Origin of the sequence: Salipiger sp. CCB-MM3, from assembly GCF_001687105.1 — a bacterium.
Classification (GTDB): domain Bacteria; phylum Pseudomonadota; class Alphaproteobacteria; order Rhodobacterales; family Rhodobacteraceae; genus Salipiger.
The window spans coordinates 172374-222528 of sequence record NZ_CP014600.1; the positions used below are offsets into that span (position 1 = coordinate 172374).

At 63.5% G+C, this 50155-nt stretch carries 49 protein-coding genes (1 of these 49 running past the window's edge); 19 read left to right on the forward strand and 30 right to left on the reverse strand.

The annotated features are described in order from the left end of the window. Both AYJ57_RS26100 and AYJ57_RS25015 read right to left on the reverse strand, forming a co-directional pair. Positions 1-212, reverse strand: partial view of a hypothetical protein gene (locus AYJ57_RS26100; RefSeq protein WP_157374403.1) — the 5' portion only. 64 nt of this gene lie to the left of the window's left edge; the window shows 212 of its 276 coding nt (coding positions 1-212); the start codon lies at positions 210-212; its stop codon lies off the left edge, out of view. After that, entirely contained in the window at positions 202-396 is a 195-nt protein-coding gene (locus AYJ57_RS25015) for a hypothetical protein (protein WP_066112330.1), read from the reverse strand. Before AYJ57_RS25015 ends, AYJ57_RS26100 begins: the two co-directional genes overlap by 11 nt. 731 nt (positions 397-1127) lie before the next feature. Here AYJ57_RS25015 and AYJ57_RS25020 point away from each other — a divergent pair. From AYJ57_RS25020 to AYJ57_RS25040, 5 genes are all read left to right on the forward strand, one after another. Beyond that, the gene (locus AYJ57_RS25020; protein WP_066112333.1) at positions 1128-1469 is read left to right on the forward strand and encodes a DHCW motif cupin fold protein; all 342 of its coding nucleotides are present in this window, start codon (positions 1128-1130) and stop codon (positions 1467-1469) included. Between the two features lie 286 nt (positions 1470-1755). Next, positions 1756-3051, forward strand: a complete 1296-nt coding sequence (locus AYJ57_RS25025; protein ID WP_066112337.1) for a TRAP transporter large permease — start codon at positions 1756-1758, stop codon at positions 3049-3051. Positions 3052-3091: 40 nt separating this feature from the next. Further along, positions 3092-4072, forward strand: coding sequence for a TRAP transporter substrate-binding protein (locus AYJ57_RS25030; protein WP_066112340.1), 981 nt, complete (start codon positions 3092-3094; stop codon positions 4070-4072). 12 nt (positions 4073-4084) lie between these two features. Beyond that, positions 4085-4615: a TRAP transporter small permease gene (locus AYJ57_RS25035; protein ID WP_066112343.1), complete on the forward strand. Its 531-nt coding sequence runs from the start codon at positions 4085-4087 to the stop codon at positions 4613-4615. Positions 4616-4658: 43 nt separating this feature from the next. After that, positions 4659-6080 (forward strand): amidohydrolase family protein, encoded by a 1422-nt coding sequence (locus AYJ57_RS25040; protein WP_083191552.1) that lies wholly within the window; start codon positions 4659-4661, stop codon positions 6078-6080. A 76-nt stretch (positions 6081-6156) separates the two neighbouring features. Here AYJ57_RS25040 and AYJ57_RS25045 read toward each other — a convergent pair whose 3' ends face one another. From AYJ57_RS25045 to AYJ57_RS25075, 7 genes are all read right to left on the reverse strand, one after another. Then, a complete protein-coding gene (locus AYJ57_RS25045) occupies positions 6157-7614 on the reverse strand; it encodes a hypothetical protein (RefSeq protein ID WP_066112346.1) in 1458 nt (485 codons plus the stop codon). Further along, positions 7611-9227, reverse strand: coding sequence for a GMC oxidoreductase (locus tag AYJ57_RS25050; RefSeq protein WP_066112482.1), 1617 nt, complete (start codon positions 9225-9227; stop codon positions 7611-7613). Before AYJ57_RS25050 ends, AYJ57_RS25045 begins: the two co-directional genes overlap by 4 nt. Continuing rightward, the gene (locus AYJ57_RS25055; protein ID WP_157374404.1) at positions 9224-9709 is read right to left on the reverse strand and encodes a sugar dehydrogenase complex small subunit; all 486 of its coding nucleotides are present in this window, start codon (positions 9707-9709) and stop codon (positions 9224-9226) included. The genes AYJ57_RS25050 and AYJ57_RS25055 overlap by 4 nt, the downstream gene beginning before the upstream one ends. Beyond that, on the reverse strand, positions 9706-10398 hold the full coding sequence (locus tag AYJ57_RS25060) for a phytochelatin synthase family protein (RefSeq protein ID WP_066112352.1): 693 nt from the start codon (positions 10396-10398) through the stop codon (positions 9706-9708). Before AYJ57_RS25060 ends, AYJ57_RS25055 begins: the two co-directional genes overlap by 4 nt. Next, on the reverse strand, positions 10380-10688 hold the full coding sequence (locus AYJ57_RS25065; RefSeq protein ID WP_066112355.1) for a c-type cytochrome: 309 nt from the start codon (positions 10686-10688) through the stop codon (positions 10380-10382). Before AYJ57_RS25065 ends, AYJ57_RS25060 begins: the two co-directional genes overlap by 19 nt. Then, the gene (locus AYJ57_RS25070; protein ID WP_066112358.1) at positions 10669-12132 is read right to left on the reverse strand and encodes a multicopper oxidase family protein; all 1464 of its coding nucleotides are present in this window, start codon (positions 12130-12132) and stop codon (positions 10669-10671) included. The genes AYJ57_RS25065 and AYJ57_RS25070 overlap by 20 nt, the downstream gene beginning before the upstream one ends. A gap of 586 nt (positions 12133-12718) precedes the next feature. Further along, the gene (locus AYJ57_RS25075; protein ID WP_237220293.1) at positions 12719-13333 is read right to left on the reverse strand and encodes a L,D-transpeptidase; all 615 of its coding nucleotides are present in this window, start codon (positions 13331-13333) and stop codon (positions 12719-12721) included. A 431-nt stretch (positions 13334-13764) separates the two neighbouring features. On the opposite strand from AYJ57_RS25075, the gene AYJ57_RS25080 reads away from it, so the two are divergent. From AYJ57_RS25080 to AYJ57_RS25095, 4 genes are all read left to right on the forward strand, one after another. Beyond that, complete coding sequence (locus AYJ57_RS25080) at positions 13765-14637, forward strand: LysR family transcriptional regulator (RefSeq protein WP_066112361.1); 873 nt, start codon at positions 13765-13767, stop codon at positions 14635-14637. A 205-nt stretch (positions 14638-14842) separates the two neighbouring features. After that, positions 14843-15820, forward strand: a complete 978-nt coding sequence (locus tag AYJ57_RS25085; RefSeq protein WP_066112364.1) for a DUF1852 domain-containing protein — start codon at positions 14843-14845, stop codon at positions 15818-15820. Positions 15821-15851: 31 nt separating this feature from the next. After that, positions 15852-16880, forward strand: coding sequence for a methionine synthase (locus tag AYJ57_RS25090; protein WP_066112368.1), 1029 nt, complete (start codon positions 15852-15854; stop codon positions 16878-16880). Positions 16881-17113: 233 nt separating this feature from the next. Then, complete coding sequence (locus AYJ57_RS25095) at positions 17114-17509, forward strand: hypothetical protein (RefSeq protein ID WP_193789578.1); 396 nt, start codon at positions 17114-17116, stop codon at positions 17507-17509. A gap of 118 nt (positions 17510-17627) precedes the next feature. Here the strand turns inward: AYJ57_RS25095 and AYJ57_RS25100 are convergent, their stop codons facing one another. Beyond that, on the reverse strand, positions 17628-18962 hold the full coding sequence (locus AYJ57_RS25100; protein ID WP_237220294.1) for a Y-family DNA polymerase: 1335 nt from the start codon (positions 18960-18962) through the stop codon (positions 17628-17630). A 201-nt stretch (positions 18963-19163) separates the two neighbouring features. Then, a complete protein-coding gene (locus AYJ57_RS25105) occupies positions 19164-19850 on the reverse strand; it encodes a winged helix-turn-helix transcriptional regulator (protein ID WP_066112373.1) in 687 nt (228 codons plus the stop codon). Between the two features lie 66 nt (positions 19851-19916). Between AYJ57_RS25105 and AYJ57_RS25110 the strand changes: the two genes are divergently transcribed. From AYJ57_RS25110 to AYJ57_RS25125, 4 genes are all read left to right on the forward strand, one after another. Continuing rightward, positions 19917-20351, forward strand: a complete 435-nt coding sequence (locus tag AYJ57_RS25110) for a VOC family protein (RefSeq protein WP_066112378.1) — start codon at positions 19917-19919, stop codon at positions 20349-20351. A 78-nt stretch (positions 20352-20429) separates the two neighbouring features. Continuing rightward, positions 20430-21215: a VOC family protein gene (locus tag AYJ57_RS25115; protein ID WP_066112381.1), complete on the forward strand. Its 786-nt coding sequence runs from the start codon at positions 20430-20432 to the stop codon at positions 21213-21215. 250 nt (positions 21216-21465) lie between these two features. Next, positions 21466-22563 carry a cache domain-containing protein gene (locus tag AYJ57_RS25120; RefSeq protein WP_066112384.1) on the forward strand — a complete coding sequence of 366 codons (1098 nt, stop codon included), beginning with the start codon at positions 21466-21468 and terminating at the stop codon, positions 22561-22563. A gap of 266 nt (positions 22564-22829) precedes the next feature. Further along, positions 22830-24260: a hypothetical protein gene (locus AYJ57_RS25125; protein WP_083191553.1), complete on the forward strand. Its 1431-nt coding sequence runs from the start codon at positions 22830-22832 to the stop codon at positions 24258-24260. Between the two features lie 147 nt (positions 24261-24407). Here AYJ57_RS25125 and AYJ57_RS25130 read toward each other — a convergent pair whose 3' ends face one another. From AYJ57_RS25130 to AYJ57_RS25195, 15 genes are all read right to left on the reverse strand, one after another. Continuing rightward, a complete protein-coding gene (locus AYJ57_RS25130; RefSeq protein WP_066112387.1) occupies positions 24408-25328 on the reverse strand; it encodes a type II secretion system F family protein in 921 nt (306 codons plus the stop codon). A gap of 25 nt (positions 25329-25353) precedes the next feature. Further along, positions 25354-26316 (reverse strand): type II secretion system F family protein, encoded by a 963-nt coding sequence (locus AYJ57_RS25135; RefSeq protein WP_066112389.1) that lies wholly within the window; start codon positions 26314-26316, stop codon positions 25354-25356. A gap of 1 nt (position 26317) precedes the next feature. Then, on the reverse strand, positions 26318-27712 hold the full coding sequence (locus AYJ57_RS25140; RefSeq protein ID WP_066112392.1) for a CpaF family protein: 1395 nt from the start codon (positions 27710-27712) through the stop codon (positions 26318-26320). Positions 27713-27726: 14 nt separating this feature from the next. Continuing rightward, on the reverse strand, positions 27727-28287 hold the full coding sequence (locus tag AYJ57_RS25145; RefSeq protein WP_066112395.1) for a L,D-transpeptidase: 561 nt from the start codon (positions 28285-28287) through the stop codon (positions 27727-27729). Next, positions 28284-29459: an AAA family ATPase gene (locus AYJ57_RS25150; RefSeq protein ID WP_066112398.1), complete on the reverse strand. Its 1176-nt coding sequence runs from the start codon at positions 29457-29459 to the stop codon at positions 28284-28286. Before AYJ57_RS25150 ends, AYJ57_RS25145 begins: the two co-directional genes overlap by 4 nt. Further along, on the reverse strand, positions 29456-30097 hold the full coding sequence (locus tag AYJ57_RS25155; RefSeq protein WP_066112400.1) for a TadE/TadG family type IV pilus assembly protein: 642 nt from the start codon (positions 30095-30097) through the stop codon (positions 29456-29458). Before AYJ57_RS25155 ends, AYJ57_RS25150 begins: the two co-directional genes overlap by 4 nt. Further along, complete coding sequence (locus tag AYJ57_RS25160) at positions 30091-30585, reverse strand: TadE/TadG family type IV pilus assembly protein (RefSeq protein ID WP_066112402.1); 495 nt, start codon at positions 30583-30585, stop codon at positions 30091-30093. The genes AYJ57_RS25155 and AYJ57_RS25160 overlap by 7 nt, the downstream gene beginning before the upstream one ends. A 101-nt stretch (positions 30586-30686) precedes the next feature. Further along, entirely contained in the window at positions 30687-30884 is a 198-nt protein-coding gene (locus AYJ57_RS26105; RefSeq protein ID WP_157374405.1) for a hypothetical protein, read from the reverse strand. Beyond that, positions 30871-32316, reverse strand: a complete 1446-nt coding sequence (locus AYJ57_RS25165; protein ID WP_442974965.1) for a type II and III secretion system protein family protein — start codon at positions 32314-32316, stop codon at positions 30871-30873. The genes AYJ57_RS26105 and AYJ57_RS25165 overlap by 14 nt, the downstream gene beginning before the upstream one ends. 56 nt (positions 32317-32372) lie before the next feature. After that, complete coding sequence (cpaB, locus tag AYJ57_RS25170; protein WP_083191554.1) at positions 32373-33455, reverse strand: Flp pilus assembly protein CpaB; 1083 nt, start codon at positions 33453-33455, stop codon at positions 32373-32375. A gap of 239 nt (positions 33456-33694) precedes the next feature. After that, positions 33695-33970 carry a hypothetical protein gene (locus AYJ57_RS25175; protein WP_066112407.1) on the reverse strand — a complete coding sequence of 92 codons (276 nt, stop codon included), beginning with the start codon at positions 33968-33970 and terminating at the stop codon, positions 33695-33697. Between the two features lie 371 nt (positions 33971-34341). After that, on the reverse strand, positions 34342-36114 hold the full coding sequence (locus AYJ57_RS25180; RefSeq protein ID WP_066112410.1) for a pilus assembly protein TadG-related protein: 1773 nt from the start codon (positions 36112-36114) through the stop codon (positions 34342-34344). A 107-nt stretch (positions 36115-36221) separates the two neighbouring features. After that, entirely contained in the window at positions 36222-36707 is a 486-nt protein-coding gene (locus AYJ57_RS25185) for a prepilin peptidase (protein WP_066112412.1), read from the reverse strand. Positions 36708-36722: 15 nt separating this feature from the next. Continuing rightward, entirely contained in the window at positions 36723-37226 is a 504-nt protein-coding gene (locus AYJ57_RS25190; protein ID WP_066112414.1) for a tetratricopeptide repeat protein, read from the reverse strand. Positions 37227-37394: 168 nt separating this feature from the next. Beyond that, positions 37395-38267: a LysR substrate-binding domain-containing protein gene (locus tag AYJ57_RS25195; RefSeq protein ID WP_237220296.1), complete on the reverse strand. Its 873-nt coding sequence runs from the start codon at positions 38265-38267 to the stop codon at positions 37395-37397. Positions 38268-38499: 232 nt separating this feature from the next. On the opposite strand from AYJ57_RS25195, the gene AYJ57_RS25200 reads away from it, so the two are divergent. The 6 genes from AYJ57_RS25200 (at position 38500) to AYJ57_RS25225 (ending at position 45280) form a co-directional block, all read left to right on the forward strand. Next, positions 38500-39540, forward strand: a complete 1041-nt coding sequence (locus AYJ57_RS25200) for an ABC transporter substrate-binding protein (RefSeq protein WP_066112419.1) — start codon at positions 38500-38502, stop codon at positions 39538-39540. A gap of 110 nt (positions 39541-39650) precedes the next feature. After that, positions 39651-40982, forward strand: coding sequence for a serine hydroxymethyltransferase (glyA, locus tag AYJ57_RS25205; protein WP_066112422.1), 1332 nt, complete (start codon positions 39651-39653; stop codon positions 40980-40982). Then, positions 40979-42058, forward strand: a complete 1080-nt coding sequence (locus AYJ57_RS25210; protein ID WP_066112424.1) for an ABC transporter ATP-binding protein — start codon at positions 40979-40981, stop codon at positions 42056-42058. The genes glyA and AYJ57_RS25210 overlap by 4 nt, the downstream gene beginning before the upstream one ends. Next, positions 42055-43017 carry an ABC transporter permease gene (locus AYJ57_RS25215; protein ID WP_083191555.1) on the forward strand — a complete coding sequence of 321 codons (963 nt, stop codon included), beginning with the start codon at positions 42055-42057 and terminating at the stop codon, positions 43015-43017. Before AYJ57_RS25210 ends, AYJ57_RS25215 begins: the two co-directional genes overlap by 4 nt. Then, complete coding sequence (locus AYJ57_RS25220) at positions 43014-43826, forward strand: ABC transporter permease (RefSeq protein WP_066112427.1); 813 nt, start codon at positions 43014-43016, stop codon at positions 43824-43826. Before AYJ57_RS25215 ends, AYJ57_RS25220 begins: the two co-directional genes overlap by 4 nt. Before the next feature lie 74 nt (positions 43827-43900). Next, positions 43901-45280 (forward strand): LLM class flavin-dependent oxidoreductase, encoded by a 1380-nt coding sequence (locus AYJ57_RS25225; RefSeq protein WP_083191556.1) that lies wholly within the window; start codon positions 43901-43903, stop codon positions 45278-45280. A gap of 400 nt (positions 45281-45680) precedes the next feature. Here the strand turns inward: AYJ57_RS25225 and AYJ57_RS25230 are convergent, their stop codons facing one another. Genes AYJ57_RS25230 through AYJ57_RS25245 form a run of 4 tightly spaced genes read right to left on the reverse strand, consistent with a single transcriptional unit; the run spans position 45681 to position 50115 of the window. After that, on the reverse strand, positions 45681-46718 hold the full coding sequence (locus tag AYJ57_RS25230; RefSeq protein WP_066112433.1) for a glycosyltransferase family 4 protein: 1038 nt from the start codon (positions 46716-46718) through the stop codon (positions 45681-45683). Beyond that, complete coding sequence (locus AYJ57_RS25235; RefSeq protein ID WP_066112436.1) at positions 46715-48301, reverse strand: ABC transporter permease; 1587 nt, start codon at positions 48299-48301, stop codon at positions 46715-46717. The genes AYJ57_RS25230 and AYJ57_RS25235 overlap by 4 nt, the downstream gene beginning before the upstream one ends. Beyond that, the gene (locus tag AYJ57_RS25240) at positions 48298-49089 is read right to left on the reverse strand and encodes an ABC transporter ATP-binding protein (protein WP_066112439.1); all 792 of its coding nucleotides are present in this window, start codon (positions 49087-49089) and stop codon (positions 48298-48300) included. Before AYJ57_RS25240 ends, AYJ57_RS25235 begins: the two co-directional genes overlap by 4 nt. A 36-nt stretch (positions 49090-49125) precedes the next feature. Beyond that, positions 49126-50115 carry an ABC transporter substrate-binding protein gene (locus AYJ57_RS25245; protein ID WP_066112442.1) on the reverse strand — a complete coding sequence of 330 codons (990 nt, stop codon included), beginning with the start codon at positions 50113-50115 and terminating at the stop codon, positions 49126-49128. Positions 50116-50155 lie beyond the last annotated feature (40 nt).

Genomic DNA, 50155 nt, shown 5'->3' on the forward strand with positions numbered 1-50155 from the left:
CTGTGACACGTGCAGGCTGCCGCGCCTTCGGCACCGGCAGACATCGACTGCAATTCTTCCGGTGACGCCGCGAATTGGGAAAAATAGTCTTTCCACTCGTCGCTCCCTGCCCCAGCGTGAATAGCTCTAATTGCTTGATCCCGCAAATTTCCGGCAAAATCAGAGTCCGATATCGCCTTTTGGACGATTTCTTGAGTTTTGTTATTCACCACGATAGTACTCCTCCACTTCAGCAATTCCTCCCGAAATTGCCGATCCAAAATTGACACGATCCTCCGAGACGGCTATTTCCATTTCGAAAAATCTGATAATCATGCTGCGTGTCAGCCGGACCCAGTTGTGGTCGTTCCCGTGCAGATCGGGCTGGTCGTGGTGGTGACTGTCGTACTGTTGCATGTACAGGCTGCGGCAGCGCTTGAACTCGCGCCAAGAGACCGAAGTTTCTGTGGATCCGTTGCCAATCCAGCGAAGTGATCCCCGCCGAAAAAAGCCTTCCAAGCATCGCTGTGCTGCCCACCGACGACCGCATCCACCGCTTGTTTTCGCAGATTTTCGGCATAATCTGGGTCGTTGAGCATTTTTTGGACAAATTCAGGATGATTTGCCATATTTATTCCCTCCCAAAAACTAAAATGAGAAAAAGGTAACTCAGATAACTTGAAGTTCTAATTTGGTATCACAACCCTCTAGATATTAAAAGCGATTCTATAACAACCTAAACATGCGCTTCATTCCTAAGGGGAAGCCGCGCAAATTCTTAAAATTACAAACCCTATTTCAGGGACAGAGTGTTTCTCTACCATTGACTGGATTTATTGAGTCACGCAGCGAGATGTTTGGGGAGAGCACCAGATTTTCCATGCGGTTTTACCCATGTGCCCCTCCCCGTAACGCAGATCGCAGCGGGGGTCCGGAGTAATCCACCGGGGAGTTTGGAAGGTCCTCCGCAGTCACTCTTGGGCGCTGCGTCGAGCAGGCCCTCTCCCCGAAGTGCCGTTCTGCGGCAGGTGCAGCCCCGTTGACCTTTCGATGCTACTGCTGATTTATCTCGCGCGGCGGAACGCTGCGGATGCGCGTGTGGCCGTCCATGTCGCGACCTCCAACCTCGCCGCCAGTAGGGAACACACATGAAATTGGACAACTTCCCGGTCGCCCTCACCGACTGGTCGCAGATCGAGCCCGAGCGCCACGAGGGGGACGAAGGTTTCTCGCTCTGGCGCGTGCAGTATTTCGGAGAGGGTGCGAACCGGGTCCGCGTGCGTCTGGTCGAGCATTCCCCGGGCTACGTCTCGGACCACTGGTGTCACAAGGGCCATGTCATCTTCTGCATCAAAGGAGGCATGGACACGCATCTCAAGGACGGCCGCGTGCTCAAGGTCCGCGAGGGCATGAGCTATCAGGTTGCTGATGGCGCCGAAGCCCACTCCTCGCGCACGGAAACCGGCGCGACGCTTTTTATCGTCGACTGAACGCCCTGTGGTGGCGCGGGCCTCAGGTTCCGCCGCCACGGATGGCAACTTTGTGAACAAGAAACGCACATAAATCTAAAATATGCGTATTTTTTGGTCACGACGTGGGATTCACTTCGGTTCCCAGAACGTGGATTTTTTCAGAAAGTCTCAAGCAAGCCTCTGGCGGCGTTTCGTTTTTCTACGCCGCCGGTCAAAAGTATAATCAAACATTATATTAAGCAAAGTTATAGAGGATTTTCTTTTACCTCGCCGCGCTGCAGCGTCCCGGGACCTCGCCTCCCACATGGACGTCCTCTTGCCCGTTTCCTTCATCCTCCTCTTCACAGCTGTCGCGCTCGCGGCTGGTTCCGCCATCGCCTATCTGATCGGCGCCTCGGCGATCCTGACCTTCTGGGCCGTCGACAAGGCCCAGTTCATGGCCGTGCTGCCGCAGCGCCTGTTCAGCCAGCTCGACAGCTTCGCCTTCCTTGCCATGCCGCTGTTCATCCTCGCCGGAGACCTGATGAACCGGGGCGGCGTCGCCTCTGCGCTGATCGATCTCAGCATGTCGGTCTTTGGTCGGCTGAAGGGCGGTCTGGGCCATGTGAACGTCGTGACATCGGTGTTCTTCGCTGGCGTGTCCGGCTCCGCCACCGCAGATGCCGCCGCGCTTGGCAACTCGCTGGTGCCCGAGATGGAGCGCCGCGGCTACACGCGCGACTACGCTTCGGCGATCACCGGTGCCTCGTCGATCATCGGGCCGATCATTCCGCCGTCGTCCATCATGATCTTCTACGGCGCGCTGATGGAAACCAATGTGACCGCGCTCTTTGCCGCCGGTATTCTGCCGGGCCTGCTGCTGGCTGCCATGCTGATGGCCATGAATGCCTATTTCGCCCATCGCGACGACCATCCGGGCGGCGCTGACATGGACCTGCCGCCGTTTCTGCCGTCGCTGATCCGGGCGATCCCTGCCCTGCTCCTGCCGGTGATCATTCTCGGCGGCACGCTCTTCGGCTTCATGACCCCGGCCGAGGCCGCGGCGGTGGCCGTGCTTGCGGCGCTGCTGATCGGCATCGGCTACGGCAAGCTCAACCTCAAAGGCATCCTCGACAGCCTGATGCGCACGGGTGTGATGCTCGGCGGTCTGTTCATCCTGCTCTGCGCGATTTCCACTTTCTCTTACATCGCGGCGCTGCTGCAGTGGCCGCAGGCGATCCAGAGCGTTGTCGAAGGCTGGGGCCTCGGGCCGCTCGGCTATCTGATGCTGATCAACGTGATTTTCCTTGGCGCTGGTATGGCGATGGACGTGAAAGCCGCCGTGGCGCTCTTCGCCCCGATCTTCGTGCCGGCGGCGCTGGCCATGGGGATCGACCCGATCCATCTGGCGATCGTCATCTGCTTCAACATCACCGCGGGCCTGCTGTCGCCGCCGCTCGGCGCGGTGCTGCTGATCCTGTCGACGGTGGTGAAGCTCGATTACTGGCGGCTGATCCGCGTCACCATGCCCTTCCTCATCGCCGAGCTGCTTTTGCTGCTGGTCCTCACCTACGTGCCCGCCATCACCCTCGCCCTTCCCACGGCGCTTGGGCTGCGCTGATCCCTCCCAATCAATAGCCCTACCAACAAGGAGCCACCCTATGAAAACCCTTGCAACCCTGCTCACCGCCAGCGCGCTGACCCTCGGCGTCACTTGCGCACAGGCCGCTGAAATCAAGATCGCGATGAACTCGGTCGACGACCCCGCCAACAGCGGCGAGGCCACCTTCGCGCATGGCTTCGCCGACGCGCTGGAAGGGACCGATTTCACCGTCGAGATTTACCCGTCGGAAACCCTCGGCAAAGAAAAAGAGCGCCTCGATCAGGTGTCCTCGGGCCTGCTCGAGATCAACCTCGCAGCCGCCTCGACCGCCTATTCGGTCTCGCCCGTGCTCAAGGGCCTGACCTTGCCGTTCTTCTTCGACAGCAACGAACAGCTCGACAAGATCATGTCCGAAGACGCGATGATGGAGAAGGCCAGCGCCCCGCTGCTCGACCTCGGCGTGCGCTTTGCCGGCATCAACTTCATCGGCACCCCGATGGGCATCCACAACGCCAAGAAGCCGATCTCGACCGTCGCCGACATGGCCGACCTGCGCTTCCGCGCCCTGAACCCCGAGCAGCTGAACCTGATGGAAGCCCTCGGCTCGAATGGCACCGTGATCGCATGGGCCGAAGTGGCCAACGCCATCCAGACCGGCGTGGCGGATGGCTATTTCAACCCGCCGAGCTCGGCCATCCGTGGCGGCCACACTGGCTTTCTGACCAACTACACCCCGGCGGACCTCTTCCCGTCGACCCGCGCCATCATGGTGTCCGATGATTGGTACAGCAGCCTGAGCGAGGAAGAGCAGGGCCAGATCGACGCCGCGCTCGAAGCCGGTCTTGAGGCCAACCGCGCATGGCTCGCCGAGTGGACCACCGAGATCGCAGAGCGTCAGGAAGAACTGGGCGTGACCATCACCCCGCTGGCCGAAGGCGAGCGCGACAAGATGATCGAGATGGCCGCACCGCTGTGGGAGACACAGGTCTCGGCCGAGGACTTCCAGCTCTGGACCGACGCCAAGGCTGCAGCCGAGTAAGCAGGAGCGTTCATGACCTCCCTGAAAAACGCAATCCTCCGGATCAGCCGGATTCTGGATTGGGCAGCCAGCGCGGTGACTCTTACCGCGCTGGTCGTGCTCGTCGGCGTGGTGCTGCTGCAGGTGGCGGCGCGCTACATCTTCCAGCAGCCCCCCTCTTGGACCGAAGAACTCGCACGCTACGCGATGATCTGGGCCGGGCTCATCGGTGCCACCATGGCCTTCAAGCGCCGCTTCGATCCGGCGCTGATGAACAGCGTCAAGAACGGGCCGCCGTGGCTGCAGACCGCTGCCGAGCTGGTTCGGTCGCTGGTGGTGTTCGTCTACCTCGCCCCGGTGCTGCTCTACTGTTTCGTCGGCCCCGGCATGAACCCGGCCCGCGGCTTCCTGCTGCGCCATACCAAGACCATGGCCGAGGCGCTGCCCTTCCACACCGTCTGGATCGCCATCGCCGTGCCGATGATGATCGTGGTGATCTTCGTCCATATCCTCGCACGGCACAGCGGCGACGACGGAGCGCCGCACCGCGCCGCTCCCGACTGAACTTCCGCTCTGTCCCCGCGGGGACAGGCGTAAAAGGAAAGACATGATGACTTATGACCTGATCCTCCGCGGCGGCCATGTTTGCGATCCGCGCTCGGGCGTGAATGGTGTTGCCGATATCGCCTTTGAGGGCGGCAAGGTGGCCGAGGTCGCGCCGCAGATCGGCACCTCCGCGGCGCGCGAAGAGGATGTCACCGGCCTGCATGTGCTGCCCGGGCTGATTGACTCGCATGTGCATGTGTCGGGCTGGATGGGCGGTGCCGCGGGTCACCGGATGCTGGCGCTGGCAGGCGTGACCACCGCGCTCGATATGGCCGGGCCGATCGACAGTGTCATGCAGATCGCCGCGCGCACCGGCACCGGCCTCACTCTGGCCTGTATCGACTACGTGCGCCCCGGCCATACCGTCGACACCACCAACCCCGAAATGCCCGAGCTTGAAGCGGCGCTGGCCCGCGCCCGCGCGTCCGGGGCGGTCGGGCTCAAGGTGCTGGGCGGGCATTTCCCTCTGACCCCCGAGGCCTCCGGCCGGGTCATCGAGCTTTGCGGGCGCGAGGGCGCACATGTGGCCTTTCACGCCGGTACTCTGGATACGCCGCAGAACCTCGACGGGCTGCGGCAGGCCTGCGAGCTTGCGGGCGGCCAGCCGCTGCATATGCCGCACGTCAACGCCTACGCGCGCGGCTTTCAGGGTCCGGCGCTGCTCGAGGCCTATGAGGCGGCGCAAATTCTGGCCCGCTATCCCAACATCTGGTCCGAGAGCTACCTCGCCCCGATCAATGGCAACTCGGCGAAATGCGCCAACGGCATTCCCGAGAGCGTCGCCACGCAGCGCAATCTGATCGCCGGTGGGTACAGCGCCGACATCAAGGGCATGGAGCAGGCGATCCTCGACGGCTGGGCGCATATCCACGTCTACGAAGGCGGTGTCACCCGCCTCGAGACCGGCGAGACCGCGGTGGCCGCGTGGCGCGAGGCCGAGACCGACATCGGCATGAGCTATTTCGTCAATCCGGCGGACACGTCGATCACCTTGGCGCTGCTGCGCCGCGAGACCGGTCGCTTCGCGATCGACGCGCTGGCGACCGACGGCGGTGGCCTGCCGCGCAATGACCTGTGCGAGCGCGGCCTCGCGCTGGTGCATCTCAACGCGCTGAGCCTTTCGGAATTCGTGCAAAAGACCTCGGCAGAACCGGCCCGCATGATGGGACTTTCGGCGCGCAAGGGGCATCTCGCTCCGGGCGCCGATGCGGATGTGACCGTCATCGACCTCGATCGGCGCCGCCCGGTGATGAGCTTTGGCGGCGGTCAGGCAATCCTGCGCGGGGGCGAGATTGTTGGCACGGGCACAACCATGGTGGTGCCGCCAGAAGGTGTTGCCGCCGCCCATGCGCTGGGGCTTGAAACGATCGTCGCGGAGCATGGAAGCTTCCGTCCGGTCCATCATGGTCAGCCGCCAAGCTGACTATATCTTGCCAAGGCCCCCGCTAGAAATCGCTTCCGCCGCCCGCGCGAATTTGTTCGGGCGGCGGAGGGGTCTTTCAGCGACCAGCGCTCTCTTCTCGGCGGATGGCGAGCGCCGGTTTTGACGGTGCCGACGCGGCAGAGCACAGGATCAGCGGAAGGATCGCGAGCAGGGCGAACACCGCTTGCAGCAGGAAGATCAGGGCGTAGGGCGGCAGCGTTCCACCGCTCGATAGGGTGAAAACTTGGCTGAGCAGTTCGAACCCTTCAAGCCCGATCTCCGTGCCGATGATGATCGTGAAGGCGAGGAAAAGCTGAGCCCCGCTCTTCGCTCCGGCAAGGCGGCTCACGGCAAAGATCGTGGCGGTGGTCGCCATGCCGCTGCCGAAACCGGTGACAACGCGCGAGACCAGAAAGATCGCATTGTCGGGGATCGGGTAGAAATTGAGAAGCAGCACGCCGGGGTAGGCAAGGTAGCTCAGCAGTCCCACCGCAGCCAATGCGATACCGGCGTAGATGAACGGCATGTGCAGGCTCCAGCGCGCGAGCGCCATGGCTGTGCCGGTGGCGGCGATGACCTGTGCAAATGCGGCCAGCGTGGCGCGGTCGTCGATCAGCGTGCTCGAACAGGAATGCCGCACCAGATAGGCGGTATCGAAAAACCCGGTCGTCGCGACGTTGAGCAGAAAGAGCGCGGCAAAAAGGCCGATCACCCGGCTTCGGCTGTCGCTGTCTTCCGGCGACGTGCTGCGAGGCTCGGCGCGCCACGTCCGTGCGAGGTACCAAAGGCTGCCAGCAAATAGGGCTGCAAGCGGTGGAACGAGCGGCGAACGTACAGTCTCGAGCGAGGTGAGGAAGGTCAGACCCTCAAACATGAGCAGCGCCAAGAACGCGGCGCGCATCAGCGGCCCAGAGATGAGGCTCGGCGCGTCCTCGGGTTCCGCCGTCTCCGGCTCCGCATAACGCCCGATCAGCAAAATCGCCCCGATGAGCAGCAGCACGACCAGCGCGAAGCCGGCAAAGAAAATGTCGAGCCCGTTGCGCGGTGCGACCACACGCACAAGCTGCGGCGTGACGAGAAACGCCAGCGGCATGGCGACGGACCAAGCGCCGGTCAGCAGTTTGTCCCAGCGTGGTCCGCCCAGCCCCGCCCAAGTCTGCGAAATCGGCGCCAGCGTCGCCAGCGCAAAACCCGCCATCGGGAACAGCACCACCACCAGCGCCACGCGCATGTCCACCGGCGGCGCAAAGCGAAACAGCGCCGCCAGACCGAGCGCCGCCGCCCCTGCCAACACGCACATCCACACCGCCAGATGTTTTGTCGGGATCCGGCGCATCAGCCATGGCGCGACCAGAAGCGACACCAGAACCGCCCCCATGAGCAGTTCCATGATCGCCGCCGTTGCCTCGACAGTGATCGACAGGAAGCTGGCGAAGCTGCCCTCGGAGACGAAGACGGTCGAGGCGATGACCGAGCGCAGCCCATTGCCGAGCAACACCAGCGGCAGCAACAGCAAAAGCCCGAACCCGTTCATGCGCCGAGATGCTCGGCCAGACGGATCGCCATGGCGGCGATGGTGAGCGAGGGCGCATTGACCGGGCAACTCACATGCGTGCTGGCTCCAAGAATGTAGAGGTTCTCATGCTGGTGGCTCTGCAGATCAGGGCGCACCACCGAGGTGCTTGGGTCAGTGCCCATGCGGGTGGTGCCGCCGATGATCGCGTTCGACAGGTACGGATCATTGGTCTGCACCTCGGGCGCACCCATGCGGGTCAGCACCTCTTTCGACACACCGGTGGCGACGTCGATCCCGGCCTGCGTGTACGCGTCGACGGTGAAAGCGATGCGCGGCTTGGGAATGCCCGCGCTGTCCATCTGATCCGACAGGGTGATGCGGTTGTCGGGGCTGCCCAGCGTCTCGGCCGAGGAGTTGAGCCGCACGTGACGCCCGATCTGGCTATCGAGCGCCTTGACCAGCGCGGCACCGCGCATTCCTTTGGCGATCAGCGCCTTCGACAGCTTGGTGGCGTCGTCGTTTCCGCTCCAGCCATTGTTCATGAAGGAGGTGCCGAAGGGGGCGTAGTCCTTGCGGAAAGCACCGTCGCGGTACTGCGTGATGCCCGAGGTCTGCTGCGGCCCGCGGTAGGGATAGACCGGGTCGCGCACCTCGCCCCAGACGTCGACATTCCATTGCGAGAGCAAATAGCGGCCCACATGGTCATTGCCGTTGGCGACGCCGTTGGGCGCGGTCTCCTGCTTCGAGTTGAGCAAAAGGCGCGGCGTCTCGATGGCGTGACAGGCGAGCACATAGGTGCTCGCGGTGACGCTCTGGGTGCTGCCGTCGGGGCGGCGAATGGTGAGGCCGCTGACCTTGCCATCCGCGCCCACCGCCACATGGGTGACCAGCGCCTGCAGTTCGATCCGCGCGCCCGCCGCCACCGCTTTGTCCATGTCGACAGAGGCGTCGTATTTGGCGGCGATGGGGCAGATCGGCACGCAGGTGTTGTTGCCGCAGCACGGCGGGCGGCCGTCGTGCACCACCGAGTTGCGGGCGTGGCTGAAGATTGCAGCCGTCAGGTCCATGGCGTCGAGCGCCTGACTCTGGATTTGCGTGTCCATGTAAGATGCCGGAATCGGCGGCATCGGATAGGGATCATCCGCCGCGCGCGGCGCGCCCCATGTGTGCGCCGGATCACCCGCAACGCCCCAGCGCTCTTCCGCCTGTCGGTAGTAGGGCAGCAGATCGTCATAGCTGATCGGCCAGTCGGCACCGCGCCCATAGAGCGTGGCGGTCTGAAAATCCTCGGGGCGGAGCCGGTCGGCGAAGCCGGTCCAGTGCCAACTGGTGCCCCCGTAGATGCGCAGGTAAGCCCCGACGAAACGCGCGGGCCCGGCCTGATCGTAGAAGGCATCGTAATCGGTATCGGTGGGGTGCGGCGCGAAGTCCTGACTCGGATATGGCGCCTGCGGGCCCTTCACCGGGTTCTCGTAGAAATCCGCGAGATATTCGCCGCGCGTCTTGCGCCCCCCGGCTTCAAGCACCAGCACGTCGCGCCCGGCTTCGGCCAGACTGCGCGACAGATGTGCGCCGCCCATGCCCGAGCCGACGATGACGATGTCGGCGGAGAGATCGGAAGGCCCGCTCATGCCGGGCTCCATGCATCGGACCAATAGCCGAAGTCCGGCCCGGCGCAGAGCCCCGGTGCCTTGCCGAAACTGAGGGACTTCCAGCCGAGCGCGTAGGGGTAGTTGATCATCTTCGCACCATCGTCCTCGGGGTCTGCGGTGCCGGTGAACAGCGCCTCAGTCAGCCATTGCAGCTGCGCCTCGCGGTCTGCATCCTCCTGCGGCTCGAGCAATGGCGCGATGCCCGCCTGCGCGGCATGGGCCGACAGCACGTCCACAGCCGCCGCGCCGAATTTCGCCTCGAAAAGCGCGGTGACACTGTCCAAAAGCTGCGGCGCGACGCTGACCGGCCCGGCGAGCGCGTAGAGGATCGAGCGGAACACGGCCCGGTCACGCCCGCTATTGAGCGACGCCGCCAGCGCGCCGCCGGGCAGCGCGGCCATGGCCGCAAGGCTGACGCCGCCGCTCAGCACGGCGCGGCGGGTCTTCGGAGCGGGGCTCATGGCGCAGAGACCACGACGAAGCCGCGCGAGCGGTTAGAGCCGCTGTCGGTCATCATCATGCCCGCGTGCAGCGTCTCGACCGTCACCCAGACCGGCGGGTATTTGTACTTGGCCACATCGAGGATCAGCACGCTGTCGGTGTCCTCGTCATAGGCTGCGACCGGCGAGATATGCCCGTCGCCTTCCTGCGGCAGCGCCTTGCGCGAGTAGTTCGCGATAAAGCGCGCGCCTTGATCCAAAAGCGTTGTTTTGATCGCCTCGCGCAACGCCTCCACCGAGGTCTCGTCGGCGAAATGGTGTTCGGCGGTCATCCCGAGGTTCTCGATGAACGTGTCGAGCTCGGCCAGCGTCAGCCCCTCATGTTCGACCATGGCGTAGGGCTTCAGCTTCTGATTGGCCTCGTTGAACAGCGTGTCCTGCGTGAACAAGGCCCACGGATAGAGCCTGTCCGGCGAAGGCCGAGAAATATCGAGAGAATTGGCCACCGCCGCCACGGTGGCGGGGCCGCAAAATGTGAGGATTTGTTCATACTCGAGATAGGAGGCGAGCGGGAAGTAATCGCGGTTTATCGAGGTCGCCAGCAGCCGGTCCTCGCCTTCGGTGCTGGTCAGATAGACGAGGTCCTCGGCCATCACCGGCCCGGCGAGGGCAAGGCCCAGCAAGGCGGCGGTCAGTTTGCGCTGAACCATTTTGCGATCTCCTCGATGTCGCTGTCGGAAAGCTCTTTGGCATAGATGCCCATGACATCTGCCATGCCGCCCTTGCGGTAGCCTGAGCGGTAGGATTTCAGCGCGCTCTGCAGGTAGTCCTCGCGCTGTCCGGCAAGGATCGGCACCCCGGCCACCAGCGGATTGCCGTCAGCGGCATGGCAGGACACGCAGGGAGAAACGCTGGCGGGCACCGCTGGGGCATCGTCGGCGAGCGCGGCGCAGGGCGCGAGCAGCGCGAGGGCCGCAAGATCAAGCCTGAATGGCAACATTGAGCATCATCCCCAAATCTTCATGTGGCAGGATGTGGCAGTGCATGACGAACCGCCCGTCGAAATCGGTGAACCGCATGCGCAGGGTGACGGTGCCTGCGGCGGGCACGGCGATCGTGTCCTGCCATTGCGGATGCGCCAGCGGCTCGCCATTGATCTTGATCACCTGCATCGGATTTACATGCACGTGGATGGGGTGCGGGAATGGCGTTGTGTTGACCAACTCCCATTCCTCGGCCTGCCCCAGCTTGGCGACGACGTCGTCGCGGTTGGGATCGAAGGGATCGCCGTTGAGGGTGAACACCGTGTCCTTGAACATGCCTTTCTCGTCGCTGACGCCGAGCACGATCTGCCGGGTCCGCACGATCTCTTCGTCGGGGATGTCGGTGAGGACCTTGTTCTTCGGCAGCGGCCCCTTCGGCAGTTCGGTGCCCATCTTCACGTCGGGCGCGATGCGATCAGTGCCGGGGGGCAGCACGATCACCTCGGCCATCAGCGCCTCGTCAATCTGTGTCTTGCCCTGCGTGAAGGCCGGACGCATCAGCATGTAGCTGCCGGGCTCGATCGCCTTCACCATCAGGTTCATTCGGTTCCCCGGCGCGATGAAGATCTCATCGGTCTGCCGCGCCTCGGGATAGGGATTGCCGTCGAAACCAATCTCGTAGAGCTCCAGCCCGTCCAGCTTCATCGGCAGGAACTGCTGGTCGCCCGCGTTCAACAGCCGCCAATGTTGCACCTCGCCAGTCCGCATGTAGATGCGCGGGTGGTATTCGCCGTTCACCAACCAATAGCGCTCGGCATCCAGCGACCAGATCGTGTCATAGCTTTCGAGGTCCTCTGCCTTGGGATCGACAACCGGGCATTGAAACACCAGCACGCGCTCGATCGCGGCGGCCACCTCGGGCACCTCGTCGAGCGTGCCCGTGACGACCATCATGCCACCGCATCCAGAGGCGACCTGCAGCGCCACCGAGCCATGGCGGTGCGGGTGGTACCAGTAGTTGCCCGCAGGGTGATCTTCCGGCAATCGCACGACGTAGTTGAAGCTCTCGCCGGGGTGAATCTGCAGATAGACGTTGTCGGAATTGCCCTTGGGGCTGACGTGGAACCCGTGGAAATGCAGGTTGGTTGTGCTGAACTCGTTCGGCGTGTTCAGGATCGCCGGCGAGGGATCGTCGTTCGGCGGCATGTCATTGTGCAGGGTGATTTCCATGTCGTCGCCCGGAGCGACGCGGAAGGTCGGGCCGGGAATCTCACCCTCGTAGAGCCGCAAGTTGGGCCGGGCGTAGGGCAATTCGATCCGGGACTGCTTCATCGTCAGATCGAGCCGGAAGCGTCCGTTTGCCGAATGGACCTCGCGTGGGTTCCTCAGGTCGCTGGCCAGCCCGAGGGGCGAGCGTGCCGGGACTTCGGTGGCCTGCCCGTCGGCGAAGGCGCGGGTCATCCCCCCCGCGCCAAGGGAAGCGACGCCTCCGACCGAAGCCACCGAAATAAGGAGCTTCCTACGCGTTAAGCCTTTTCCGTGAGTGGTGGTTGGAGCGGGTTTGGCCTGCGGCATAGGTATTCGTTCCGGTGGTATTTTGGCGAAAAGGCTCGCCTCTATTAAATACCATCTATGGGAGATTATAGGAAAAAATTGCGCGCATAGACTGTTTCTAAATGACGCCCAATCTCCGAAGCGCCCTGTCGTGCAGACTGATTTCGGACCTGCCGGCCCCGTTTTCCGCTGACGTCAGGTAGCGCTCAATGCGGGCTTAGGAGCGCTTTACAGCGATCAAGCGTGCACCAATGCGAGCAAAGCAGCCGGTGGGCACGCAGCAGTTCCGGCAGCGCAATTGCCAAAAGGCAAGCGCCCGCCAGCGAAAGACGCCAAAGTCCCATGACGTCGAAGAGCAAAGCGCCTCCGATACCTCCCAGCGTGAAGGCTGACAGCCTCAGTCGGGGGCTTTGCACTCGCCCGACCCCCCCGGCGTCCGCCAGCCCGACGCCGGAAAGCAGAGCGAAATCAATGCTGTTCAAGGAAGCATAAGCTAGCCTTCTTGGGCGGTGCTTACACCAAGGCGTTTGGGATGCAGCACGACACGCGCGTTCATCGGAACCTGATCGTAGAGCAGGGTGATCTGGTCGTTTATGAGGCCCGCACAACCGTTCGAGACAGCCCGCCCGATGGTTCCCGGATCATCCGTCCCGTGAATTCGCAAGAAGGTGTCGCCGCGCTCAGGGGTGAAGAGATAGAGCGCGCGGGCGCCAAGGGGATTGCCGGGACCCCCAGGCATACCGCCATCGGCGTATTTCTGATATTTTTCGGGTTCGCGCTCGATCATGCCGGGCGTCGGCGTCCAAGAAGGCCACTCTTTCTTGGCACCAACGAAGTATTCTCCCGGCTCATAGAGCCCGTCGCGACCGACGCGGATGGCATAGATCCACGCTTGCCCATCGGGAAGCGACCAGAAGAGCCGGTACGCGTCCGGATACACATGAACTTCGTTGGCTGGCAGCGGGGTCGTCAACCGAACGAGTTGCGGTTGTATCACGCTGGGGGCCGGAGCGGTGGTCTGTGCGCGCAGCAGTGCGGGCATCGCGAGGCCTGCTGCTGAGGCGAGGCCGAGCGTCAGGGTTCTACGCCGCGTCATAAAAGCATTCATGGATATTCCTTTCTGTCACCGGCCCAACGTCGATTAGCCAGAGTTGACTATTGGGGTTAACTTAACTGGCGCTTAGGCATGGCGAGGCGTCGGAGTTTAGCCACGCGCACAGTTACCTCCGTTCAAACATTGCCGGAGCCGCAGTTACTTGCGTGCTCCCATCAGGAAACGGAATGTGTGCGATGATGGCAGAGTTCCATCATTTGGGCGTGATACCGAAATAGCGTGGTGTTCCGGCACCAAAGTCTGAATGGCGTGTGTCCGCTGTACGTCCCGCAGATGAGCCCTGTCTCGGGTCCGCTCGGGCTTCGGTGTCATAGCTTCTTTTCGCCGAACTGGTCGCGCCATGGAAATCTTTCGCGCAGCGGCGATCCCATTCATGACTCCTAGAAGCATTCAGGGCATATAAGAGTGAAAATGGGTCAAGAGACATGATCGACATACAGCCCCTCGCTATCCTGCGCGAAATCGACCGGACCGGCAGCCTTACTGAAGCCGCGGACCGTCTGCATTTAACCCAGTCAGCGGTCAGTCATGCCATTCGCCGGTTCGAAGAGCGGCACGGCGTGAAGCTCTGGGAGCGAGAGGGTCGCAAACTGCGTCTCACCCCGACGGGGGAGTATCTGCTTGGGCTGGCGGCGCGGGTTTTGCCTCAGCTCGAACACGGGGCCACCGTTCTGGAGGACTATGCGCGCGGTCGGCGGGGCGCGATCCGGGTCGGGATGGAGTGCCACCCCTGTCAGGATTGGCTGATGCGGATCGTTGACCCATTTCTGGCGAAATGGCCGGATGTCGATCTCGACGTGACCTCCGCTTTCCAATTCGGCGGGCTGGCGGCGTTGCTGGGGCATGAGATCGACCTGCTGGTCACGCCGGACCCTGTAGAGCGCCCGGGTCTCGAATACAGGCCTGTTTTCAATTACGAACTGGTTCTCGCGGTGGCCGAGGACCACCCGCTTGCCCGCAAACGGCAGGTCGTGCCGGGCGATCTGGCACGCGAGACGCTAATCACCTATCCGGTCGCCCGCGAACGGCTCGACATCTACACCCGGTTCTTGGTTCCAGCCCATGCACTGCCGCGTCGGCACCGCACGGTTGAGACCACCGATCTGATGCTTCGACTGGTCGCCTCGGGACGGGCCGTCAGCGCGACGCCGGATTGGCTGCTGCGTGATGCCACGGGCGTGACCGGTGTGCGCCTCGGAGAGGGCATCCCCAAGTCGATCCATTTGGGCTATCGGACCGGTGAATCCCAGAGCCACCTTCAGGGCTTCATTCAACTGGCAGAGACCGCTCAGGTCTGATCCCAAGGTTGTGGAACTACCTGCCTTAAGCAGAACCGCAGCGTTTTTCGCGAATTTTCCGGCATGACCTCGTGTCATGAAAGTCGGAGAAGAAGTCATTTTTGTTCATGTGTCTGTCGCTCCATACAAGCGGCACCTCTGGCATCGCAGGGCAGCGCGCCTGCCGCGGTGCGCATCATGAACAATGACCGGACAGCGACCCATCATGCCCGAACCCTCTGCCTTCAAGATCACGAGCCTTCGGTTCGACGAAGACTACATCCCCGCCGACAGCACGCGGCTGACGACCAATTTTGCCAACCTCGCACGCGGCGCGAACCGCCGGCAGAACCTGAAAAACGCGCTGCGCATGATCGACAATCGGTTCAACGACCTCGCGCATTGGGACAATCCCGCGGGTGATCGCTACGCCGTCGAGCTCGACATCATCTCGGTCGATCTGGATGTGGACGGCACAGGCCAAGCCTTCCCGGTGATCGAGGTACTGAAGACCACGATACATGACAGGCAGACCGACACGCGCATCGACGGCCTCGTGGGCAACAACTTCTCGTCCTACCTGCGGGACTATGATTTCAGCGTCGTCTTGCCCGCGCATCGCAAGGCGCAGGACGGCATCAGCGTGCCGGATGATTTCGGCAAGTTGCATGGAAATATCTTCCGGGCCTTCGTCGCCTCGGAGGCGTTCAGGGGGCAGTTCCGCAAGCCGCCGGTGATCTGCATCAGTGTGTCCGAGAGCAAGACCTATCGCCGGAGCGCCAACACCCATCCCGTTCTTGGCGTCGAGTATGAGCCGAGCGGTGCATCGCTGACAGAGCAGTACTTCCGCAAGATGGGCATGCAGGTGCGGTATTTCATGCCGCCCCGAAGCGTCGCGCCGCTGGCCTTCTATTTCATCGGCGATCTGCTGAACGACTACACCAACCTCGAACTCATCGGCACGATCAGCACGATGGAGGCCTTTCAGAAGATCTACCGCCCCGAGATCTACAACGCGAATTCAGAGGCCGGTCACTGCTACAGTCCCAGCCTGAAGCACCGGGATTTCTCGCCCACCCGCGTCATCTACGACCGCGAGGAACGCGCCCGACTGGCGACCGAGCAAGGCAGGTTCGCCGAAGAGCATTTCATCAAGCCCCACCTCGCCCGTTTGGGCGAGTGGTCTGCTCAATCCGCCGTTTGACCAATTCAGTTACTGCACGAGACACACCCCAATGACCAAACTACTCCCCACCTCCACCGCTGGCAGCCTGCCGAAACCCTCTTGGCTGGCCGAGCCGGAAAAGCTCTGGTCGCCTTGGAAGCTTGCGGGGGAGGATCTTGCGCAGGCCAAACGCGATGCCCTGCGTGTGACCCTTGGCGAACAGCTTGGCGCTGGCATCGATATCGTCAGTGACGGCGAACAGACCCGTCAGCATTTCGTCACCACCTTCATTGAAGGTCTCGATGGCGTCGATTTCGAAAAGCGCGAGACCGTGCGGATCCGGAACCGCTATGATGCCAGCGTCCCTACGGTGGTCAGCGCCGTGTCACGGTCCCGGTCTGTCTTTGTCGAGGACGCCAAATTCCTGCGGGCACAGACCGATGCGCCGATCAAATGGGCGCTGCCCGGCCCTATGACGATGATCGACACGCTCTATGACGCCCATTACCGCAGCCGCGAGAAACTGGCCTGGGAATTCGCCACGCTGCTGAACGAAGAGGCGAAGGAACTCGAGGCTGCTGGGGTCGACATCATTCAGTTCGACGAGCCGGCCTTCAATGTCTTCTTTGAAGAGGTCAATGATTGGGGGATGGCGACGCTGGAGCGGGCCATGCAGGGCTTGAAGTGTCAGAAAGCGGTCCATGTCTGCTATGGCTACGGAATTAAGGCGAACACAGATTGGAAGGCGACCCTCGGCTCTGAATGGCGGCAATACGAGATGATCTTCCCGGCCATTCAGGCCTCAGGCGTCGATCTGGTTTCGCTGGAATGCCACAACTCCCACGTTCCGCTCGAGCTTCTGGAACTGCTGCGCGGCAAGAAGATCATGGTCGGCGCGATTGATGTGGCCACCCCCAAGATCGAGGCGCCCGAGGAGGTCGCGAACACTCTGCGCAACGCGCTGCAATTCGTGGATGCGGACAAGCTTTATCCCTGCACCAACTGCGGGATGACGCCGCTGTCGCGGCACGTCGCGCGTGGCAAGCTCGAGGCATTGAGCGCGGGCGCAGAAATTGTCCGTCAGGAACTGGCTGGCTGAGTTTCATGATGACCACTGCAAACACCCCGCGCCTGGCAGCGCGCCCTGCCCTCAAGGGGTCCCCTTGTTCAAAACCCGCCCGGATCGGGCACAGCGACCTCTCAAACGAGCAGTTTCTGCACCGCTATTTTCACCGTGGTGGTTGAAATGCTGCACTGCAGCATTCATGTAAGTGGGGATCAAACGAAACCCAAGAGGAGGACCTCATGACTGCTCAGAACGAATTCGCCAAGATGTTCGGCGCGATCCCCAACCTGTGTAACCCGGATCTGGCAAAGGGCGGGATGGCGTCGGTTGCCGAGTACAACTCGAAGATCGGTGATGTCGCGCTCGAAGCCGCCGAGAAGTCGAACGAGGTGATGGCGGACACGACCAAGAAAGCGCTTGGCAATATGCGCGATCTCGCCGCCGCGCGCGACCCTTCGGCATATGGCCAGGCTTTCGCGGGCTTTATGCAGGCGCAAATGGAACTCGCCCAGAGCACGACCGCGGCGCTCTTCGAAGTCGCGCAAGGTGCGGGAGAGCAGATGGGGTCTGTGTCCGCTGGCGCAGCTGAAAAGGCAGAGGCGACGGTGAATAAGACCACGAACGCAGCCTCAAAGCGCAAGACGGCTTCTGCAACTGCCTGAAGCCGTTTGACGATACGAATTGAAAGGGCACGTTCGCTTGGAACGTGCCCTTTGCTTTTGTGAGGCGTCTCGGCATTTGTTGCTAGAAATCCGACCTCAGGCGCGGACCCCAAATCTGTCAATGAGACAGGAACTGGGTATCCTCGTCGACAGTGGGGGCGTCGCTGAAGTCGGCCTCGTCAGGGATGCGGCCAAAGGCGATTTTTGCACCGACATAGCCGCCGAGGATCTCCTCCTGAGCGCCAAAGGACAGGGCCTTCGCCCCATGCGTTTGGCGCAGACTGTCCATCAGATCGCTGACCTTTTCCCATTTCTCCCGAGAAATGTCGTCCGCGCCCTCATCCAGCGCACCGCCGAAAAGGTCTCCGGTGATGTCGGCATCGGTGACAAGGCCGTGCAGCATGACGCTGACCGCGTGCGGGGAAAACCTCAGGGATCGACGCGCCTCGCCCAATCCTTTGGAAAGGGCGCGCGTGAAGGTTCGGTCGTCCCGCGCAGCCGGGAATGTGTCGCGCCAGCTCCACTGCGCGTCCTCAGGACCACGCCCGCTCCGAAATCCCAAGGTCAACTCCGTGGCGCGCAGGTTGTCGCGCCGCAAGCGCCGGGCGGCACTAAGAAGGAGCTGCCGGGCGCAGGCCTCCACTTTTTCGGGCGTTCGCGCGTCCCGCGGCAGCACACGACCGTGGCCATACATGCTCTTCTTCGTCTCGGGGCGCTCGGCGTGAACGCCGTGGAATTCGTTCCAGAACCGCTCGCCCTCGACGTTGCCCCAGATCTGCCGCGCCCGTTTTGGCGCAAGCCGCCACAGCCCGCCGATGTCGCGGACGCCAGCGGCGGCAAGGCGCGCGCCAATGCCTTTCGAGATGCCGGGTAGGTCATATAAATCGAGGTGAGACAGGCAATCTGGCAGTCTCTGCGCCTCGATCAGGGCGAAGCCGTCGGGCTTGTTCATCTCTGCGCCGACCTTGGCGAGCAACTCTGTCGGTGCCATGCCGATGGAGCAGGTGAGCGCAGGGCTGAAAGCCTGTGCGAGCGCAGCCTTGATGCGCTCTGCAAGCGCCCTGCCCTGCGCGGCTTCGCTGGGCGAAAGGTGGCAGACCACCTCGTCGATCGACCTCACGTGCGCCACCGGGAGGATGCTGCCGATGACCTCGAGGATGCGCTTGTGCAGCCGAACGTAGGCGTCATGCCGCGCGATCACAAAGACCATATCAGGGATCACCGCGCGCGCGGCGCGGACCGATGCGCCAGATCTCACGCCCCGCGCCTTGGCCTCGCGGCTGACGGCGATGCAACTGGTATGCGGCGAGTCCAGTGGAACAACACCCAAGGGGCGGCCCCGCAGGTCGGCGTTGAAATGTTGTTCAGCCGAGGCGAAGAAGCTGTCGAAGTCGAGATAGAGGCGTTCGACCTTCGGCTGCCCCCTCATCCCGATCGCCTCTCCATCCGTCATCTCTGCTGCCTTTCACCGCGCGGTCATGACCCTATGTCGGATGTTCACCGCATCGGTTCAATGGCTGGCGCGCGCGTCTTAGGGGAATTGGAACTTCTTCGCAGAGAGGGCCGTGTCGCGTAAACGCTCTCCGTTCCCTCAGGGGGCATGGGATCTCGTTCGGGGCTTCGGCTTTCGCCCGGACGGGGACGGTCGAGGCACCTAGTCCGAAAATGGCTCCGGCAGTGTGAACAGATCGATGAAGCGGTCTGCCAGCCCGCGGTTTCCGCAGATCGCGACGCCCGCGTCTTCGGGCGAGACGCCGCCATAGAACATGGCGGCAAGCGCGGGGCCGCTATCCGCCTCGAAATGCAGATCCCATTTGTCCGTCTCACCGCGCGTAACCGGCAGAGCCCCGTTTTCGAGGCGCGCGGTAAATCGGGCTGATCCGATCGCGAATACCGCAGTCACCACGAGGCCCTCTGCGGCCCCGGCGTCGAACATGGTGCGCAGCGAAAGCATGAAGGACACCGGCGACAGCGGCAGGGTCGGGTCATGCAGCGGCGAGGCCGCGGCCCAACGGCCGAGTTCCTGGATGATCGGCTCGGCGGCGTAGCCCCAGCGCGTCAGGCCGTAAAGCTGCGCAGGCGCGGGCTCGGGCGCCGTCTGGCGCCGCAGCACACCGCTGGCCTCCAGCCCCGCCAGCCGCTCGGTCAGCACCTTGGCGCTGATCCCCGGCAGAGCTACGCGCAGGTCAGAGAAGCGGTGCGGCCCGAACATGAGCTCGCGCACGATCAGCAGGGCCCAGCGTTCGCCAAGGATCTCCAGCCCAAAGGCGGTGCCGCAGGCGTCCGCATACCATCTGCCGTGCGGGCTTTTCCGCTCATTGGTTTCTTTTAGTAACTTCATGGTTGCTATTTGTAACCTCACAGCCCTAGCCTGTCCACATCAGACTCAGCTTAGGGAGGAAGCCCGATGTCACAGATGATCTTCATCAACCTGCCAGTTGCCGACCTTGATCGCGCCAAGCAGTTCTACGAGGCGATCGGGTTCCGCAACGATCCGCGGTTCACCAACGACAAGGCCGCGGCGATGACCCTGTCGGAGACGATCCACGTGATGCTGCTCACCCATGAGTTCTGGGCGACCTTCACCGACAAACGGCGCGTCGATGCCCAAACTGAAGCGCAGGTTCTGCTCTGCATCAGCCGCGAGAGCGCAGAGGCTGTGGATGCGATCACCGAGGCTGCGGGGCGGGCTGGTGGCACGCTCGATCCCTGCCCGAAGCAGGATCACGGCTTCATGTACGGACGCAGTTTCGCCGATCCCGATGGGCACATCTGGGAGCCGATGTGGATGAGTGCCGAAGCCATTGCCGAGGGCCCGGCCGCCATGTCCGAAGCGGACTGACCACCAAAGCGCAGGGAGGGCCATGCGGCCCAACCCGCGCCAACGCATAACGATAGAGATGCAAATTGGAGCCCAGAGATGCCCAACCATCATGGCGATTTCATCTGGTATGAGCTGATGAGCCGCGAGCCGGACGCCTCCGAGGCGTTCTATGCCGGTCTCCTCGGCTGGTCCTTCGAACCGGCGGGCCCCGGCGGAGACATGGACTACCGCCTGTTTTCCAAGGACGGGCCACCGGCGGGTGGACTGCTCAAACTGCCCGCAGAAGCCTGTGACGCCGGGGCGCAGACCATGTGGGCCGGCTATATCGGCGTCGACAACGTGGATGCCTCGGTGCAGCAGATGGCAGACCGCGGCAGCCGGGTGATCATGGAGCCGACCACCCTGCAAGGCGTCGGACGGATGGCCCTGCTGCACGACCCGCAGGGCGCGCCGATTTACCTCATGCGCGGAACTTCGGATGAGCCAAGCCAAGCCTTCGCGCAAGACGCCCCGCGAGAGGGCCATTGCGCTTGGAATGAGCTGCGTACGTCCGATCCCTCGGCGGCGCTCGAGATCTATGCGGCCTGCTTCGGCTGGGAGAAAACCGACAGCATGGACATGGGTCCAGCCGGATCCTACGACATGCTCCGGAACCCGCCGCATGCGTCGCTCCTCGGTGCAGTGATGTCCTCTGGCGACATGCCGCCCCAGTGGCTCTTCTATTTCCGCGTCGCCGACATCGACAAAGCCGCCGCCTACATTGATCACAATGGCGGCGAGATGCTGATGGGCCCGCAGGAGATTCCGGGTGGGGAATATATCTTGAACGCCCGAGATCCGCAGGGCGCGGTGCTGGCCCTCATCGGCAAACGGGTGGCGTGACGCGCCGGTGTGGCGCTCTGCGTCATTGAGCAAACGCCAAGCCCCATGCGTGCACGTGAGCGCGACGCGCTGCGCTGCGCTCGACCGCGATGGCCCAGTTTTCGAACCCTGCCATCAACAGACACGGCAACATCCGGCCACTGGCAATTGCGGCCATTGCTTTTGGCCAGAGAGCTGGGTCAAGAAGGGTGCGAGAGAGCCGTGTGAAACGCTCCCTTTTCCGTGAGTACCCTTGGTCAGAGATGTCTCGATGAGTGCCCAGCAGTTCGCCCTACCGCGCATCACCCTACGAGGCTCGCTCTATGCGTTCGTCCTCATCACCATGCTGATCGTCGGCGTCGGCGCGGCGCTGTTTTTCAGATCCCGCTCCGAAGCGATCCTGAATCAGAACCTCGATCAAGCTGTGAGGGTGCGAACCACATCGGCGGCACAGAACATGGCCCGCTCGCTCTTTGCGGACTGGCAGGCCCTCGGGTTTCTCGCGCAGGCGGCGTCGGGACGGGACAGGGAGGCCATTCGCGACCTGATGAACGGGGTGCGTGGCGATGGCAGCCGGATTTCCTGGATCGGTTACGCGAATACGGACGGCGAGGTGATAGAGGCCGCGGACGGCATGCTCGTGGGGCAAGATGTCAGCGCTCGGCCCTGGTTCATCGCCGGACTTGAGGGCGGCTACGCAGGGAGTGTCCATGAAGCAGTTCTTCTCGCTAACCTGCTGCGCAATGAAAGTGGCGTGCCGCCTCAGTTCATCGACCTTGCCCAACCGGTGAAGAATGAAGACGGCGATACCATCGGCGTTGTTGCGATGCACATCGACGCGGGGTGGATGGCGCGGCTGCTAAAGGAAACTGCCGATGACCTCAGGATGGGCCTGCTGCTCTTCGATGCATCTGGAAAGCTCATCCTGTCCTCCACCCAGATCGAGGGGAGCGTGGGGGAGCATCTGCAAAGCGCAGTCCAAATGGGAACCGCGGATGCGTCACAGGAGGTCTGGGGCGACGGGACACGTTACTTCTCCAGCCTCGTACCGCGCATCTCTTACGAAAATCTTCCCAATTTCGGCTGGCGTCTGGCTGGCCGGATCGATGCGGGCAGCGTGGGATCGACAACGGATTATCTGCGCTCTGCTGTCCTGACCGCACTTGCGGCTGCCGTTGGCCTGCTGCTTTTGGCAACCTTCGTCTACGCCCGCCTCTTCCTTGCGCCATTGACCGCGCTGGGGGCCAGCGCCGCACGCATTGCGGAAGGGTCGGGGGAGTATCCCATCGAAGTCGCCTCCACCCGCGAAGGCGCACAAATCGCCGCGGCGGTAGCGCGGCTGCAGAACGGGCCCGGGCAGAGGTCCTGACGGTCGGCTCACCCCCCTGACGCTTGCGCCCGAAATGGGCGTCGGCTCACGCTTTGTCGACTATCGCCACGCTATCCGCGTCGCAATCCTCGCATAATTGTTGGGGACACAATCCCAATTGTCCCACCGCATTGATCTGCCCTGAAAGTCATCCCGGCAGATATGCAGTTTTCGCTACGTAAATGCGGAAATGCGGGGTAGACTGCGGCGAGTGCATTTTCACCGACCATTACTTAGCGAGTGACATTTTTGGAGAGGAATCCATCGTGAAACTGTTTTCGAAGTCTCCGGAGGAGACCGTTTCAGAGCAACCCGTTCAGACACCCCCACCTATAGAGACAAGCCCGCCGACTGAGACGGGCCAGCCCGAGATCGACGCAGCGAGCGCGCCGCTGGATGCCGAGGGCACCGCGGCCCCGCAAGGCCAGTTCTTTCTTCCCGGCCCCGCGCCCAAGACCGTTGAAGAGACCGGGCTTTCCGAGAGCTTTCTGATCAACCACCTGTGCAAGGTCCTGCACGCGGGCGGCACGCTCACCCCGGCGCAGATCGCCGAAGTGGTGAAACTGCCCAAGCTGGTCTGCCGCCAGCTCATCAAGCAGATGAGCACGCTGATGCTGGTCGAGGCGCAGGGGCTCGACAGCGCCGACATCAAGTCCGACATCCGCTACACGCTGACCGATCTTGGCAAGGCATGGGCGCTGGATGCGCTCAACGTGTCGCAATATATCGGGCCCGCGCCGGTGACGCTCGAGGCGTTCGAGGCGCAAATCCGGCGGCAGTCGATCAGCCACGAAGAGATCCACCGCACCGAGCTTGACAGCGCGCTGTCGCATCTGGTGATCCCGAATATTCTCAAGGCGCAGCTTGGGCCTGCGGCCAACTCCGGGCGCTCGATGCTGCTTTACGGCGAGCCGGGCAACGGCAAGACCTCGCTCGCCGAGGCGCTGGGGATGTCGTTTCGCGACGTGGTGAGCTTTCCCTATGCCATCCTCGTCGGCCATCAGATCATTCGCTTTTACGACGAGACGCTGCACCAGACCGCGGATCTGCCCGAAGATCAGCCGCGCTCGGATCTGCGCTGGGTGCCCTGCCATCGCCCGGTGGTGATCGCGGGCGGCGAGCTGATGCTGCATATGCTGGATCTCTCCTTCGAGCATACGGCGCGCTTCTATGAGGCGCCAATGCATCTCAAGGCGCTTGGCGGGGTCTTCGTTCTCGACGACTTCGGCAGGCAGGCAGAGCCGCCGCAGGCCTATCTCAACCGCTGGATCGTGCCGCTGGAGAAAGGCTTCGACATCCTGTCGCTGCACACCGGCAAGAAGTTCGGCGTGCCCTTCGATCAGCTGGTGGTCTTCTCGTCGAACATGCTGCCAGAGGAGATGGGGGACGACGCCGCGCTGCGCCGGATCTACTTCAAGATCCACGTCCCCTCGCCGACCAAGGAAGACTACCTTCAGATCTTCCGCGACACCTGCGACAGCCTGCAGATCGCATGGCAGCCAGAGGTGATGGAGGTCTTCTTTAACCGCAAATACGAGGAGGCGGGCTTTGTCACCTCGGGCGCGCATCCCGGCTTTCTGATGCGGCACATCCTTGCCGCCTGCCGCTATCTCGACCGCGAACCGGAACTGTCGCTCGAGCTTTTGGAACTGGCTTGGCGCAACGTCGCGGCGAGCAAGCGGCGCGATCGGCGCTGAGGGCAAATGTCTCAAATGGAAACGCCGGGCCTTCCGCCCGGCGTTTTTCGTTTGCGATGACCTATTGTGCAAGTCTATCCGATCAGGGCCGCTGACCTATCATGCCATTGCCGTGTCGATCTCATGTCGATCTCGGCAGGCGCCCTTTTACGATGGTGTGAGCCCGGTGAGGATCTCGATCACGGTCATGGTGATCGGCACCAGAACGATGATCAGGCTGACCGGGAACATGAAGAGCGCCATCGGGAACAGCATCTTCACCGGCAGCGCATTGGCCTTTTCCTCGGCCTTCACGATGCGCATCTGACGCATTTCCCGCGCAAAGCTGCGCAGCGTGCGGCTGACGCTCGAGCCCAGTTCCTCGGATTGGCGGAACAGCACCGCAAGAGTGCGTGCCTCTTCGATCTGAACCCGGTCCGAAAAGTTGTAGAGCGCTTCATGCATGGGCCGCCCGGCGCGGATCTCGAGGTTCACGATCGACAGTTGCACACCGAAATCGGGAACGGTCTGCAGAAACTCGCGCGTCACCCGGTCCACCGCCGCGTCGATGCTGAGCCCGGCGTCGACGCAGACCAGCAGCAGGTCCATGAAATCGGGGAAGATCTTGCGGAACTCGCGCATCCGCTTCTTGGCTATCCGTTCGAGGACCACCGAGGCGAGGATGAACACCAGCGCCGCGGCCAGCGCCGCGAAGATCAGCAAGGTCACCCGGCTGGCGCTTGGCACGAATTTCTGCAGCGTCACCTGCAGCGCGACAAAGGCGACCAATGCGGCGAGCATGCGGATCAGGTTGAACTTCGCGACCGCGCTTTTCGAGAAGAAGCCCGCCTGAACGAGACGCATCTCGAGGCTGTCCTTCTTCTTGGTCTTCACCACGTCGAGATAGTAGCGCAGCCGCTCGTTGCCGGTGCCGAGAAGCTCGTCGATCTCGGTGTCGCTGCGACGCCGCCGCCGCGAGCTTTCGATATTGCGCTCGACGTCGCGTCTTTGTGTCAGGGCGTTCAGGATCGCGAATGTGGCGATCAGCACCGCGGTGAAAATGGCCGCCAGAACCAGATACTCATTCATCGTCTTACCTCCGCGGCGTGACGCCTCAGAAATCGAAATTGACCAGCTTGCGCAGGATCACCATGCCAATCCCCATCAGCACCAGACAGACCGTCACCACGATGGGGCCATGGCCGCTCTCCCAGACAGGGTCGAAATAGTCGGGCACCAGCGTGCGGATCATGCTGAACAGGAAGAAGGGGAACAGCAGCATGATCCACGAGGTGATGCGTCCCTCCGCCGAGATCGCCTTGATCTTGGCCCGGATCATCAGGCGGTCGCGGATCATCTGCGCGAGGTTCTCGAGGATCTCCGACAGATTGCCGCCGGTGCCGCGCTGAACGCTCACCGTCACCGCCAGCAGGTTGAGCTCATCCGCACCGACCCGGTCGATCATGTTGAGCATCGCCTGATCGAGGTCCGAGCCAAAGGTCATCTGATCGCTGAGGATGCCGAACTCCGAGCCGATGGGATCGGGCATCTCTCGGGCCACCAGCGCCAGCGCCGCGTTGAGCGGATGCCCGGCGTTGAGGCTGCGCACGATGATGTCGATGGCAGGCGCAAGCTGGCTGGTGAATTTCTTGATCCGCGCCGCGCGCTTGCGATAGAGCAGCAGCCCGCTGACCACCACGGTAAGCACGAAGGCGAGGCCCAGATCGACCGCCAGCCCGATGCTGAGGAACAGGTGAACCGCCATATAGCAAAGGGCATAGATGCCGAGCAGCCAAAGGATGCGCCGCGGGGTGGTCATCTCGAGCCCGGACTGCGCGTAGAAACTGCGCAGCGCCTGCAGCAGCGAGGCGTTCGCCCCCTGCTTGGCCGATCCGCGGCGCAGCAGCAGTTCGGTATGGGCCGCCTCCGCGCCCGACTTCAGCTTCAGCGCTTCCAGCCGGTTGCGCACTTCAAGGGCGTTGCGGCGAATGCCGAAGACGACGCGCAGCACCGTGTCGGCAAGGATCAGCACCGCAACGAAGACCAACCCGTAGATGACGATAGGAGCGTTCAGCATCTCACAGCTCCTTTGACGGATCGAAATGATCGGAGTTCAGCTTGAGCCCCATCGACTGCAGATCCTCAAGGAAGCGCGGACGGATGCCGGTGGCCCGGAAACTGCCAAGCACCTTGCCGTGCTCGTCGACGCCGGTGCGCTTGAAGGCCATGATCTCTTGCAGCTGTACCACGTCGCCCTCCATGCCGGTGATCTCGGCAATCGAGGTAACGCGGCGGGTGCCGTCGCGCAGACGCTCAAGCTGCACGATGAGATCAATCGCCGAGGTGATCTGCGAGCGGATGCTGGTCTGGCTCATCGGCATGCCCGCCATGCCCACCATCTGCTCCATACGGGCTATGGCGTCGCGCGGGTTGTTGGCGTGGATCGTGGACATCGAGCCTTCGTGGCCGGTGTTCATCGCCTGCAGCATGTCGAAAGCCTCGCCGCCGCGCACCTCGCCGATGATGATCCGGTCCGGGCGCATCCGCAGCGCGTTCTTCACAAGGTCGCGCTGCAGGATCTCGTTGCGCCCATCCACCGTCGGCGGGCGCGTCTCGAGACGCACGACGTGGGGCTGCTGCAGCTGCAGTTCTGCCGCGTCCTCGATGGTCACCAGACGTTCGTCATGGGGGATAAAGGACGACAGCGCGTTGAGCATCGTGGTCTTGCCCGAGCCCGTGCCGCCCGAGACGACGATGGACACTTTGCCCTCGACCGCCGCGGCGAGCAGCGCCGCCATGCCCGGCGCAAGCGCGTTGTTGTCCACCAGCCGGTCGAGCGAATAGGGCCGCTTGGCAAACTTGCGGATCGAGACCTGCGGCCCGTCCACCGCCACCGGGCGGATCGCCACGTTGACGCGCGAGCCATCGGCTAGGCGCGCATCCACCAGCGGCGAGGATTCATCCACCCGCCGCCCCACCGAGGCGACGATCTTGTTGATAATGCGCAGCAGGTGGTCTTCGTCCTTGAAGCGGATTTTGACCTGTTCGAGCTTGCCGAAACGTTCGACGAACACCGTGCCCGCCCCGACGATGAGGATATCGCTGATCGTGTCGTCATCCAGCAGCGGCTCGATCGGACCAAGCCCGAGCATCTCGTCGCCGATGCTGACGATGAGCGCGTCAAGCTCCGAGGCACTGAGCGGGAAGTTGTGCTCTTTGGCGTAGCTGCGCACCAGCGGGCGCAGTTCCTCGTGGATCTCGTCCTCTTCCATCGTGTCGAGGATCGACAGGTTGATCTTGTCGATCAGGAACCGGTGCAGCGTGACCCGCTCGTTGACGAAATCCGGCGCCTCATATTGCGCAACCGCGGGTTTGGCTGGCGCCAACGCCTCGGGCGCCTTGAGTTCCACCACCTCGGCCGATGTCGCCACCGGCGCTTCGGGCTGAGCCTTTCTGAAAAACCGTCCTGCCATGACCAACTCCCTCGTTAACGCACGATCACCTTCGTTCCGGTCGCAACCTTTCCAAACAGATCGAGCACATCCGCATTGCTGAGGCGGAAGCAGCCCGACGTCTCGTATCCGCCGACGGTGCCGGCGGAGTTCGTTCCGTGAATGCGGTAGAGCGTGTCCTGCCCCCCGCGGTAGAGATAGATCGCCCGCGCCCCCAAGGGGTTATACGGTCCGGGCGGCACATAGCCCGGCAGCGACGGGTCGCGCTGGCGCATCTCGGAGGGCGGGCGCCAGCCCGGCCATTCCTCCTTGCGCCCGACATAGGTGGTGCCGGTCCAGCTAAAGCCCTCGCGCCCGATCGACACGGTGTAACGCTCTGCCTTGCCGCCGGGCAGCACCCGAATCAGCACCCGCTCGGTGTTCGAGATGACGATGGTCCCCGGCGCCTCGCCGCCGCCGTAGCGCACGATCTGCATGCTGCGCGGGCCGTGGCTGCGCGGCACTTTCGCGGACTCCGCGCGCAGCAGCGGCGCGGGCAAAAGCGTTACCACAGAGAGCGCCAAAACCCGGCGCCGCGAGAAGGCGCGCTGCGTCACGAGGAGACCTCCACCGACATCTGCACCGCCTTCATGTATTTGGTCAGCGCCTTGAGAAACCCGGAGCGCCGCGAGACATCGCTGGGCAAGACGCCGCGATCCATCGCCTGGCTGATCTGCCCCTGCGCCTGCGGCACAAAGTGGAAGGGCGTGTCTTCAAAGAGCTCCTTCAGGCGCTTCTTGCTGATGTGCTGACCAAAAAGATGCGTCTCATGCTTGTTGAACACCACATGCACCGGCACCTCGGCGCCGCGCAGGGCGCGGATACGCTCGATCAGATCCAGCGTGTGCTTGATCGCCGGAAGGTGCAGCTCGCTCACCAGCGTGAAGCTGTTGACCGCCGAGAACACATCCTCGCGCCACTCGGTCTCGTAATAGGGAATGTCGAGGAACGTGTGGTCATGCTCGACGCTCACCGCATCCAGCATCCGCAGCACCAACTCGTATCCGTTCAATTCCGTGTTCAGCTCGGGCCGTTTGAAGGAATAGAGGAAGAAGCCATTGGGGTGCTTCTTCTGGATCACCCGAATGAACTCCGCATCCACGCGGCGCGGCGCAGAGGCGACGCTGCCGAGGTTGAAGTCATTCATCAGGTTGATCGTATAGCCGCAGTTGCCCAGCGAAAAATCCAGATCGAAGAGCGCGACCGACCCCTGCTTCTTCACGAAATGGCTCGCCGCAAGATCGGCCATGCTCACCGCCAGCGTCGTCGCCCCCGCGCCGCCCACCGCCGAGATCACCGCATGGACGCGGTTGGTGGTGACCGACCGGCTGCGCATCGCCTTCTGGATGCTGTCGATCAGATCCCCCGCCTCCAGCGGCTTCGGCAGCCAGTCCTGCAGGTCGAGCGAAAACAGCCGCCGGGTCTCTTCGGGCGACAGCTGCGGCGAAATCACGATCAGCGGCAAGCCACCGGCCAGAGCCCGGATATCGTTCAGCACCGTAAGCTCCGCCTCCGCCAGCCGCGCCAGATTGACCACGATGAGATCGGCACCGCCGCCCGCAAGCTGCTCTTTGAGCCGCGAGGGATCGAGGGGCGAGATGACGATGCGCGGCGAGAATTCCACCAGCGCCTCGACCTCGCTCGGCTGCGCCCCCTCCCCGCTCAGCAGAAGCATTCGGGTCATCGGGATGTTGGCCATCGCCTTGGGGCTTTCCACGTTCATGTTCATGCCTCACAATCCTCCGGGTCAGCGCAACTGGACATGTCTTCGCTGGTGATCGTCACCGGGTGCGCGGGAATGGCGATTTGGCCGAGCCCCGGAATCAAGTCATCCAACAGAAAGAAGTCGAAGTTGAGGTTCCGTACCTCCAGCGTGATACTCAGGACCGGCCCGAACGGGCGGCCGACATAGCCGAGCCCCGACCGGTAATACGTGACGCGCAGGTTCTCCGCGCCGATGAAGGGCGCCACATCACACACACCCACAAGACCTGTGGTGAATGCTCCGCAGGCGTCGCCGCCGTTGAGCAGACGCCCAAGTTCGGTTGCGTCGCAGGCGGTGGTGCCTGCTCCACAGCTTATGGCCAACGCCTCATTGGGGGTCGGGTCGCCCTGCGAGACCGCGGTTTCGAAACTGTTGAGCGAAGAGATATCGGTCAGCGGCGTGGACACCGCCGCAAGACGGGCTCCGAGCTGCATGCCCTTCACGGTCTGGTTCCACTGGAACATCAGCGCGCCAAACTCGATCATCGCGCCGACGATCACCATAAAGACCGGAAAGATGATCAGCATCTCGGTCATCGCGAGGCCGGAGGTATCGGACAGAAATCCCGACAAGACCCGGCGCTTTTGCCGTTGTGTCACCATCCGATGTACCTCATCTCAACCGTGTGGCTGATGGTTATCGAGTCATCCAGCAGCGCCGAGAACATCGGCGAGCCAAAATAAGTGACCGTCCCACTCACCGTCACCCGCGGCATCAAGCTTGGGTCGCCCGGCAATGATGCATTCGTCGGAAGGGAGGCTTTGGCCGGATCGAAGCTGATCTCCTCTGCAGCGTCCCAGTTCGGCACGCGCAAACGCCCGCTGCCCGCCGGGTTGCCATAAAACGCGATGTTGCGGGCAACCGTCTCTGAGCAGAACATCTCGGCGCCGTTGATGTCCGAGCGGCAGCGCGACCAGTAGCGCGCGGCATCGCGCAGGCCCATCTGCATCTGCTGGCGCTCCCACAACACGTTGGAGAATTCCAGAAGACCGAACGACAGAAACATCAGCACGGGGAACACCATCAAGGCTTCGACGAGGACCGTGCCTCGCTCGTCCTTTATGAAAACCGCAGTTCCACGCGCAGACATTGCAAAAACTCACCTTCAAACAAACAGGTGCAAACAAACGAAAAAATCGAAGCGGACCCGGCTGCAAAATCTTGCCGGAGCCGCTGGTCTTATGGGGCGGCTCAGCCGCCGGAGCCCACCGTGGTCTTATAGGCGGCGGGCGGCCATGCTTCGAGTTCCTGGATCGCGGTGTTCGCCATCATCGCATCGCCCGATCGCGCCGCCGAGGTGTCCCAGTTGTTCAGGTAATCCGCCGAGCCGCAGGCCGAGAGCGTCAGACCCGCAAGGATCACGGCGAAGAGAGGCTTACTTCTTTGCAATGACGGCATCGTCGAACTCCAGATCAATCATGTGGCCATAGGGGCCGACAACGCCGGTGCCCTCGCGGAAGCGGCGCAGCAGGTCACGGTCGACCTCCAGCATGCCGAGCAGGAAAAGCTCGATGTCGTTGGACGAGCGGGTGTTGTCGAGCGGCGAGCGCAGCGGCGTGTCCGGACCCACCGGCGCCACCAGACGCGGCGTCACCAGGATCACCAGATCGGACTCGCGCTTTTCGAAGCTGCGCGAGCTGAACAGCGTGCCGAGGATCGGGATCTGCCCCAGCCACGGCACCTGATCGACGCTGCGCGCATTGTTCGCCTGCAGCAGACCGGCGATGGCAAAGCTCTGGCCGTTGCGCAGCGAGACGGTGGTCTCGGCCTTGCGCGAGATGAAAGCGGGCTGGCCGTTCACCGTGACCGAAGGGTCGATGTCGCTGACCTCGGGCATGATGCGCAGCGAGATCAGCTGATCGTCCAGCACCACCGGCACGAAGTTCAGCCGCACGCCGTATTCGCGATAATCGGTGCTCTGCACCGCGGTGCCGTTCTCGTTCACCTGCGCGACGCTGATCGGGACCTCGCCGCCGACCACGAAGTTCGCCTCGATGCCGCTGGTGGTCACCAGCTTGGGGTTGGCGAGGCGGCGGGCGAGGCCTTTTTGCTCCAGCGCGTTGATCACCACGTCGATCTGGAAGCCGGAGATCTCGAGCAGCTCGCCAACCGCCGAGCCGAAGGGTGTGCCGGACGTCGCGGCGATGCTGGCGCCATTGGTCTGAAAGGCGGTCTCGCCATTGTCGCGCGTCCCGGTCAGATCGACACCAAGGCTACGACCGGAATTGCGCTCGACCTCGAGGATACGCACGTCAAGCTCGACCTGCTGCGCGCTGGCCACCTTGATCGCGTCCACCACCGGGTCGGCGGAATATTGAGACGCGATCTGCAGGATGCGCTGGCGATCGACGTTGTCCTTGACGCTGCCGGAGACACGAATGCGGTTATTCACGTTCAGAACGTCGACGCGGGCACTGGGCACGGCGCGACGGATGACGTTCTCGAGGTCGCTGAAGTCCGCTTGCACGCGCACGTCAATCACCTCGAGAAGCTGCTTCTCGCTCGAATAAAGCGTGATATTCGTCAGGCCGGAGGTTTTGGCCTGAATGTAAAGAGAGTTGTCAGTCAGCGGAAAGACGTCGGCAATCTCTGTGTCGCCAATGACGATATCCGCGAAGGGTCCATCGGTATTGACCGTCAGCGTTGTGCTGGGTGCCAGAACCACCTTCGACACGGTGCCATCGTCGATATAGATGTCGCGGCTTTGTGCTGCGAGATCGTCAGGCGCGGCGATAAGCGCGAGGCTTCCCACTGCGGCGATGGCGGCGGCCTGCCGGGCGCGCCTGCTCGCCCTCTTCAAGATTGATATGCGCCGAGGCATTCGATCCCTCCCGTCTCTTTATCCTGCTCTGCCCTCCGACCTGCAGACTCTCGTTATTAGTTTTCTAGCTGGACTGACACCAACTCTGGCGCGAGCTGCGGGTCCACGCCATATGAGCCTGCAGAGCTCGGTTCGACCTTATACACGTCACGTCTTCCATTGCGGATCACGGCCACCGTCGCCTTTTTCGCGGGAACCGGGGGCGCAATCACGACACGCTCTACTATTTTCTCAACTTCGGTGGGTTCTGGCTTCTGAATTTTATCCTCGACGCTGGTCAGACGGTCGGAAATTCCGTCGAGTGTGCTTTTCAGCAACACCTCCATGGCATCCAGTTTCCGCGTCTCAACGCTCGGCTCGGCTTTCACGACCACCGGCGCCAGATCCTCGGCCACGTCGAACTCGGTAAGATCGGCCATGGTGATGCGGTCATTATTTTCGATATCGTTCGAGCCGACATTGCGCAGCGCCAGCGACAGGGTTCCGACATTTCCAGCCAAAACAAGCTTTTGCGCTTCGGTGGTGTTCACCTCAAAGGTCACCGTCCGCACCACGCTGGGCTTATCCTTGAGCTCGTCGGCGATCTGGTCGATGGCGAGAACTTTGACGCCCTGAAGCAGAATATCGACGAAAGACTGTTCCCCCCGTCCACCGCGGGTCAACATGACGTCGACGCGGTCGCCCGGCAGAACGAAGCCCGCGACACCGAGCACGTCGTTGACGCGGATCGAAACGGCCTTCATGCCGGGAGTGAGCGCGGTGGAAAGCTTTGCCCGCTGGCCGGGCAGCGTGATTTTCGTGGCGAGGATGGGCTCACCCGGAGCCATGGTGGTCAGCGCAAATCGCGCGGAGTTATCGTCATCTTGGCCGATCACATCCTCGATCGAGGTGAAGGAGCCTTCGGGCGTGATGTCACTGCTCCAGGCGATCGTGCGCAGCTTTGTCGCGCTCAAACGCTCCCCGAACGTAATTGGTTCGACAGCAACTACGACAGTCATCTCGGGTACAGACGGACTTTCGTGTCGCGTCTGGGAATTGAGGCGGCGCTGCTCTTGAGCGAGCCAGTCCCGTGCGCCATACACGGCAGCTCCCGCCAAGAGAACCGCTACGACAAGACTAAGAACCATTGAAAATTTCATCTAAACCACCCGCAAGAGACACAGACTAGAGGACGAAAATTTGCCTCCGACAGTCATAAGTATATGGAGACGCTTTCGAAAATATAATCAGCGCACTGTAGACCCTGCGACGTCCATCTAGGATGGCTCCCTAAACGCCGCAGGGCTAAAGTAGTTTTCCACTCACCACGAACGATATGCTCAAAACTGGCACGGAAGTGAGAGCGGGCCGAAGTTTGTATCACATTCTAGCGAACAGATTACCCACCAGCACCATCATCAGCAGCACCATACGCCGCGGCTGCGGCACCAGCGTTATCGCCATTCCACGGGTTTGAAATTTCTACTGTCGCCCAATCAGCCCATTGCGTCCAACCGTCGGAGAGAGCGGAGCCAAAGAATCCGACAGCCAAGATAACGCCGCCCACGAGCAGGCCAAGCAGAAGCAGATATTCGGTGAGAGCCAAGCCGTCTTCCTCATCACGCAGGCGACGGAAGGTGTTGGCGCAGTATGCAGAAACGATAGCGAAGTTCATAACTTTCTCCTGAAAATAACAGCACCCGAAATGAGCGCACTCATGAAACTCGACAGACTTCTAACTATTATTCTAAGGATGCGAATTCTTTGCCCCTTGCTCATGAAACTGCCACATTCAGCGGGATTCACAAAGAAATTATTTCGATATAGCGCGGATTCTCTCAAGAAAAGGGTTCTCCGGTGAAATTATCCTAGGCTAGAAAACAATCCTCAACTTCCACGGGTATCACAAAAGTCAATTCACCCGAATTTAAGCCCCAAAATAACCGCAATTCACCCCTGGGGTGTAATGAAACAGCGCATGACTCTCGTCAAAGCCCAAAAGGCCGCAATACGAATCGGATGAATATAAATAGGTGACTCAGCTTTTCAGCGCACGAGGACCGATTCTTCGCGAATGAAGGTCTCTAGCGTGCCATTGCCGCCGTATCCGGTGATATCAATCACCTCGACGTCGATGGTCATATCCATTCCCGACGCGTAGCTGATCATCGGCCGCGCCATGAAGATGCTGGCGTAGCTGTTGACCGGCAGGTCCGAGCGCCCGGTCTCGTCCGCGTTCTCGCCGCAGTCGATGATCGCCGCCACCAGAACGCGCGGGTCCGGATCGGTGACGATCTCGGAGCCGCCGCTGTTCCCATTCCCGTTGCCCTGCGCGAGGCAGAGCGCCTCGCCGGACTCGCCGGTCGGGGTCGGGTTGTCCTCATCGGCATCCCCGGGCGCGCGCACCTGATAGAGCGGCGTGGTCACGCCATCGACGGTGACATCGGTCGCCAGCTCGTACTGATAGACGTCGTAGCGCGAGGCATGGACCGAGCCCGGCCCGCTGTAGCCCTCGACGACGCCGGGAAACGAGCTTGGGATGCTGTCGTAATCGATGAAACCCGCGCCATAGTTGCGATCGAGATAGGTCTGGCCGGCCCATTCGCCGACACCGATATAGGCCCCGGCGACATCATCGCTGGTCACCAGCCCGCCGGTGTTCGGCGCGTTCATGGTCAGGTTGTCCGGCAGCCCATAGGCGGGATCGGTCACGCCGTTGGCGTTGAACCCGTCCGGCGTCCAGACATGGTCATCCCCGATCACCGCGCCATTGGCGAGCGAATTGCCCTGAATGACGCAGTCATCAATGTTGTTGCCCTGCGAGCCGGGCATGATGCCCTTGCGCACGTTCAGAGCCGTGCGCACGGTGAACCCGTCCTGCCCGTTGACGCTGCCGTTCTGATAAAGCCCGCCATACATGTCGAAACGGGCGTTGATCCCGGTGCGAACGCCGTTGCTGGCACCGGGCTTGGTCTCCACAAGTTCGGCGCTGTAGCAGGTGCGGTTGCGACGTCCGGCAAAGAAGTCATTGATCGACCGCGCGCCGCTACCCTGTGGCTCGGCATCGGTCGAAACATCGGCATCGCTCACATCCAGAAAGCCGAAGTTGCCGGGCATCGGTGTCTCATTGCCCGACGGATGCAGGCGGATCATCCGGCCATGCAGATCGCCGCGCTGAAACGCGATCTGAAGGCCGTCGCCCACGTAATTTCCGGAGGCGTCATACTCGAATGGGTTGCAGATGAAGAGCGGGGGGATGTCGCAGGCGGCGGATTCCGATTTCGCCACGGCGGTCGCGCCGACCGGCAGGCTGCCCACCGCCGCATCCTCGCCGCCCGAAAGCGTGGGAATGAGCGAGCCAAAGATCGTCTGAAGGTTCCGCGACTGCGCATGCACATAGACATATTGCGCGTCGGACGGATCGGTGGTGGCATGGTCGGTCAGCCAAGTGGCGGTGATCGGCGTCGTGTCGTCATCGGGAATGGCGTCGAGAAAGCGGACGAGAAACGGCGCGTCGGTCCCGTCATAGGCGATGTCGATGTGCAGCTCGTTCTCATCGTCCCGAACCGCAAGCATGCTGACCGAATTGTCGACCTGCGCCATCGCGCTGCGCGCACGGTCGAGCGCATCCGCGCCGCCATCCAGCTCGCGCGCGCCCGCCAGCGCGATCGCATCCGCCGCAGCCTGCAGATCGCCATGGGCGCTGTTGCCCCGTCCCGCATCGATGAGGATAAGTCCGAAGCCGAGAAAAACCGGCAGGAGAAGAAGAGAGAGGACAAGAATCGCCCCGTCTTCCGACTCGTGAAACTCTTTAAGCATCACACCTCCACAAACTCATTCAAGCGCTTAGCGAGCGAGGCAGAGCGACGCTGGCCGTGCAAATCACATATAAAACACGGAATACCTTACACGAGTTTTTGCATTTTTCAACCGATCCAGAGCGCCTGCACGATCAGAACCGGAACCGAGGCCAGCGCGAGCGGCACCCCATAGGGCACGCGCCCTTCGGTTTTCATGCGGGAGAACCAGCCGCCGAGTCCGCGCTCTGACTTCAGCAACCGGCTTATGAGGATCGCGATGTAGAGCAGGATCGACACCAGCATGAGCAGGATGGCGAAGGGCATCAGGCCGCTGGCGCCAAGCGAAAGGCCAAGTGGAAACATCAACTTGGCGTCCCCGGCGCCGAGCGCACGAAGCAGCCACATGACCAGCCCAAGCGCAAAGAGCAGGACACCGGCAAAGAGATCGCCCGTCCAGTCGGGAAACAGCAGTGCGCCCTGCGCCACGAGATAAAGCGCCAACATCGCCAGGACGGCGGCATTCGGGATGCGAAACTGCTTCGCATCCCGCAGCGCGATCCCCGCCATCAGCGCGGCCGCTGCAAGCTGCGCGATCAGCGAAAGCGTTGCCATAGCGCGCCCTGCCCGTCAGATGCCCCGCAGGTCTCCGGGCGCGCGCTTCGGCGAATTCACCGAGTTGCGCAGAAGTTCAAGATTGTTCGCCGTGACCGGGTTGGACGGATCCTTCTCGTAGGCGGCAAGGAAGTACTTCCGTGCAGCCACCAGCTCACCGCGCAGCAGCATCGAGTAGCCGTAGTTGTTCAGAAACTCGACGCGATGGCCGATCACCGGCTGAAGGCGGCGATAGGCGTAATCCGAGCGCTCGAACTGCCGCAGCATGTCCGAGCTTGCGGCAAAGCCCAGCCAAGCCGCCGTGTCGTCGGGCACCACGTCCAGCGCCTCTTTGAACATCTTGTAAGATTTACCGTAATTGCCGTCCCGGAACTGCATCTTGGCCGAAACCAAAAGCTGATCATCCGGATAAAAGCTCAGGCTCGAGGTGTCCTTCGTCGACAATGTCCGGTCGCTGAACGATGCATTCTCACACGCGCCAAGCGCCAGGATCATCGAAAGTGCCACGATCCTCTTCATACTACACTCCCTGTCTCACCTGTTCCCCATCCATCAAGGCTAAGGCGCGTCCCGGAGTTCACGAAAAGATATTCGGGTTGCGCAATCTTTATGAAAGCGGATGTTGCAAGTTATCCACAGGGAAGCGGCGACCACGCTCCCCCCCGGAGGAATGTCTGCCAAGAACGCTCACCCTGACCGCAACATCCACGACCGCCGTTCCATGCGGGACGGAAGCTCGGAGGTATAGCTGCGAAAGGCGTTCTGAAACTCCGAAACGAACTCCTTCAAAAGCACATTGTCCTCGGCTTTCTGAAGGTAGACCACGGAAAACTCGACGCGGATCACGTCGCGCAGCAGGCGAAACTCTATGCCCTCGTTCCAGTAGATCGCGGCAGTGATCGGATCGACGATCGAAAGCCCGTGACCGGCCCCGACCATCGAGCAGGCCGCCATCGACAAATGCGCCTCTCTGCCGAACCGACGCTCGACGCCCGCCGATTGAAAGAAGCGGTCGATCTCATAGCGGAACTGTGTCGCGCGCGGCAAGGAGATGAAGTCTTCGTCGGCGAAATCCGCCGCCCCGAGCACGTCCTTTTGCAGCAGGTGGTGGCCCTCGGGCAGCACCGCCAAGGCGTCGATCCCCGCGAGCGGAACCCGTTTCAGGTTCGGATGCGAGAACGGCCAGTCGACCAGCCCCACATCAACCTGCCCACGCTCGACCCATTCGATGATCGCATCCGATGAGGTCGCCATAAGCGGCACGTCGGTCTCGGGACGCGCGCCGGTGAAGGCGCCGATGAAATCGGGCAGGATCGAGAGATACAGCGACGGCATCGAGGCGACACGAAGACGTCCGCCGCGCCGGTTGCTCATGTTACGCACCGCCTGCGCGATCTGGTCGAGCCCGTGATAGTGCCGCTCGACCTCCTTAAAGAGCTTGGCCGCATCGGCGGTGGGCCGCAGCGTCCCGCCGCGCTTGCGCAGGAACAAAGTCAGCCCCGTCGAGTCCTCAAGATCGCGGATCTGACGGCTCACCGCAGGCTGGGTCAGACGCAGCATCTGGGCCGCCGAGTTGACCCCTCCGGTGAGCATAACGGCGCGGAATGCAGCAATTTGCTTCGATGTAGGCAAGACCGGTCCTTTGGATCAAAATGCAGGCAAAAGTGATAACATATATTCATAACTTAGGTAACCGAACTCATTTGATCTCGTAAATCCGAAAGATGCAGGCTGTGAGAAAATTATAACCGAACCAGGATCATAGACCGATCCGCTCACAGGGAGCTCATCAATGAGACATTTCGGCAAAACCCTCTCCGCCAGCCTCGCGCTGGTCACAATGGCCGGTGCGGCGCTGGCGCAGGACGACGTGCTTTACGTCGCCGGCCCCGGCGGTTCGATCGAACAGGCGCTGCGCGACACGGTCTTCCCGGCCTTCACCGAAGAAACCGGACTGCGGGTCGAATATGTCGCCGGCAACTCGACCGACACGCTGGCCAAGCTGCAGGCGCAGGCGGGCAATCAGCAGATCGACGTGGCGATGATCGACGATGGCCCGATGGCGCAGGCCGTCGCGCTGGGGTTCTGCCGCGATCTCGACCTTGGTGACATCAAGGACGACATCTACGACATCGCGCTGTTTCCCGACGGCAAGTCGGTGGCCTACGGGCTGCTTGGCTCGGGCATCGTCTACAACGAAGAGTATTTCGCCGATCAAGGCTGGGACGCGCCGACCTCGCTCGAGGATCTGACCGACGAGAAATACGCTGGCAAGCTGGTCATCCCGCCGCTCAACAACACCTATGGTGTGCTGACGCTGGTGCAGGTCGCCAAGATGCGTGGCGGCTCCGAGACCGACATCGAGCCGGGGTTTGCAACCTTCACCGATGAGATCGCGCCGAACGTGCTGGCCTTCGAGCCGTCGCCGGGCAAGATGACCGAGCTTCTGCAAAGCGGTCAGGCCGTGGTGGCGATCTGGGGATCGAGCCGTGCCAAAGCACTGGCCGACACTGGCTTCCCGGCAGCCTTCGTCTATCCCAAAGAAGGTGGCGCGGTGATCGGCACCGGCATTTGCCCGGTCGCAGGCGGCGCCGAAAAGCCCGAAGCCCTGACCTTCATCGACCGGATCCTCGAGCCGGAAATGCAGGTCGCCATCGCCAAGACATCGGGCCTCGCGCCGGTGAACCGCAAAGCGGAACTGGCGCCGGAATTCCAGGTCGGCATGCCCTACGGCGAAGAGCAGATCAATCAGCTGGTCACCGTCGATTGGCCGACGATCAACGAGAAACGCGCCGAGTGGAACGCCCGCTGGACGCGCGAAGTCGAGCGCTGAGCCCCGCGCCAATACCCAAGGCTGGCACCCTCTAGTGCCAGCCCTCCAGACCTGACAGCGACCGGAGGCGTTCGCGCCTCCGGACTCCACGTTCCTTTCCAGGCAATTTCATGACTACCTCTCCCTCCCTCGCCGCCTCCGATCTCTCGGGCTACTTCGAAGATCCCTGCGCACGCACAGACCCCGAGCTTCACGCGCTCATTGCCGGTGAATGCGATCGTCAGAGCCACAGCGTCGAGCTTGTCGCCTCCGAGAATTTCGTCTCCCGCGCGGTTCTTGACGCGCAGGGGTCGATCTTTTGCAACAAGACCGTCACCGGCGCCCCCGGGGCACGCTTTCACGCTGGCGCCGATTTCGCCGACGCTCTGGAACGGCTGGCCATGGCGCGCGCCTGCGAGGCGTTTGGCTGCTCCTTTGCCAACGTACAGCCGCATTCGGGCATTCAGGCCAATCTGGCGGTGTTCCGCGCCCTGCTGCAGCCGGGGGACAAGACCTTGGCTCTGGCCGGAGATGCCGGTGGTCACTTCAGCCACGGTGCGGACTCCAATCTCAGCGGCATGATGATCTCGGCGCATTTCTACGGGACCGACCGGGAGGGGCTGATCGACTATGAAGCGCTTGCGGCGCAGGCGCTGGAACTGCGGCCAAAGCTGATCGTCACCGGCGGCGCCGCCTACCCCCGCGCCATCGATTTCGCCCGGCTTCGCGGCATCGCCGACTCTGTTGGCGCGCTGCTGATGGCCGATATCGCGCATATCGCCGGTCTGGTCGCCGCAGGCATGCACCCCGACCCGTTCCCGCATTGCGATGTGGTGACCACCACGACCTATAAGTCGCTGCGCGGCGCGCGCGGCGGGATCATTCTGACCAATACCCCCGAGATCGCCCGCGCCTTGGAGAAAGCCACCTCGCCCGGCGTGCAGGGCAGCCCGCTGCTGCATGCGGTCGCAGGCAAGGCCGCCTGCCTCGGCGAAGTCCTCACACCCGAGTTTCGCGATTATGGCCGCCGCGTTCTGGAGAACGCCCGCGCGTTGGCTACGGCGCTGAGCGCCGGGGGCACCGATGTGCTGTGCGGCGGCACCGATACGCCGCTGGTGATCGCCGACCTGCGGCGCCGTGGCCTGCACGGGCAGCCGCTGGTGGAAAGCCTCGATCGCGCGAACATCACCTGCAACCGCAGCGAGATTCCGCATGACGCCACGGACCCGGCGCTGACCTCCGGGCTGCGCCTTGGCGTCTCCGCGATGACGACGCGCGGCCTCGGCACCGCCGAGATGGAGAAGATCGCCGGGTGGATCGGCCAGTTGCTCGATCTGCATCAGACAGGCGCGGACACCGGCGCGGCAGAGGCCGCCATCAACGCGGATTCGCGCGCGCTGATGGCCAAGTTTCCGCTCTACGCAGCGATGACCAGCACCACCAAAACCAAGGGGGCCGCATGAGCTATCTCGCACTCGACGACCTTGCGAAATCCTTCGGTGATTTCAACGCCGTTCGTGGCACCAACCTCGAGATCCGCGAAGGCGAGTTTCTCTCGCTGCTCGGCCCGTCCGGCTGCGGCAAGACCACCACGCTGCAGATGATCGCAGGGTTTCTTGCCCCGAGCCGCGGACGGGTGATGCTGCAGGGGCGCGACCTGACCCGCATGGAGCCGCATCGCCGCGGGCTGGGCATGGTGTTCCAGTCCTACGCGCTGTTCCCGCATATGACGGTGGCGGAAAACGTCGCCTTCGGCCTAGAGATGCGCCGCGTGCCCGCCGCCGAGCGCAGCCGCCGCGTCGCCGAAGTGCTTGAAATGGTTGGGCTGGGCGCTTTCGGCAACCGCTACCCGCGCCAGATGTCGGGGGGCCAGCAGCAGCGCGTGGCGCTGGCCCGCGCCATTGTCATCCGCCCGCCCGTCCTTTTGCTCGACGAGCCGCTGTCGAACCTCGATGCCAAGCTGCGCGAGCAGATGCAGGGCGAGCTTCTGACCATTCAGCGCGAGTTGGGAACGACGACCGTGTTGGTCACCCATGACCAGCAAGAGGCCATGGCCCTTTCGGACCGCATGGTGGTGATGAACCATGGGGTCGTTGAACAGGTTGGCGCGCCCGAGGATCTGTACGGAAACCCTGCCAGCGATTTCGTGGCACAGTTCCTTGGCCGCATCAATCTGCTGCCTGGACAACTGAGCACTGGCGCCGAGGGTCCTGTGCTGACCATCGGCGATGCCCGCTGGACGCTGCCGCCGCAGCAGGTCGCGGTGCAGAGCGCCGGGCCGGTCGCGGCGCGCATCCGCCCCGAGAACCTGCGGCTTGGCGCCGAGGGCATTCCCGGCGTCATCGCCCGGCGCACCTTTCAGGGCGCCTATTGGGTCTGCGAGATCACGCTGCCCCAGACCGGCAAGACCGGCAGCGGACACAGCCAGACGATCAGCGTGATCCATCCCAATGGCGGCGGCCCCTGCCCGAAACAGGGCGAAAGCGTTCGGCTCGTCGCAAATGCCTCGGACCTCTACGTCGTGGAGGCGACCGCATGAGTTCGGACCCGCATGCTGCCCCGATCTCGGAAAGCTGGACGGGACGCCTGCGCAGCCGCCTGACCGGACGTGGGCGCGCCGCCGGGCGCGCCTCCGGGCGCGCTTCCGAGGGTGCGGTGCCATGGGGCTGGGTCGGCCCATCGCTGGCGCTCTTCGCCGCGGCGCTGGTGATCCCGTTGATCATGACGCTGCTGCTCACCTTCTACAATTGGGCACCGATGGAGGGCATCACGCCGGGCTTCCACCTCGCCAACTGGCGCGAGGTGCTGTCTGACGAATACTTCATCGAGGTGTTTCTGCGCACCCTGCGCTTTGCCGCCCTGTCGAGCCTGATCTGTCTGGTCTTCGGCCTGCCGGAAGCGATCATCATCAGCCGCATGAGCCGGCGCTGGCGGCGCCTGTGCCTGCTGGTCATCCTCGGGCCGTTGCTGGTTTCGGTGGTGGTCCGCACGCTGGGCTGGACGCTGCTGTTTGGCGGCACCAACGGCATCATCAACCAACTGCTGATCTGGCTCGGGCTGATCAAATACCCGCTGCCGTTCATGTTCACCGAGACCGGCACGGTGATCGCGCTGGCGCATGTGATGATGCCCTTCATGGTGCTGGCGATCTCGGCGTCGCTGCAGCGCATTCAGCCGCAGGTCGAGGATGCCGCCGCCTCGCTCGGAGCGCCGCCACGGGTGGTGATGCGCAGGATCGTGCTGCCGCAGATCATGCCCGGGCTGCTGTCGGGAACAACCATCGTCTTCGCGATGGCGGCAAGCTCTTTCGCAACCCCGTCGATCATTGGCGGGCGCCGGCTCAAGGTCGCCTCGACCCTCATCCATGACGAGTTCACCAACACGCTCAACTGGCCGCTTGGCGCGGTGGTGGCGGTGCTGCTGCTGATCTCGCTCGTCACGATCATCGTCGCCTCCAACCGTCTGGTCGAGCGGCGCTATGCGGAGACTTTCAAATGAGACGCCACAACGGAGTTCTCGCGATCCTGTTCCACATCCTGTTCGTGGCCTTCATGCTGGGTCCGATCCTCGTGGTCTGCGCCGTCGCCTTCACCCCCAACGGCTATTTGTCCTTCCCGACCAGCGGCCTGTCGCTGCGCTGGTTCAAGCAGATCGCCGAATACCCCGAGTTCTTTCGGGCGGCGAAGACCTCATTGCTGCTCGGGACGCTCTCCTCGACGCTGGCCCTGGCGCTGGCGACCCCGGCGGCGCTTGGCATCGCGCGCCACCGCTTCCCCGGCAGAGGCACGTTCAGCGCGCTGTTCATGTCGCCGCTGATGATCCCTCAGGTGGTGCTTGGCGTCGCGCTGCTGCGTTTCTTCAATCAGGTTGGGCTGGCGGGCACGTTCGGCGGGCTGGTGCTGGCGCATATCATCATCATCTTTCCCTTCACCCTGCGCCTGACGCTGGCCTCTGCCATTGGCATGGACCCGCGGCTGGAACAGGCGGCAACCTCGCTGGGCGCGCCGCGGCACGTGGTGTTCCGCCGCGTGGTGCTGCCGATGGTGCTGCCGGGAATGGTGTCGGGATGGATCCTCGCCTTCATCCAATCCTTCGATGAGGTGACGATGACCGTGTTCATCGCGACGCCGGGAACCGAGACGCTGCCGGTGCGCATGTTCGCCTATATCACCGACAACATCGATCCGCTGGTCACTTCCGTCTCGGCCTGCGTGATCGCGGTGACCGCCGTGCTGATGGTGATCGCGGACCGGTTGTTCGGGCTCGATGCGATCTTGCTCGGCGATCCTGACGCCCGCCGCAAATGACCCCCCAAAAGGCCACAGCGCGCGCTTCGGCGCGGGCTGGGACAGAACGAAGCCCCAAAATTCACGAGGAAAAGATGACCTCTCCACGCAAGATGAAACTCGGCCTTTCGCTCCGCTACATGGGCTATCACATGGCAGCATGGCGCCTGCCCGACACGCCCGCCGACGGCGCGACGCATTTCGAGTATTTCCTCGAAAGCGCGCGCAAGGCCGAAGCCGCCTGTTTCGACACGATCTTCTTTGCCGATGGTCTGGCAGTGCGCGGCACCGACAAACCCGCCGGGGCGCTGTGCCGCGACATGAAGAACGTCGAGCTTGAGCCGCTGACGCTGCTCTCTGCCATCGCCGCCTGCACAAAGCATATCGGCCTCGTGGCGACCGCCTCGACCTCCTACAACGAGCCCTACCATATCGCCCGCAAATACGCCTCGCTCGACCACATCTCGGGCGGCCGCGCGGGCTGGAACGTCGTCACCTCTTGGTCGCAGCAGGAGGCGCATAACTTCAACCGCGACGAGCATCTGAGCTACGACGAGCGCTACGAGCGCGCCGAGGAATTCGTCAATGTCGTCTCTGGCCTCTGGGACAGCTGGGATGAGGATGCCTTCATTCGCGACAAGGACAGCGGCATTTTCTACGACGAGGCAGGCCGCCATGTGCTCGACCATCAAGGCCGGTTCTTCAAGGTGCGCGGGCCGCTGACGTCCGAGCGCACGCCGCAGGGCCGACCGCTGATTTTCCAAGCGGGCGCCTCCGAGTCTGGTCGGCGTCTCGGCGCTCGGGTCGCGGATGTGGTCTATGCCAACAGCCTGACCTTCGAGGACGCCAAGGCCTATTACGACGACATGAAAAAGCGCGTCGCCGCTTTCGGGCGCAAGCCGTCCGATCTGGCGGTCATGCCGGGCATCACGCTCTATATCGGGCGCACGCAGGAAGAGGCGCAGGCGAAGTTCGACGCGCTGCAGGAGCTGATTGATCCGGTGATCGGCCTCGGCGTGCTCTACCCGTTCTTTGGCGATCTGTCGCAGCACGACCCGGACGGCCCGGTCCCGGCCCCTTCGGCCAATGCCACGGTGCGCTCGATGGCCGACAACCTCTACAACCTTGCTCAGAGCCAGGGCCTCAGCATCCGCCAGCTTTATCAGCATGCCGCCTCGGCCAATTCCCAGCGATTCCTGATCGGCACCCCCGAAAGCATCGCGGATGACCTGCAGCACTGGGTGGAAAACGGTGCCGCCGACGGTTTCAACATCTGCCCCGCCGCGATGCCCAGCGGTCTTGATGATTTCGTCGAATTGCTGCTGCCCGAACTGCGCCGACGCGACCTCGTCCGCACCGAGTACGAGCAGGCAACGCTGCGCGGCAACTTCGGGCTTTCGGCGCCCGAGACCGGGGACATCCGCGCCCGCGACTATCTGGCAAGCGCGCCTGAGCCCGAGAAGGTGATGGGCTGATCAGCACCCCGCCACGCGCCGCGTGGCGGGGCTGTTTCACCATGGCTGTGTCGATCTTCGGGGGCGATCTCGCTGCCAGAGGTCTGGCACGGACATGATTGGGAGGTTTGCGGCCCTGCTCGGAGCTTTGCCGGGGGCCTCCACTGCGGCCCCATCAGGATGAAAGGATGACCTTTCATTTTGCATGAAACATGCATCATTTGCAGAACAGCTTTGCGGACGCGGGCATTGTGCTGCACTGCGGCATCTCCTAAATTTCCAGCACGGCGCAGAGATGTGCCTTTGGAATTTGCCGGGCTCTCTCCTCCTCCCTGAGCCCTGCATTTTAGCGGCGGCCCCTCTCCTCCTCCCTGGGGTCGCCGCGCTCCCCCTCCCCCTCCCCCTTGCCAGCGACCAAGTATTAAAGCCCGTCCAGCACGCGCCCCATCACCGCTGCCGTATCGCGCCAGCGCGGCAGGGCGCGGCCGAGCGCGCGGGAACGGGCGGCAAGATCCTCGCGCGTGGCGGGCGAGGTGAGCAGCTGGCGCAGGTGCTCGGCGAAGGCCTCGGGATCATCGGGGGGCGCCAGCAGCGCCGCATCTCCGACCGTACCGGGCACTGCCCCGGCGGCACAGGTGACGATGGGCAGCCCATGGCAGAGCGCCTCGGCCAGCGCCATGCCGTAGCCCTCGTAACGCGTGGCCAGCGCAAAGATCCGCGCGCTGCGATAGGCCTCGGCAAGCGCCGCATCGGGCAGTTCCCCGGCAAGCTCGACCCGCCCGCGCAGCTCCGTATCCTCGATCAGCGCGGCCAGATCGGCGGCATAATCTGCGCTATGGGTCTTGCCGACGATACGCGCGCTCCACGCAAGATCGGCGACCTGCGCCAGCGCCCGGATCAGCACGTCATGCCCCTTGCGCGGCGTCAGCAGGCCGACCGAGAGGATGCGCGGCCCGGCCTCGACGCGCGGCAGATCGCGCGGCCCGTCATAGCCCGGCAGCGCCACGGTGATCCGCGCGGGATCGGCCCCGAGGTCTATGTAAGTCTGCCGCGTGTGCGGGCTGGTGACGACGATCTCTGCCGCCAGCGACAGGTTCGCCCGCTCCTGCGCCAGCAGCTGCCGCGCGAGATCGGCAGGCAGCCCCTGCTCCATGCCCATGGGATGATGCAGCATCGCCACCACCCGGCAGCGCAGCCGGGCCAGCGCCTCGGGGCGCATGGCGGCAAAGACCAGCCCGTCGAGGATCAGCGGCTGCTCGGGCGGCAGCGCCTCCAACGCGCCCGAGACCTCGCGGCGCAGCGCCGTGCCCTGCTCCGCCGCCGCCGCCCCTGCGGGCAGCGCGATATGGCGCAGCTCGCGGCCTGTCGCTTGCAATTCCTCCAGCAGGCGGCGCTCGTAGATGAAGCCGCCGGTCTTCTGGCGGTGATCGCCGGGGATGGCAAAGCTGCAGGGTCTCATCGCGCAAGCTGCTCGGCGCTGGTGCGGGCCAGCACCGCACGTTCGAGCGCGGCCACCAGCGCATGCGCCAGCACCGCCGCCAGCCCGACGAGGGCGATGGCGCTCCACAGCATGCCGTAATCCGAGGTCGAAGCCACCGTCGCCATAAGCGCGCCGATGCCGCGCCCGGTCGCCAGCCATTCGGCGGTGGTGACGGCGAGGATGGCGGCGGGAATGGCCATGCGCGCCGAGGCGAAGAAGGCGGGCAGCATGGCGGGCAGCTGCGCGCCGATGAGACGGCGCAGCGGGCTGGCAGCATAGACCTCGAAGAGATCGAGCACCGCGCGCGGCGTGCGGGCGAGCCCGTGCTGACAGGCGATCAGCGTCGGGAAAAAGATCATCACCGCGACCACGGTGATGGTGCCCGCCGCGCCGCGCCCCAGCGCCCAGACGATCAGCGGCGCGGTGGCGATGATCGGGATCGAGCGCAGGGCGATCGACAGCGGGATCACCGCCCCCGCAAGACGCGGCAGCAGCGCCAGCAGCAGCGCGAGCCCCGCGCCCAGCCCCAGCCCGGCCAGATAGCCCGGTCCGGCCAGCGCCAACGTCTCGGCAAGCGCGCCGAAGAGCCGGGCGCGCTGCGCCTCGGCGCCCGGGCTGGTGAACAGGTAGCTCCAGACATCCTCGGGGCGTTTGGCGAAGAACCGCGGCAGGGCAAAGATCTCCATGCTGCCCTTCCAGATCAGCAGCGTGACACCAAGCGCCAGCAGCGCTTGCGCGGGCGCGTGCCAGACCCGGCGGCTGCGCGCCACGGGCGCGGCAATCAGCACTTCGGGCGGGGCAAGGTCGAGCCTGCGGCCAAGCGCGCCCACCGCCGCGAAGGCCAGCATCGAGACCCCGGCGGCGATTACTGCAATGGCCCATGTGGCGGGCGGGTCGAGCGCCCGCAGCGCCCGCACGGTCAGCACGCCAAGACCGCGCTCGGCGCCGGTGAACTCGCCGACCATCGCCCCGAGGAAGGCCGCAGGCGCGGCGATCTGCAGACCGGCCACCAGATAAGGCAGCGCCGCGGGCAGCCGCACCTCGCGCAGCGCGGTCATCCGCCCGCGCCCGTAGCTGCGCAGCAGATCGAACCAGCCCTGCGGCGCGGCGCGCAGCCCCACCAGCACCGGCAGAAAGGTGGTGTAATAGACCGCCAGCGCCGCCAGCGTCACCTGCGGGCCGGTGCCGGGCCCGTAAAGCACCCGCAGGATCGGCCCGGTGGCCACCAGCGGCAGGCAGAAGACCAGCAGCGCCAGCGTCGCCAGCAGCCGCTCGCCGCGCGGCAGCAGCACCGCCAGAAGCGCCAGCAGCACCCCCACAAGATTGCCCCAGACAAAGCCCTGCGCCGCCGCCGCCAGCGTGGTGCCGAAGGCCCGCCAGAGCAGCCCTGAATGGCGGGCCATATAGGCGGCGATCTGGCTCGGCGCGGCGATGATGAAACTGCCTGCGGTGGCGCGGGCAAGGCCCTCCCAGATCAGCAGCCCCAGCATCAGGCCCAGCAAAATCCCCAGCCCGCGCGGCAGCGGGCGGGGCAGGCGCAGGGCGGCGGGGCCTGCGCTCATTGCGCCGCGACGCTTTCGGGATATTGGTGATCGCGCAGGGCCTCCGTGACCTCGGTGCAGAGCGCGCGGAACGCCTCGGACGCCAGCACCTCTGGCCCGCGCGGGCGCGGCAGCGGCACCGGGATGTCGGCGGCGACGCGCGCCGGGCGCGGGGTCAGCACAAGGATACGGTCCGACAGGCGCACCGCCTCGGCCACCGAATGGGTCACCAGAACCGAGGTCGCGCCGCGCGCCTCCCAAAGCGGCGGCAGTTCGGTGTTGAGCCGGTCGCGGGTCAGCGCATCGACGGCGGCAAAGGGCTCGTCGAGCAGCAAAAGCTCGGGCTCTCCGGCCAGCGCGCGGGCTATGGCGGCGCGTTGGCGCATCCCCCCCGACAGTTCCGCCGGGCGGCGGCGCTCGAAGCCCGCAAGCCCGACCAGCGAGATCAGCTCGCGGATCATCTCGGGGTCACGCGGCTTGCGCGCCAATGCCCGCCCCAGTGCGATATTGCCCTCGACCGTGCGCCACGGCAGCAGCGCCGCGTCCTGAAAGGCCACCGCCAGCCCGGCGCGCTGGCGCAGATCGTCGGGGCTTTCGGCGCCGATGGTGATCCGGCCCTCGCTGGGCGGCTCGAGCCCGGCGATCAGCCGCAGCAGCGTCGACTTTCCGCAGCCCGAGGGACCCACAAGCGCGGTCATCTGCCCGCCCGCGAGGGTCAGATCGACCGGCGCCACAGCCTCCACAGGGCGGCCCGCCGCGGCAAAGCGCTTGGCCACCCCGGCAAGCACGATATCGGGGCGCGCGGTCATCCCCCCGCACGCGCCCGCAAGCTGGCGCGGCGCGGCCTAGCCATGGACCTCTTCCAGGATCGAGCGGTCCCAGAGATCGGGTGAGACCGGCTTGCCCAAAAGCTCCAGCGTTTCCACATTGGCGGCGACGGTCTCTTCGGTGAACCAGCCAAAGCCCTCGGCCTCGGTCAGATCCGAGAACATCAGCGGCACCTGCCGCTCGGCCTGCAGCTTCTGCGTCGCAAGATCGAGCCCCGCGTCGGGGAACATCTCGACGGTCAGCTCCGCCGCGGCCTCGGGGTCTGCATGATAGTCCTGCCAGCCCATGACCTCGCCCTTCATCAGCGCCACAAGCTGGTCGCGGCGGTTGGCAAGGCTGTCTTCAGTGGCGATATAGGTCTGCGAATGCACCGCATAGCCATGATCGGCGAGCAGCATGGTGACGCTCTCGACGCCCTGCATCTCCATCGCCACGGGCAAATCGGTGGCCCAGCACAGCAGGCAATCCACCTGCCCCTGCACCAGCGGCGCGGCGTCATATTGCGTCGGCACCACTTCGATCCCGGCGATATCCACGCCGTTGATCGTGCAAAGCGCCTCGAGCACCGGAGTATTGGCCAGCGCCATGCCGATCTTTTTGCCGACCAGATCGGCGGGGCTGTTCACCGGGTTGTCGGGCAGCGAGGCGATGGCGAACGGGTTCTTCTGCATGGCGACGCCGATGATCTTAAAGGGCGCGCCTTGGTTCACCGCAGCGGCGGTGTAATCGGCCGCCGAGATGCCGACCAGCGCCGTGCCCGCCACCACCGGCGGCTCGACCGGCGCATTGGGTCCGCCCGGCAGCAGCGAGACCTCGAGCCCCGCGTCGCTCCAATAGCCGTTCTTCTGGGCAATGTAGCTGCCGCCGAATTGCACCGAATGCAGCCACGACAATTGCAGGGCGACGGCGTCCTGCGCCCGCGCCCGCTGCGGCGTCAGCAGTGCAGCCCCGGCGGTGGACAGGGCGCCTCCAAGAAACAGGCGGCGTGTGGGTGTCAGAAATTGCATGGGACCCTCCCGGTTTGAAATGAGACTAGGCTAATCATGG

What these genes read in the sequence shown, in the direction of transcription:
- AYJ57_RS25100 (WP_237220294.1), bottom strand. Translation starts at nt 18,962, where the DNA reads ATGACGGATGGAGAGGCGATCGGGATGAGGGGGCAGCCGAAGGTCGAA.
- AYJ57_RS25155 (WP_066112400.1), bottom strand. Translation starts at nt 30,097, where the DNA reads ATGGTGACACAACGGCAAAAGCGCCGGGTCTTGTCGGGATTTCTGTCC.
- AYJ57_RS25185 (WP_066112412.1), bottom strand. Translation starts at nt 36,707, where the DNA reads ATGGCAACGCTTTCGCTGATCGCGCAGCTTGCAGCGGCCGCGCTGATG.
- AYJ57_RS25050 (WP_066112482.1), bottom strand. Translation starts at nt 9,227, where the DNA reads ATGAGCGGGCCTTCCGATCTCTCCGCCGACATCGTCATCGTCGGCTCG.
- AYJ57_RS25110 (WP_066112378.1), top strand. Translation starts at nt 19,917, where the DNA reads ATGTCACAGATGATCTTCATCAACCTGCCAGTTGCCGACCTTGATCGC.
- AYJ57_RS25135 (WP_066112389.1), bottom strand. Translation starts at nt 26,316, where the DNA reads ATGCTGAACGCTCCTATCGTCATCTACGGGTTGGTCTTCGTTGCGGTG.
- AYJ57_RS25120 (WP_066112384.1), top strand. Translation starts at nt 21,466, where the DNA reads ATGAGTGCCCAGCAGTTCGCCCTACCGCGCATCACCCTACGAGGCTCG.
- AYJ57_RS25055 (WP_157374404.1), bottom strand. Translation starts at nt 9,709, where the DNA reads ATGAGCCCCGCTCCGAAGACCCGCCGCGCCGTGCTGAGCGGCGGCGTC.
- AYJ57_RS25105 (WP_066112373.1), bottom strand. Translation starts at nt 19,850, where the DNA reads ATGAAGTTACTAAAAGAAACCAATGAGCGGAAAAGCCCGCACGGCAGA.
- AYJ57_RS25175 (WP_066112407.1), bottom strand. Translation starts at nt 33,970, where the DNA reads ATGAACTTCGCTATCGTTTCTGCATACTGCGCCAACACCTTCCGTCGC.
- AYJ57_RS25225 (WP_083191556.1), top strand. Translation starts at nt 43,901, where the DNA reads ATGACCTCTCCACGCAAGATGAAACTCGGCCTTTCGCTCCGCTACATG.
- AYJ57_RS25160 (WP_066112402.1), bottom strand. Translation starts at nt 30,585, where the DNA reads ATGTCTGCGCGTGGAACTGCGGTTTTCATAAAGGACGAGCGAGGCACG.
- AYJ57_RS25085 (WP_066112364.1), top strand. Translation starts at nt 14,843, where the DNA reads ATGCCCGAACCCTCTGCCTTCAAGATCACGAGCCTTCGGTTCGACGAA.
- AYJ57_RS25065 (WP_066112355.1), bottom strand. Translation starts at nt 10,688, where the DNA reads ATGTTGCCATTCAGGCTTGATCTTGCGGCCCTCGCGCTGCTCGCGCCC.
- AYJ57_RS25080 (WP_066112361.1), top strand. Translation starts at nt 13,765, where the DNA reads ATGATCGACATACAGCCCCTCGCTATCCTGCGCGAAATCGACCGGACC.
- AYJ57_RS25115 (WP_066112381.1), top strand. Translation starts at nt 20,430, where the DNA reads ATGCCCAACCATCATGGCGATTTCATCTGGTATGAGCTGATGAGCCGC.
- AYJ57_RS25020 (WP_066112333.1), top strand. Translation starts at nt 1,128, where the DNA reads ATGAAATTGGACAACTTCCCGGTCGCCCTCACCGACTGGTCGCAGATC.
- glyA (WP_066112422.1), top strand. Translation starts at nt 39,651, where the DNA reads ATGACTACCTCTCCCTCCCTCGCCGCCTCCGATCTCTCGGGCTACTTC.
- AYJ57_RS25180 (WP_066112410.1), bottom strand. Translation starts at nt 36,114, where the DNA reads ATGCTTAAAGAGTTTCACGAGTCGGAAGACGGGGCGATTCTTGTCCTC.
- AYJ57_RS25210 (WP_066112424.1), top strand. Translation starts at nt 40,979, where the DNA reads ATGAGCTATCTCGCACTCGACGACCTTGCGAAATCCTTCGGTGATTTC.
- AYJ57_RS25075 (WP_237220293.1), bottom strand. Translation starts at nt 13,333, where the DNA reads ATGAATGCTTTTATGACGCGGCGTAGAACCCTGACGCTCGGCCTCGCC.
- AYJ57_RS25230 (WP_066112433.1), bottom strand. Translation starts at nt 46,718, where the DNA reads ATGAGACCCTGCAGCTTTGCCATCCCCGGCGATCACCGCCAGAAGACC.
- AYJ57_RS25140 (WP_066112392.1), bottom strand. Translation starts at nt 27,712, where the DNA reads ATGGCAGGACGGTTTTTCAGAAAGGCTCAGCCCGAAGCGCCGGTGGCG.
- AYJ57_RS25025 (WP_066112337.1), top strand. Translation starts at nt 1,756, where the DNA reads ATGGACGTCCTCTTGCCCGTTTCCTTCATCCTCCTCTTCACAGCTGTC.
- AYJ57_RS25095 (WP_193789578.1), top strand. Translation starts at nt 17,114, where the DNA reads ATGTTCGGCGCGATCCCCAACCTGTGTAACCCGGATCTGGCAAAGGGC.
- AYJ57_RS25030 (WP_066112340.1), top strand. Translation starts at nt 3,092, where the DNA reads ATGAAAACCCTTGCAACCCTGCTCACCGCCAGCGCGCTGACCCTCGGC.
- AYJ57_RS25165 (WP_442974965.1), bottom strand. Translation starts at nt 32,316, where the DNA reads ATGCCTCGGCGCATATCAATCTTGAAGAGGGCGAGCAGGCGCGCCCGG.
- cpaB (WP_083191554.1), bottom strand. Translation starts at nt 33,455, where the DNA reads ATGAAATTTTCAATGGTTCTTAGTCTTGTCGTAGCGGTTCTCTTGGCG.
- AYJ57_RS25060 (WP_066112352.1), bottom strand. Translation starts at nt 10,398, where the DNA reads ATGGTTCAGCGCAAACTGACCGCCGCCTTGCTGGGCCTTGCCCTCGCC.
- AYJ57_RS25235 (WP_066112436.1), bottom strand. Translation starts at nt 48,301, where the DNA reads ATGAGCGCAGGCCCCGCCGCCCTGCGCCTGCCCCGCCCGCTGCCGCGC.
- AYJ57_RS25130 (WP_066112387.1), bottom strand. Translation starts at nt 25,328, where the DNA reads ATGAATGAGTATCTGGTTCTGGCGGCCATTTTCACCGCGGTGCTGATC.
- AYJ57_RS25240 (WP_066112439.1), bottom strand. Translation starts at nt 49,089, where the DNA reads ATGACCGCGCGCCCCGATATCGTGCTTGCCGGGGTGGCCAAGCGCTTT.
- AYJ57_RS25090 (WP_066112368.1), top strand. Translation starts at nt 15,852, where the DNA reads ATGACCAAACTACTCCCCACCTCCACCGCTGGCAGCCTGCCGAAACCC.
- AYJ57_RS25220 (WP_066112427.1), top strand. Translation starts at nt 43,014, where the DNA reads ATGAGACGCCACAACGGAGTTCTCGCGATCCTGTTCCACATCCTGTTC.
- AYJ57_RS25015 (WP_066112330.1), bottom strand. Translation starts at nt 396, where the DNA reads ATGCAACAGTACGACAGTCACCACCACGACCAGCCCGATCTGCACGGG.
- AYJ57_RS25195 (WP_237220296.1), bottom strand. Translation starts at nt 38,267, where the DNA reads ATGCTGCGTCTGACCCAGCCTGCGGTGAGCCGTCAGATCCGCGATCTT.
- AYJ57_RS25200 (WP_066112419.1), top strand. Translation starts at nt 38,500, where the DNA reads ATGAGACATTTCGGCAAAACCCTCTCCGCCAGCCTCGCGCTGGTCACA.
- AYJ57_RS25215 (WP_083191555.1), top strand. Translation starts at nt 42,055, where the DNA reads ATGAGTTCGGACCCGCATGCTGCCCCGATCTCGGAAAGCTGGACGGGA.
- AYJ57_RS25190 (WP_066112414.1), bottom strand. Translation starts at nt 37,226, where the DNA reads ATGAAGAGGATCGTGGCACTTTCGATGATCCTGGCGCTTGGCGCGTGT.
- AYJ57_RS25070 (WP_066112358.1), bottom strand. Translation starts at nt 12,132, where the DNA reads ATGACCCGCGCCTTCGCCGACGGGCAGGCCACCGAAGTCCCGGCACGC.
- AYJ57_RS25045 (WP_066112346.1), bottom strand. Translation starts at nt 7,614, where the DNA reads ATGAACGGGTTCGGGCTTTTGCTGTTGCTGCCGCTGGTGTTGCTCGGC.
- AYJ57_RS25150 (WP_066112398.1), bottom strand. Translation starts at nt 29,459, where the DNA reads ATGAACATGAACGTGGAAAGCCCCAAGGCGATGGCCAACATCCCGATG.
- AYJ57_RS25245 (WP_066112442.1), bottom strand. Translation starts at nt 50,115, where the DNA reads ATGCAATTTCTGACACCCACACGCCGCCTGTTTCTTGGAGGCGCCCTG.
- AYJ57_RS25040 (WP_083191552.1), top strand. Translation starts at nt 4,659, where the DNA reads ATGATGACTTATGACCTGATCCTCCGCGGCGGCCATGTTTGCGATCCG.
- AYJ57_RS25035 (WP_066112343.1), top strand. Translation starts at nt 4,085, where the DNA reads ATGACCTCCCTGAAAAACGCAATCCTCCGGATCAGCCGGATTCTGGAT.